The 56,070-nt window shown below is 69.5% G+C and carries 50 protein-coding genes, 1 tRNA gene and 1 pseudogene (1 of these 52 only partly in view); 26 read left to right on the top strand and 26 right to left on the bottom strand.

Annotated elements, in window-relative coordinates:
- From ACT3SQ_RS03875 to ACT3SQ_RS03865, 3 genes are all read left to right on the top strand, one after another.
- Nucleotides 1–1,146, top strand: the 3' portion of a protein-coding gene (locus ACT3SQ_RS03875) for an ABC transporter substrate-binding protein (protein ID WP_441445006.1). 123 nt of this gene lie to the left of the window's left edge; only the last 1,146 of its 1,269 coding nucleotides appear in the window; its start codon lies off the left edge, out of view; it ends in the stop codon at nt 1,144–1,146.
- Nucleotides 1,147–1,232: 86 nt separating this feature from the next.
- Nucleotides 1,233–2,189 (top strand): carbohydrate ABC transporter permease, encoded by a 957-nt coding sequence (locus tag ACT3SQ_RS03870; RefSeq protein WP_441445005.1) that lies wholly within the window; start codon nt 1,233–1,235, stop codon nt 2,187–2,189.
- The gene (locus tag ACT3SQ_RS03865) at nt 2,186–3,094 is read left to right on the top strand and encodes a carbohydrate ABC transporter permease (protein ID WP_444502353.1); all 909 of its coding nucleotides are present in this window, start codon (nt 2,186–2,188) and stop codon (nt 3,092–3,094) included. Before ACT3SQ_RS03870 ends, ACT3SQ_RS03865 begins: the two co-directional genes overlap by 4 nt.
- Before the next feature lie 199 nt (nt 3,095–3,293).
- On the opposite strand, the gene ACT3SQ_RS03860 is transcribed toward ACT3SQ_RS03865, so the two are convergent.
- A complete protein-coding gene (locus ACT3SQ_RS03860; protein WP_441445003.1) occupies nt 3,294–4,004 on the bottom strand; it encodes a hypothetical protein in 711 nt (236 codons plus the stop codon).
- A 785-nt stretch (nt 4,005–4,789) separates the two neighbouring features.
- Nucleotides 4,790–5,485, bottom strand: a complete 696-nt coding sequence (locus tag ACT3SQ_RS03855) for a DUF6318 family protein (RefSeq protein WP_441445002.1) — start codon at nt 5,483–5,485, stop codon at nt 4,790–4,792.
- A gap of 275 nt (nt 5,486–5,760) precedes the next feature.
- Between ACT3SQ_RS03855 and ACT3SQ_RS03850 the strand changes: the two genes are divergently transcribed.
- The 5 genes from ACT3SQ_RS03850 to ACT3SQ_RS03830 all read left to right on the top strand — a co-directional run bounded on the left by ACT3SQ_RS03850 (nt 5,761) and on the right by ACT3SQ_RS03830 (nt 12,528).
- Nucleotides 5,761–7,497, top strand: coding sequence for an ABC transporter ATP-binding protein (locus ACT3SQ_RS03850; RefSeq protein ID WP_444502352.1), 1,737 nt, complete (start codon nt 5,761–5,763; stop codon nt 7,495–7,497).
- Nucleotides 7,497–9,581, top strand: coding sequence for an ABC transporter ATP-binding protein (locus ACT3SQ_RS03845; protein ID WP_444600836.1), 2,085 nt, complete (start codon nt 7,497–7,499; stop codon nt 9,579–9,581). The genes ACT3SQ_RS03850 and ACT3SQ_RS03845 overlap by 1 nt, the downstream gene beginning before the upstream one ends.
- Before the next feature lie 126 nt (nt 9,582–9,707).
- Entirely contained in the window at nt 9,708–10,640 is a 933-nt protein-coding gene (locus tag ACT3SQ_RS03840) for an ABC transporter substrate-binding protein (RefSeq protein ID WP_442332933.1), read from the top strand.
- Nucleotides 10,637–11,623: an amino acid ABC transporter permease gene (locus ACT3SQ_RS03835; RefSeq protein WP_444502350.1), complete on the top strand. Its 987-nt coding sequence runs from the start codon at nt 10,637–10,639 to the stop codon at nt 11,621–11,623. Before ACT3SQ_RS03840 ends, ACT3SQ_RS03835 begins: the two co-directional genes overlap by 4 nt.
- Before the next feature lie 143 nt (nt 11,624–11,766).
- Nucleotides 11,767–12,528, top strand: coding sequence for an amino acid ABC transporter ATP-binding protein (locus ACT3SQ_RS03830; protein ID WP_444600837.1), 762 nt, complete (start codon nt 11,767–11,769; stop codon nt 12,526–12,528).
- A gap of 314 nt (nt 12,529–12,842) precedes the next feature.
- Here the strand turns inward: ACT3SQ_RS03830 and ACT3SQ_RS03825 are convergent, their stop codons facing one another.
- From ACT3SQ_RS03825 to ACT3SQ_RS03815, 3 genes are all read right to left on the bottom strand, one after another.
- Nucleotides 12,843–13,547: a hypothetical protein gene (locus ACT3SQ_RS03825; RefSeq protein WP_441444996.1), complete on the bottom strand. Its 705-nt coding sequence runs from the start codon at nt 13,545–13,547 to the stop codon at nt 12,843–12,845.
- 420 nt (nt 13,548–13,967) lie between these two features.
- The gene (locus tag ACT3SQ_RS03820) at nt 13,968–14,756 is read right to left on the bottom strand and encodes an endonuclease domain-containing protein (RefSeq protein ID WP_444502348.1); all 789 of its coding nucleotides are present in this window, start codon (nt 14,754–14,756) and stop codon (nt 13,968–13,970) included.
- A 524-nt stretch (nt 14,757–15,280) separates the two neighbouring features.
- Entirely contained in the window at nt 15,281–17,578 is a 2,298-nt protein-coding gene (locus ACT3SQ_RS03815) for an HAD-IB family hydrolase (protein WP_441444994.1), read from the bottom strand.
- Nucleotides 17,579–17,711: 133 nt separating this feature from the next.
- Between ACT3SQ_RS03815 and ACT3SQ_RS03810 the strand changes: the two genes are divergently transcribed.
- From ACT3SQ_RS03810 to ACT3SQ_RS03775, 8 genes and pseudogenes are all read left to right on the top strand, one after another.
- Nucleotides 17,712–18,488 (top strand): SDR family NAD(P)-dependent oxidoreductase, encoded by a 777-nt coding sequence (locus tag ACT3SQ_RS03810; protein ID WP_345076374.1) that lies wholly within the window; start codon nt 17,712–17,714, stop codon nt 18,486–18,488.
- A gap of 4 nt (nt 18,489–18,492) precedes the next feature.
- On the top strand, nt 18,493–19,440 hold the full coding sequence (locus ACT3SQ_RS03805) for a 1-acyl-sn-glycerol-3-phosphate acyltransferase (protein WP_441444993.1): 948 nt from the start codon (nt 18,493–18,495) through the stop codon (nt 19,438–19,440).
- Nucleotides 19,437–21,146: pseudogene (locus tag ACT3SQ_RS03800) on the top strand (FAD-binding oxidoreductase). The gene ACT3SQ_RS03805 and the pseudogene ACT3SQ_RS03800 overlap by 4 nt, the downstream one beginning before the upstream one ends.
- Before the next feature lie 11 nt (nt 21,147–21,157).
- On the top strand, nt 21,158–21,778 hold the full coding sequence (locus tag ACT3SQ_RS03795; protein WP_441444991.1) for a histidine phosphatase family protein: 621 nt from the start codon (nt 21,158–21,160) through the stop codon (nt 21,776–21,778).
- A complete protein-coding gene (locus tag ACT3SQ_RS03790) occupies nt 21,775–22,164 on the top strand; it encodes a hypothetical protein (RefSeq protein WP_441444990.1) in 390 nt (129 codons plus the stop codon). The genes ACT3SQ_RS03795 and ACT3SQ_RS03790 overlap by 4 nt, the downstream gene beginning before the upstream one ends.
- 416 nt (nt 22,165–22,580) lie before the next feature.
- Nucleotides 22,581–23,345, top strand: coding sequence for a ThuA domain-containing protein (locus ACT3SQ_RS03785; RefSeq protein WP_441445022.1), 765 nt, complete (start codon nt 22,581–22,583; stop codon nt 23,343–23,345).
- The gene (locus ACT3SQ_RS03780; RefSeq protein ID WP_441444989.1) at nt 23,335–24,546 is read left to right on the top strand and encodes a Gfo/Idh/MocA family protein; all 1,212 of its coding nucleotides are present in this window, start codon (nt 23,335–23,337) and stop codon (nt 24,544–24,546) included. Before ACT3SQ_RS03785 ends, ACT3SQ_RS03780 begins: the two co-directional genes overlap by 11 nt.
- Nucleotides 24,543–25,091 carry a GNAT family N-acetyltransferase gene (locus ACT3SQ_RS03775; RefSeq protein WP_441444988.1) on the top strand — a complete coding sequence of 183 codons (549 nt, stop codon included), beginning with the start codon at nt 24,543–24,545 and terminating at the stop codon, nt 25,089–25,091. Before ACT3SQ_RS03780 ends, ACT3SQ_RS03775 begins: the two co-directional genes overlap by 4 nt.
- A 25-nt stretch (nt 25,092–25,116) precedes the next feature.
- Here the strand turns inward: ACT3SQ_RS03775 and ACT3SQ_RS03770 are convergent, their stop codons facing one another.
- Nucleotides 25,117–26,061, bottom strand: coding sequence for a cation diffusion facilitator family transporter (locus ACT3SQ_RS03770; protein WP_441445021.1), 945 nt, complete (start codon nt 26,059–26,061; stop codon nt 25,117–25,119).
- Between the two features lie 84 nt (nt 26,062–26,145).
- Here ACT3SQ_RS03770 and ACT3SQ_RS03765 point away from each other — a divergent pair, with 84 nt between their 5' ends.
- Nucleotides 26,146–26,427 carry a hypothetical protein gene (locus ACT3SQ_RS03765; protein WP_444600838.1) on the top strand — a complete coding sequence of 94 codons (282 nt, stop codon included), beginning with the start codon at nt 26,146–26,148 and terminating at the stop codon, nt 26,425–26,427.
- 35 nt (nt 26,428–26,462) lie between these two features.
- Nucleotides 26,463–26,810, top strand: coding sequence for an ArsR/SmtB family transcription factor (locus tag ACT3SQ_RS03760; protein WP_441444987.1), 348 nt, complete (start codon nt 26,463–26,465; stop codon nt 26,808–26,810).
- Nucleotides 26,811–27,016: 206 nt separating this feature from the next.
- Here ACT3SQ_RS03760 and ACT3SQ_RS03755 read toward each other — a convergent pair whose 3' ends face one another.
- Both ACT3SQ_RS03755 and ACT3SQ_RS03750 read right to left on the bottom strand, forming a co-directional pair.
- Nucleotides 27,017–27,520, bottom strand: coding sequence for an imine reductase family protein (locus tag ACT3SQ_RS03755; RefSeq protein WP_441444986.1), 504 nt, complete (start codon nt 27,518–27,520; stop codon nt 27,017–27,019).
- Nucleotides 27,502–27,876, bottom strand: a complete 375-nt coding sequence (locus ACT3SQ_RS03750) for an NAD(P)-binding domain-containing protein (protein ID WP_441444985.1) — start codon at nt 27,874–27,876, stop codon at nt 27,502–27,504. The genes ACT3SQ_RS03755 and ACT3SQ_RS03750 overlap by 19 nt, the downstream gene beginning before the upstream one ends.
- Nucleotides 27,877–27,969: 93 nt before the next feature.
- Between ACT3SQ_RS03750 and ACT3SQ_RS03745 the strand changes: the two genes are divergently transcribed.
- A complete protein-coding gene (locus tag ACT3SQ_RS03745; RefSeq protein WP_441444984.1) occupies nt 27,970–28,350 on the top strand; it encodes a winged helix-turn-helix transcriptional regulator in 381 nt (126 codons plus the stop codon).
- 89 nt (nt 28,351–28,439) lie between these two features.
- Here the strand turns inward: ACT3SQ_RS03745 and ACT3SQ_RS03740 are convergent.
- The 3 genes from ACT3SQ_RS03740 to ACT3SQ_RS03730 all read right to left on the bottom strand — a co-directional run bounded on the left by ACT3SQ_RS03740 (nt 28,440) and on the right by ACT3SQ_RS03730 (nt 30,445).
- A tRNA-Arg gene (locus tag ACT3SQ_RS03740) sits at nt 28,440–28,512 on the bottom strand.
- 109 nt (nt 28,513–28,621) lie between these two features.
- On the bottom strand, nt 28,622–29,692 hold the full coding sequence (locus ACT3SQ_RS03735) for an LppM family (lipo)protein (protein WP_441444983.1): 1,071 nt from the start codon (nt 29,690–29,692) through the stop codon (nt 28,622–28,624).
- Nucleotides 29,693–29,821: 129 nt separating this feature from the next.
- The gene (locus ACT3SQ_RS03730; protein ID WP_444502345.1) at nt 29,822–30,445 is read right to left on the bottom strand and encodes a cell division protein CrgA; all 624 of its coding nucleotides are present in this window, start codon (nt 30,443–30,445) and stop codon (nt 29,822–29,824) included.
- Between the two features lie 226 nt (nt 30,446–30,671).
- Here ACT3SQ_RS03730 and ACT3SQ_RS03725 point away from each other — a divergent pair, with 226 nt between their 5' ends.
- From ACT3SQ_RS03725 to ACT3SQ_RS03715, 3 genes are read left to right on the top strand one after another with little or no spacing between them, the layout of a single operon-like run.
- Entirely contained in the window at nt 30,672–31,376 is a 705-nt protein-coding gene (locus ACT3SQ_RS03725; RefSeq protein WP_444592421.1) for a DUF881 domain-containing protein, read from the top strand.
- Nucleotides 31,373–32,230, top strand: coding sequence for a class E sortase (locus ACT3SQ_RS03720; protein ID WP_444600835.1), 858 nt, complete (start codon nt 31,373–31,375; stop codon nt 32,228–32,230). The genes ACT3SQ_RS03725 and ACT3SQ_RS03720 overlap by 4 nt, the downstream gene beginning before the upstream one ends.
- Nucleotides 32,230–32,427, top strand: a complete 198-nt coding sequence (locus ACT3SQ_RS03715; RefSeq protein ID WP_441444979.1) for a hypothetical protein — start codon at nt 32,230–32,232, stop codon at nt 32,425–32,427. Before ACT3SQ_RS03720 ends, ACT3SQ_RS03715 begins: the two co-directional genes overlap by 1 nt.
- Before the next feature lie 45 nt (nt 32,428–32,472).
- Here the strand turns inward: ACT3SQ_RS03715 and ACT3SQ_RS03710 are convergent, their stop codons facing one another.
- The 9 genes from ACT3SQ_RS03710 to ACT3SQ_RS03670 form a co-directional block, all read right to left on the bottom strand.
- Nucleotides 32,473–33,174 (bottom strand): anthranilate synthase component II, encoded by a 702-nt coding sequence (locus ACT3SQ_RS03710; protein ID WP_441444978.1) that lies wholly within the window; start codon nt 33,172–33,174, stop codon nt 32,473–32,475.
- Nucleotides 33,161–35,377: a Stk1 family PASTA domain-containing Ser/Thr kinase gene (gene pknB / locus ACT3SQ_RS03705; protein WP_444600834.1), complete on the bottom strand. Its 2,217-nt coding sequence runs from the start codon at nt 35,375–35,377 to the stop codon at nt 33,161–33,163. The genes ACT3SQ_RS03710 and pknB overlap by 14 nt, the downstream gene beginning before the upstream one ends.
- The gene (locus ACT3SQ_RS03700) at nt 35,374–36,987 is read right to left on the bottom strand and encodes a serine/threonine-protein kinase (RefSeq protein WP_444502339.1); all 1,614 of its coding nucleotides are present in this window, start codon (nt 36,985–36,987) and stop codon (nt 35,374–35,376) included. Before ACT3SQ_RS03700 ends, pknB begins: the two co-directional genes overlap by 4 nt.
- Nucleotides 36,984–38,429, bottom strand: a complete 1,446-nt coding sequence (locus ACT3SQ_RS03695; protein ID WP_444502338.1) for a peptidoglycan D,D-transpeptidase FtsI family protein — start codon at nt 38,427–38,429, stop codon at nt 36,984–36,986. The genes ACT3SQ_RS03700 and ACT3SQ_RS03695 overlap by 4 nt, the downstream gene beginning before the upstream one ends.
- The gene (locus ACT3SQ_RS03690; protein ID WP_444502337.1) at nt 38,426–39,817 is read right to left on the bottom strand and encodes an FtsW/RodA/SpoVE family cell cycle protein; all 1,392 of its coding nucleotides are present in this window, start codon (nt 39,815–39,817) and stop codon (nt 38,426–38,428) included. Before ACT3SQ_RS03690 ends, ACT3SQ_RS03695 begins: the two co-directional genes overlap by 4 nt.
- Entirely contained in the window at nt 39,817–41,205 is a 1,389-nt protein-coding gene (locus ACT3SQ_RS03685) for a PP2C family protein-serine/threonine phosphatase (RefSeq protein WP_444502336.1), read from the bottom strand. The genes ACT3SQ_RS03690 and ACT3SQ_RS03685 overlap by 1 nt, the downstream gene beginning before the upstream one ends.
- The gene (locus ACT3SQ_RS03680; protein ID WP_299299461.1) at nt 41,202–41,726 is read right to left on the bottom strand and encodes an FHA domain-containing protein FhaB/FipA; all 525 of its coding nucleotides are present in this window, start codon (nt 41,724–41,726) and stop codon (nt 41,202–41,204) included. The genes ACT3SQ_RS03685 and ACT3SQ_RS03680 overlap by 4 nt, the downstream gene beginning before the upstream one ends.
- Before the next feature lie 7 nt (nt 41,727–41,733).
- Entirely contained in the window at nt 41,734–42,447 is a 714-nt protein-coding gene (locus ACT3SQ_RS03675; protein WP_444502335.1) for an FhaA domain-containing protein, read from the bottom strand.
- A gap of 234 nt (nt 42,448–42,681) precedes the next feature.
- Nucleotides 42,682–43,428, bottom strand: coding sequence for a L,D-transpeptidase family protein (locus ACT3SQ_RS03670; RefSeq protein ID WP_444502334.1), 747 nt, complete (start codon nt 43,426–43,428; stop codon nt 42,682–42,684).
- A gap of 292 nt (nt 43,429–43,720) precedes the next feature.
- Here ACT3SQ_RS03670 and ACT3SQ_RS03665 point away from each other — a divergent pair, with 292 nt between their 5' ends.
- Nucleotides 43,721–44,584, top strand: coding sequence for a serine hydrolase domain-containing protein (locus ACT3SQ_RS03665; protein WP_441443622.1), 864 nt, complete (start codon nt 43,721–43,723; stop codon nt 44,582–44,584).
- Nucleotides 44,581–45,390, top strand: coding sequence for a serine hydrolase domain-containing protein (locus tag ACT3SQ_RS03660; protein ID WP_441443623.1), 810 nt, complete (start codon nt 44,581–44,583; stop codon nt 45,388–45,390). Before ACT3SQ_RS03665 ends, ACT3SQ_RS03660 begins: the two co-directional genes overlap by 4 nt.
- A 305-nt stretch (nt 45,391–45,695) precedes the next feature.
- Here the strand turns inward: ACT3SQ_RS03660 and folP are convergent, their stop codons facing one another.
- Nucleotides 45,696–46,694, bottom strand: a complete 999-nt coding sequence (gene folP, locus ACT3SQ_RS03655) for a dihydropteroate synthase (protein WP_442332025.1) — start codon at nt 46,692–46,694, stop codon at nt 45,696–45,698.
- Nucleotides 46,695–46,841: 147 nt separating this feature from the next.
- On the opposite strand from folP, the gene ACT3SQ_RS03650 reads away from it, so the two are divergent.
- Together ACT3SQ_RS03650 and ACT3SQ_RS03645 are read left to right on the top strand one after the other, a co-directional pair.
- Complete coding sequence (locus tag ACT3SQ_RS03650; protein WP_441443625.1) at nt 46,842–47,990, top strand: NAD-dependent epimerase/dehydratase family protein; 1,149 nt, start codon at nt 46,842–46,844, stop codon at nt 47,988–47,990.
- A 10-nt stretch (nt 47,991–48,000) separates the two neighbouring features.
- Nucleotides 48,001–49,134: a glycosyltransferase gene (locus tag ACT3SQ_RS03645; protein WP_444502214.1), complete on the top strand. Its 1,134-nt coding sequence runs from the start codon at nt 48,001–48,003 to the stop codon at nt 49,132–49,134.
- Nucleotides 49,135–49,141: 7 nt separating this feature from the next.
- Here the strand turns inward: ACT3SQ_RS03645 and ACT3SQ_RS03640 are convergent, their stop codons facing one another.
- Genes ACT3SQ_RS03640 through ACT3SQ_RS03620 form a run of 5 tightly spaced genes read right to left on the bottom strand, consistent with a single transcriptional unit; the run spans nt 49,142 to nt 55,939 of the window.
- Complete coding sequence (locus tag ACT3SQ_RS03640; protein ID WP_442332026.1) at nt 49,142–50,851, bottom strand: ATP-binding cassette domain-containing protein; 1,710 nt, start codon at nt 50,849–50,851, stop codon at nt 49,142–49,144.
- Nucleotides 50,848–51,750, bottom strand: coding sequence for an ABC transporter permease (locus ACT3SQ_RS03635; protein ID WP_444502213.1), 903 nt, complete (start codon nt 51,748–51,750; stop codon nt 50,848–50,850). Before ACT3SQ_RS03635 ends, ACT3SQ_RS03640 begins: the two co-directional genes overlap by 4 nt.
- Before the next feature lie 4 nt (nt 51,751–51,754).
- On the bottom strand, nt 51,755–52,816 hold the full coding sequence (locus ACT3SQ_RS03630) for an ABC transporter permease (RefSeq protein WP_442332028.1): 1,062 nt from the start codon (nt 52,814–52,816) through the stop codon (nt 51,755–51,757).
- A gap of 4 nt (nt 52,817–52,820) precedes the next feature.
- Entirely contained in the window at nt 52,821–54,572 is a 1,752-nt protein-coding gene (locus tag ACT3SQ_RS03625; protein WP_442332029.1) for an ABC transporter substrate-binding protein, read from the bottom strand.
- Nucleotides 54,569–55,939, bottom strand: a complete 1,371-nt coding sequence (locus ACT3SQ_RS03620) for an acyl-CoA dehydrogenase family protein (RefSeq protein WP_442332030.1) — start codon at nt 55,937–55,939, stop codon at nt 54,569–54,571. Before ACT3SQ_RS03620 ends, ACT3SQ_RS03625 begins: the two co-directional genes overlap by 4 nt.
- Between the last annotated feature and the right edge of the window lie 131 nt (nt 55,940–56,070).

The following is a 56,070-nucleotide window of genomic DNA, read 5'->3' as shown; positions in this document are numbered from 1 at the left end:
GAAGACATCTCCGGCTCGATCGTCATGTGGATCTATCCGCTGAGCGACTCCGCGAGTGCCGAGTCCTACCAGCCCTACGTCGACTCCTTCAAGGAGAAGTACCCCAACGTCACCGTCGAGGTGGTCCAGCAGCCCTGGGCCAACCGCGAGGAGCAGCTGACCACCGCGATCAGCGGCGGCAACGCCCCGGACGTCGTCTACTTCAACCCCGACTTCGTGCCCCGCTTCGCCGTCGAGGACCTGCTCGTGAACCTCGATGATCTGCGCGACGACTGGGACAGCGCCTTCGTCCCCGCCTCGCTCGAAGCGATGACCTACGAGGGCTCCCTCTACTCTGCCCCGATCCTGATGCAGGCCTCGCAGACCTTCGCCAATCAGAAGGTCCTCGACGAGATCGGCATGGAGGGGCCCACCACCTGGGACGAGCTGCGCGCCGTGGGCGCCGCCGCGAAGGAGAAGGACTACTACCTGCTGGAGTACAGCGGCGACGCCACTTTGAACCACAACTACTACATGTACCTCTGGCAGGCCGGTGGAGAGGTGCTCAGCGAGGACATGAGCACCGCGGCCTTCAACAGCCCCGAGGGCCTCGAGGCGCTCGAGTTCGTCAAGGAGATCGTCGACAACGGCTGGGCACCCAAAGAGCCGATCAGCGTGGTGCTCCCCTTCGAGCAGACCGACCTCGCCCAGGGCAAGGTCGCGTACAGCATGGGCAGCAACATCGGCTCGGTCCGCGCGGTGCTCAAGGATCCGCTGACCATCCTGCCGCCGCTGACGTACAAGGAGCAGGTCGCGATCGGCTCCGTCGGCGCACTGTCGATCTTCAACACCACCGAGGCTCCCGAGGCCGCGGCCGCCTGGGTCCACCACCTCACCGAGCCCGACTTCATCGAGTTCGTGTGCTCGGAGTTCGTCTACTACTCCCCGCGCACCGACGTCACCGGGATCCATGACGACGATGAGCAGGTCGCGGAGTTCGAGCAGTACCTCGACGTGGTCAACGCCGGCATCATCCACCCCAAGGCCCGGGAGATCATCGACGTGATGAAGCCCGAGATCCAGGCGGTGCTGCTGCAGGGCAAGGACCCGCAGGAGGCGCTCGACACCATGGAGACCACCGTCAACGAGCTGCTCGCGCGAGGCTGACCACACCCGATCCGCGCGCCGGGCACACCAGCACCACGTGCACGAGCACCACGTGCCCGGCGCGCCGCAGTCCTGAGAGGAGCCGCATGTCCACGTCCGTGGCACCCGGCACCACCGATACCCCGGCCGACGACGTCGAGCCTTCTGTCGTCACGCCTCGGGTGGCGTCATGGCGGGAGCTGGCAACGTCCCGTGGGGCGCTGATCGCGTATGCGTTCATCTTCCCGTATGTGGCGTTCTTCCTGGCGTTCCGCATCATCCCGGCGCTCTACGGGATCGTGCTGAGCCTGGGTGACTTCTCGCTGTCGGGGCGGTTCAAGTTCGTGGGGCTGGAGAATTTCACGCGCCTGTTCCAGGACGATGTGTTCTGGCATTCGCTGCAGGTCACCGCGATCTATGCGGTGCTGGCGATCCCGTTGTCGGTGGTGCTGTCGCTGTTCATGGCGCAGTTGTGCAACCGCACGATGCGGGGGATGTCGTTCTACCGGGCGCTGTTCTTCCTGCCGGTGGTGACCTCGCCGGTGATCTCGGGGATCATCTTCGTGTGGCTGTTCTCCGGTGGCGGCCCGATCGATGAGACCCTCGGCCTGCTCGGGGTGGAGCTGGGCTCCTGGCTCCAGCATCAGGTGCTGGTCCTGCCCGCTCTGGCGCTGGTCGCGGCGTGGGGCAGCTTCGGCTACAACATGCTGATCCTGCTCGCGGGGATGCTCGCGATCCCGCCGGACTACTACGAAGCCGCCGAGCTGGACGGCACGTCGGCCTGGCAGCGGTTCCGATACATCACGCTGCCGCTGCTGAAGCCGGCGCTGTTCTTCGTGCTGGTGCTGGAGACCGTCAAGAGCTTCCAGGCCTTCGACATCATCTACGTGATGACCGGTGGTGGCCCTGCCCGCGGCTCCTACACCATGACCTTCATGATCTTCGACCAGGGCTTCGGATACTTCGAGTTCGGGTATGCCAGCGCCGTGGGTGTGGTGCTGCTGGTGATCACGCTGGTGCTGTCCCTGATCCAGCGCCGCCTCGTGGGAGGGAACAACTCATGACCTCTACTTCCACCACTTCGAACACTTCCACTGCTTCGAGCGCTGCAGGTGCTGGCGGGCGTCGCGGGCCGGGGCTGCGCCGGCGGGCACCGCTGGGAGTGCGGGCCCGGAAGCATCTGATCCATATCCCGCTCGCGGTGATCGGGTTGGTGACGCTGTTCCCGTTCCTGGCGATGGTGATCATCTCCCTGCACCCGGGGATCCCGGTGCAGGTCCCCGACATCTTCTTCAACGCCGACCTGTCGCTGGAGGCGTATCGGCAGGCGCTGCGCAGCTCTCACATCCCGCGCTGGGCGGTGAACACCACCATCTACGCGGTGGTCTCGGTGGTGCTGGTGCTGTTGTTCGCCTCGATGGCCGGGTACGCCTTCGCGAAGAAGAAGTTCCTGGGCCGCGAGGTGATCTTCTGGGTGTTCATCGCGATGCTGATGATCCCGTACCAGCTCACGATCATCCCGCAGTACCTGCTGGTGGGCCAGATCGGTGGCCTGGACTCGATGTGGGGCCTGATCCTGCCCACCGTCGCCAACGCGCAGGCGATGTTCCTGATGCGTCAGTTCATCCAGGACATCCCCGATGAGCTGATCGACGCGGCGAAGATCGACGGTGCTGGAGAGCTGCGGGTCTACTGGTCGATCATCCTGCCCCAGACCAAACCGATCCTCGCGACCCTGGGGACCTTTGTGTTCCTGTGGCATTGGAACGACTTCCTCTGGCCCCTGGTCGCCCAGCAGTCCCCGGACAACTACGTCCTCACCGTCGGACTCAACAGCCTCCAGGAGCAGAACGTCTCCCTCGCGACCCTGATGGCCTCGGCCGTGGTCATGTTCATCCCCGCCCTGCTCGTGTTCATCTTCCTCCAGCGCTACTTCGTGCGCGGAGTGATGATGAGCGGCATCAAGTAGGCATCACCCCAGGACGTAGGCATCACCCCCGGTCCCCTCTCAGCTGTTGCTTGGCAAGTGCTCCGGCGACAGCAGAGAGGGGATCGATGGGATGGCCGTCGCCGACCCCGTCGCCGACCCCGTCGCCGTCGCCCTCGCCGACCCCGACCCTGTCGCCGACGCGGGTGGGTGCGCCGTGCGTACGAACGGAGTCCGCCACCTATGGGCGCCACCCACGGGCGGACAGCGCCTCGCGGACAATGCGGAGGGCGCTCGCGCAGTCCTCGCCGACGTCCTTGCTGTACAGCCGCACCTCCAGCCACCCCGCCTGGGCCGCACGGCGAGCGCGCTCGATGTCCCTCTCGATCTGCTTCGGGTCGTTGTGACCCTGCAACTTTCCCTTTCCCTGGCCCTCGTACTCGACGCAGACGCGATACTCGGGCCAGAGGAAATCCGGCTCATGACGCGACACCCCGTCCGTCCCGATCAGCGGGACATTGAGCTGCGGCGTCGGCAGCCCCGCGCGGGCGAACGCCATGCGGAGAAGAGTCTCCCGCGGGGAGCCGGCGCCGATGCGCACGTCCTCGAGAGCCCGACGCAGCGCTGCGGCATGACGGCCGGTGCAGAGCTGGCGCAGCTCCTCGATCGTGCACCAGGGTTCGGTTCTCCCCTGCTCGAGGCCGGGACGCGGAATCCGCACCAGGTGATCTCCGATCGCGACCAGCCATAAATGGGGGAGTGCGGCGGCCAGATCACGCCAGGTCCGGGCACGGGTCGTCAACCGCACCTGTGCCAACGGGAGCTCGGAACCGTCAGGTTCCGGCGCGAGCCGGTACCTCGCCGAGCGCACCTGAGCGGCATCGAGGACGAACTCGTGCCAGCGGACGACCTCATCGGAACCCGCACGCCCACCGGATATGGAGAAGTGCACCGGACTGCTGGATGACCAGGACTCTGGGTCGAGAGAGAGCGGGAAGCTCTGCATCCGCGCGGCGGAGAGGCCGACGACTACGGCAGCCGGGTCCTCCCGGCAGATCGCGGCGGCGATGTCTTGCTCCGTGAGTTTCCAGCCCGTGCGAGAGAGCAACCCGGCCGGAGCACGGTGAGGTCCTTGCGCCGCAGGCGCTCCGGGGAGACCCCCGCGCGAAGTGCCTCAGTGCGGGTGAAGACACGCCACTGAAGCGAGGCGGGGAGCGGAGCCGGTCGAGGCGTCATGTCCTCAGGGTGCCTTCGGAGGTGGGCAGTGCCTCTGCGCCATCCACATTCCCGGATTGGGGAGGAACGGACCCTGGACAGGTGCCCGGTCCAGTCCAGCCCAGCCCAGCCCAGCCCAGTCCAGCCCATCCCAGCCCAGCCCAGCCGAGCCCAGCACAGCCCAGGGCGAGGCTGAGGGCAAGGGAGCCCACCAGGGCGTGACGACCGGGTGTGACGTGGCGTCCCGTCTCAGCTGTCGCTTGGCGAGCGTGCAGGCGACAGTAGAGAGGGGATCGACGTGATCTGTCCGGAGCATCCCCTCTCAGCTGTCGGTGAGAGGGCCCCGAAGTGACAGTTCAGAGGGGATACCTGCCAGTAGCCAAGAGAGGTGCGGAGGGAGGCGCCCAGAGAGGGGTGGAGAGAGGTGCCCAAAAAGTGGTGGAGAGAGGGGTGGGAGAGGCGTGGAGAGGGTGGCTGGCGGACGAGAGGTTCAGTGGGCTGGCGGAGCGTGGAGCCTGGGGCTCAGCCTCCCGCCCCGCCTGCGCCGCCGGCCCCGCCGGAGTCGGAGGGCCCGACTGGCCCGCCGGTCTCATCGGCCGGAGGAGCGATGCTCATGTCGGTGATGCGCCAGCGCTCACCGTCCCAGGCGATGGTGGCGATCAGCTGGCCGGTCACCTCGGTGAGCTGAGTGGCCTGCAGGTCCGGGTCGTCCACCAGAATGGACTCCTCCTGGGCGAAGTCGGCGACCACGGTCCCGGTGGCCGGAGGCTCGCCGGTGCCCTCGAAGGACGTCGAGTGGATCACGAAGGCCCCGTCCACGAGATAGCCGCCCTGCGCGGCGAGCGTCTCTGCATTGCTGAGGAAGCTCACGCACACCTGGCAGTTGGGATCGATGGAGTCCTCCCAGACGGAGACATCGCCGCTGCTCATCATGTAGTCGTAGGACTCGAGCAGGTAGGTGAGTGTGGCCTGTGCGCCCTCGGCGCTCTGCTCCGTGAGTCCGGCGGGCTCGGCGGGGCGGGGCAGCTCGGGGCGCGGCGGCTGCGCGGCGGGGTCCGCGGTCGGCCGGTCCTCCGGGCTCTCAGCGCTCTGCGAGTTCTCGGCCGTCTGCTGTTCAGCGCCCGGCCCCATCAGCTGACCGATCCCCATCACTCCGAGGGGGACCACCAGCAGGACCGCGAGCGCGATGATGATGAGGCGTTGGACTGGTCGATTCACCCGCCCCACGGTAGACGACACCTCTGGGCGGGCAGGGGGAGAGGTGGTCGCCGCCACGTGCGGCCGGTCCCCGTCCACGGGCGTCCGACCGTCGCGCACGCGCGCCCGACCCCGCCCGTCGGCCCCGGATCCCGGTTCCACCCCACCGTTCCGTCCGACTGTTCCGCCCTGCGCGGATCCGCCCTAAGTCGGATGCGGTGAGACGCCGGGAAAGCCTATGCTTCCCGGGTCGACAGGTCCGTGCCCGGCGCCGTCGGCCCTTCGGAAGGAATCCTGTGACCCTGCTGCGCCTGGTGCTGAGGGGCCTGAAGCCGTACTGGATCTGGGTGCTCCTCGTGGTGCTCTTCCAGATCGTCGGCGTGCTGGCTGCGCTCTACCTGCCCACCCTGAACGCGGACATCATCGATGATGGTGTCGCCAAGGCTGATGTGCCCGTGATCTGGCAGCTCGGCCGACTGATGCTGGTCATCTCCTTCGGCAACATCATCGCGCTGGTGGTGGCGAATTACTTCGCCGCGCGCTCCGCGATGCGGGTCGGCAAGGATCTGCGTTCGACGGTGTTCGGGCGTGTCAGCTCCTTCTCCCCGCGCGAACTCGCCGAATTCGGCACCCCCTCGCTGATCACCCGTTCCACCAATGACGTCCAGCAGGTGCAGATGCTGGTCTTCTTCAGCCTGAACATGCTGGTCCAGGCCCCGGTGACCGGGGTGGGCGGCGTGATCCTGGCGCTGCGCGTGGAGCCGGGGATGGCCTGGCTGATCGCGGTGATGGTGCCGGTGATGCTTATCGCCGTCGGCATCCTGATCTTCAAGGCCGCGCCGCTGTTCAAGCAGATGCAGGGCAAGATCGACGACATCAACGGGGTGCTGCGCGAGCAGATCACCGGCATCCGGGTGCTGCGCGCCTTCGTGCGCGAGGACCGCGAGCGGGAGCGCTACGCGGTGGTCAACGACCAACTCACCGACCTGAACCGTCGGATCGGGCTGCTGATGATCCTGATCAACCCGATCATCATGTTCATCCTGAACGTCTCCAGCGTGATGGTGCTGCTGGTCGCCGCGCCGCGCATCGACTCGGGGCAGATGGAGATCGGCTCGATCACCGCCTTCATCGCCTACCTGATGCAGATCCTGATCGCGGTGATGATGGCGACCTTCATGACGATGATGATCCCGCGCGCGATGGTCTCCGCCGACCGCATCACCGAGGTGCTCGAGACCGAGACCAGCGTCCACCAGCGCACCGACGGGATCCGCGACCTCGAGGGCCCGGTCGAGCTGACCTTCGACCAGGTCTCCTTCACCTATCCGGGCGCCGAGCGTCCAGTGCTCGAGGACATCTCCTTCACCGCCCGCGCCGGGCAGACCGTCGCGATCATCGGCGGCACCGGCGCCGGCAAGACCACCCTGATCAACCTGGTGCCCCGCCTGATGGACGCCACCGAGGGCAGGGTGCTGCTGAACGGGCACGACGTGCGCGATCTCGACGCGCGGGTGCTCTGGGATCGGGTGGGCCTGGTCCCGCAGCGGCCCTATCTCTTCTCCGGCACGGTCGCCTCGAACCTGCGGTTCGGGGATCCGACGGCCGACGAACAGGACCTCTGGCATGCGCTGACCGTCGCGCAGGGTCGTGACTTCGTGGCGTCGATGCCCACGGAGCTCGAGTCCCCGATCGCGCAGGGCGGCACCAACGTCTCCGGCGGGCAGCGGCAGCGGCTGTGCATCGCCCGGGCGCTGGTCGCGAAACCGTCCCTGTACCTGTTCGACGATTCGTTCAGCGCGCTGGACCTCACCACCGATGCGAGGCTGCGCGCCGCGTTGGTCCCGGAGACGAAGGATGCCCTGATGCTGATCGTCGCCCAGCGGGTCTCGACCATCACCGCCGCGGATCTGATCCTGGTGCTGGACAACGGTCGGATCATCGATCAGGGCACCCATGCCGAGCTGCTCGAGGGCTCGGAGACCTACCAGGAGATCGTCCGCTCGCAGGGCGTCGAGGAGGAGGTGGCCTGATGACTGCTCCGAAGAACCAGCCCACGCCTGACCCTGCCACCCCCGCCGGGGACGAGGCGTCCACCGCGGCGGAGATCGCCGCCGAGAAGGACGCCGCCCGCGGGCTGCGGCCCGGTCAGAGCGCGAAGAACTTCTGGCCCTCGACGAAGCGTCTGCTGCGGGAGATGGGGCCCGAGCGGGTCTACCTGTTCCTCGCGATCGCCGTCGGCGTCATCTCGGTGGCGTTCAGCGTGGTCGGCCCCAAGATCCTGGGCCGCGCCACCGACATCATCTTCACCGGCCTGCTCTCGAAGAATCTGCCCGCGGGGGCCGACCCCGCGGACGTGATCGCGCAGCTGCGCGCCGAGGGCGAGGAGCAGTTCGCTGACCTGCTCTCAGGCATGACCCTCACCCCCGGGGTGGGCATCGACTTCGATGCGCTGTACCAGACGCTCGGCCTCGCCGTCGGCCTCTTCGCCGTCTCCGCACTGCTGATGTGGCTGCAGGGCATCGCCCTGAACCGGATCATCTACCGCATGGTCTCGCGTCTGCGCCGCGACATCGAGGAGAAGCTGCACCGGCTGCCGCTGGCCTACTTCGACAAGATGAAGCGCGGGGAGATCCTCTCGCGCGTCACCAACGACATCGACAACATCCAGAACACCCTGATGAACACCGTCACCGGGCTCGTGAACTCGATCCTGACCGTGTTCGGCGTGCTGATCATGATGTTCACGATCTCCTGGCAGCTCTCCCTGATCGCGCTCGCGGTGATCCCGGTGGCGCTGGTGCTGACCAGCGTCGTCGGCAAGCGCGCGCAGAAGCTGTTCGCCCAGCAGTGGGACGCCACGGGCGTGGTGAACTCCGAGGTCGAGGAGGCATATACCGGGCACGGCCTGGTGACCGTCTTCGGCCGACGGGACGAGGTCGCCGCCCGGTTCGAGGAGCGCAACGAGACCCTGTTCCGCGCCACCTTCGGCGCCCAGTTCGTCTCCTCGCTGATCATGCCGCTGATGATGTTCGTGGGGAACCTCAGCTATGTCGCGATCGCGATCGTGGGCGGCCTGCGGATCATCTCCGGCCAGCTCACCCTCGGCGACGTGCAGGCCTTCATCCAGTACTCCCGCCAGTTCACCCAGCCGCTCAGCCAGGTCGCCTCGATGGCGACGATGCTGCAGTCGGGCGTGGCCAGCGCCGAGCGGGTCTTCGAGCTGCTGGATGCCGAGGAGCAGGAGCCGGAGAGCACGGTGGACACCGCCGCGGCCGGCATCGGCGAGGGACGCGTCGAGTTCGAACATGTCGCTTTCTCCTACAGCCCCGATCGCGAGCTGATCCGCGACCTGTCGCTGGTCGCAGACCCCGGGCACACGGTCGCGATCGTGGGGCCGACGGGCGCGGGCAAGACCACTCTGGTCAACCTCGTGATGCGGTTCTACGAGGTCGACGGCGGCCGGATCACGATCGACGGCATCGACATCCGCGACCTCACCCGCGCCCAGCTGCGCGAGCGCACCGGCATGGTCCTCCAGGACACCTGGCTGTTCAAGGGCTCGCTCATGGAGAACATCCGCTACGGCCGCCTGGACGCGAGCGACGACGAGGTCATCGAGGCGGCCCGCGCCACCCACGTCGACGACTTCGCCCGGCAGCTGCCCGAGGGCTATGACACCGTCGTGGACGACGACGAGACCACCCTCTCGGCCGGTGAGAAGCAGCTGGTGACCATCGCCCGTGCCTTCCTCGCCCGGCCCAGCCTGCTGATCCTCGACGAGGCGACCTCGAGCGTGGACACCCGCACCGAGGTGCTCGTGCAGAAGGCGATGAATGCGCTGCGCGCCGGGCGCACCTCCTTCGTGATCGCCCACCGCCTCTCGACCATCCGCGATGCGGATCTGATCCTGGTGATGGAGGACGGCGACATCGTCGAGCAGGGCGACCACGAGCAGCTGCTCGCCGTCGGCGGCGCCTATGCCCGCCTGTACCGCTCGCAGTTCGAGGGCGCGGCGGTGGATATCGACGCCGAGTCGGAGCTCGCCGGGAGCGGGGCGGAGGACGCCGAGGACGAGGTAGCGACCACCACCGGCGGGATGGCACTGGGCGGCTGAGCTGGTGGGGCGGCTGAGCTGCTGGGAGGCTGAGCTGGTGGGGCGGCTGGGCCCCGCCGGTCACGCCCCTGGTGAATCGCGCGACAGCAACTTGTTTCCATGCAAACCTATGAATACTATTCATCGGTGACTGTTTCTCGCCCCCGACGGCGCACCCTGCTGCGCGCCGCGCCCCTGGCCCTGGCCACGGCTGTGCTGACCTCGGCACTGGCCTCCTGCACCCGCGCCTCCGAGCGCCTGGATGCGGAGTCCAACGCCGTGCCGGAGGTCGACCTTTCCGGCATCGCCGAGGTGCCCGAGATCGCCGCGCTGGTCCCGGCAGAGATCCGCGAGCGCGGTGAGCTCGTCAACGGCGCGGCCCTGAACTACGCCCCGGGCGAGTTCGTGGGCTCCTCGGGCGAGGCGATCGGCTACGACATGGACATCCTTGCCGGGATCGGTGCGGTGCTGGGGCTGACCACCCGCACCGAGGCTGCGGTGTTCGCGCAGATCATCCCCGCCGTCGGCTCCACCTATGACGTCGGCATGTCGAGCTTCACCGTCAACGAGGAGCGGCTCGAGGCCGTCAGCATGGTCTCCTACTTCCAGGCCGGCATCTCCTATGCCGTGAAGGCCGGGAACCCCTATGGCATCCATCCCGACGACCTCTGCGGCAAGCGGGTCGCCCTCCAGGTGGGCACCTACCAGGAGGAGCTCTCCATCGAGCGCTCCCAGGAGTGCCGGGACGGAGGCGCAGAGGCGTATGACCTGCTCGCCTATGCGTCCAATTCCGATGCGGCGACCAACGTCGCCGGCGGCAAGGGCGACATCCTGATGGCCGACTCCCCGGTGACCGCCTACGCCATCGCCCGCTCGCGCGGGACCCTCGAGGAGATCGGCGAGATCGAGGAATCGGCGCTGAACGGCATCGTCGTCGCCAAGGACCAGCCCGAGCTGGCCGAGGCCCTGCGCGCCGCCGTCCAGCACCTCATCGACGCCGGCCACATGGAGCGCATCCTCGCTGCATGGGGCAATGAAGCAGGCCTGATCCCGACCGCGGAAGTGAACCCCCAGCCGTGAGCACCACCCAGACCCCCGCCCCGTCCCCGTCGGCCCCGCCGCCCGCGACGGAGCGTTTCTCCCCGATCCGCGCCAAGGCCGCCCCGCGCCCCGGCACCTGGATCTCCGCCGTCATCGCAGCCCTGCTGGTCCTGGGACTGATCTGGTTCCTGGTGACCAACCCGGTGCTCGAATGGGGCACCGTGGCCACCTACCTGCTGGACGTCAAGGTGATCCAGGGCGTCGGCTGGACGCTGCTGCTGACGGTGCTGTCGATGGTGCTGGGCACCGTCGTGGCGCTGACCGCAGCAGTGATGCGCCGCAGCGACAACCCGGTGCTGCGCGGTGTGAGCTGGGCATACATCTTCGTCTTCCGTGGCATCCCGGTCTACACCCAGCTCGTGTTCTGGGGCCTGTTCACGGTGATCGTGCCCAAGATCGTGATCGGCGTGCCGTTCGGACCCGAACTGCTGAGCTTCTCCACCCGTGACCTGCTCACCGCCTTCTGGGCGGCCGTGATCGGCCTGGGCCTGAACGAGGGCGCCTATCTCGCCGAGATCATCCGCTCCGGCCTGAACTCCGTGGACAAGGGGCAGACCGAGGCATCCAAGGCCCTCGGCATGAGCAACGGCAAGATCCTGCGCCGCATCATCGTGCCGCAGGCGATGCGCGTGATCGTCCCGCCGCTCGGCAACGAGACGATCGGCATGCTCAAGACCACCTCGCTGGTGCTCGCGGTGCCGTTCACCCTCGACCTCACCTTCGCCACCAACGGCATCGCGAACAAGCTGTTCACCCCGATCCCGCTGCTGATCGTCGCCGCGCTGTGGTACCTCGCGATCACCAGCGTGCTGATGGTGGGTCAGCACTACCTCGAGAAGCACTTCGGTCGAGGCTTCGATGACCGCACCCCGACCACCGGCCGCAGCAGGCGCTCCCGTCAGGCGGCGGTCAACAGCGCCGGCACCACCCCGCAGAACCCGCTCCCGGAGGTGGAGCTGTGATGAGCCAGAACCCTGAAATCCCCGCGCCCGACGGCGCCTCTGCGCCCGGCGGCACTCTCGCGCCCGGCGGCACTCTCGCGTCCGACGGCGCCTCTGCGCCCGGCGGTACTTCCGCGCCCGACGGTACTTCCGCGCCCCGCACCGTGATCCAGGTCGAGGGCGTCCACAAATCCTTCGGTGACCTGCACGTGCTGAAGGACTGCGACCTCACGGTGCGCTCCGGCGAGGTGGCCGTGCTGGTGGGGCCCTCCGGCTCCGGCAAGTCCACCCTGCTGCGCTGCATCAACCAGCTCGAGGAGCCCACCGCCGGGCGGGTCCTGATCGACGACGTGGTGCAGGGCTACGCCCCCGACCCGCTGCCCGACGGCCGCTGGCAGAAGCTCACCTCCGCCCAGATCGCCGCCCAGCGCTCCCGCATCGGCATGGTCTTCCAGCGCTTCCACCTGTTCCCGCACCTTACGGCGCTCGGCAACGTGATGGAGGCGCCGAGGCAGGTGCGCGGCCTCCCCAAGGCCGTCGCCGAGCAGAAGGCGCGGGCACTGCTGGAGCGCGTGGGCCTCGCCGACCGCGCGGACCACTACCCCTCCGAGCTCTCCGGCGGTCAGCAGCAGCGCGTCGCGATCGCCCGCGCGCTGGCAATGGACCCCGAGCTGATGCTCTTCGACGAGCCCACCAGCGCCCTGGACCCGGAGCTGGTCTCCGAGGTGCTCACCGTCCTCAAGGATCTCGCGGCCGACGGGATGACCATGGTCGTGGTGACCCACGAGATGGGCTTCGCCCGCGAGGTCGCCGACCAGGTGGTGTTCATGGACGAGGGCCGCATCCTCGAGCGAGGCACCCCTGAGCAGGTCATCGACCACCCCGAGTCCGAACGGCTGCAGGGCTTCCTCGCCTCGGTGCTCTGAGCCGGTCCTTGGCCCGTCTTACCTTATGGGCCACCACTTTTCTGTCTCTGACGAGGTCTTGAACGCGCCACAGTCGTTCAACCCTCACGAGAGACCAAGTTCTGGTGGCGCTCTTCTGATGGCGGCCTGAGCGCATGGGTCGGCCCTGAACGCAGTGCAGGGTGCCCCACGCATGGGGCACCCTGCACTGCAATGGTCGGCTACCGGCTACCGGCTACCGGCTACCGGCTACCGGCTACCGGCTACCGGCTACCGGCTACCGGCTACCGGCTACCGGCTACCGGAGTCAGCCGGCGATGGTCAGCCCACCGGGATCAGGCAGCGGGGATCTCGAACTCGCCGCGGAACTCGGGGACGGTCTCGTCCTCGCCGAGGATCTTCATCTCCGGCCGAACGTAGGCGCCCTTGAGGGTGTCCCCGGTGGTCTCGACATAGATCGGGATATAGCCGGTGCCCTCACCGTCGCTGCGCGGGGTGCCCTCGAAGTACGTGAACCCGGCCGCGGTCAGCTCGTCGTCCGCGGTGCTGGCGTAGTTGACCTCTTCACCGCCGTCGTCGAGGAAGAAGTCCTGCTGGCTGATGACTCCGCCGAACTGGTCGCCGGCGGTCACCTTCACCTCGAGGTAGATCATCTCGCCGTCAGGGTTATCGCTGGCCATGTAGTACTCGGTGTCGTTGCCGCGCACCGCGGAGACGATGGTGATCACATCGCCGGTCTCCTCGTCGGTGAACTCGGTGCCGATCTCCACCACGGTGCCAGCCTCGGCGCCCGCGGCGTCATCACCGGCTGCGTCATCATCGTCCGCGGCCTCCTCGGTGTCCTCGGCGTCCTGAGTGTCGGCGGTGTCCTCGGTGTCTGCGGACTCCTCGGCGTCGGCGTCTTCCGGCTCCGCCTCCTGCTCGGTGACCGCGGCGGGCTGCTCCTCGGCGGGAGCTTCGTCCGTACCGCCGCAGGCGGTCAGGGCCAGCATGGTGGCGGCGGCCAGAGCGGCGCCGCGGGCAATGATCGTGCGGGACATGGAGTCCTCCTTCTGCGGGCCGGGGTACGGCGAAGGCCGTTCCCCTGCGTTGAGGAGCTGCACGGTCGCGCGGCCCCGGTCCTCGGCGCGGGACCGGTGTTGCGGTCCCTGGCCTGTGACGATGCGTCGAGCCTAGGAAGGTTACACGATTCGCGCCATGGGGAGGAGTACCCGTGCAGAGCTGCCCAGTCAGAGGTCCCCATCGCCACTCGCCACCCGCCATTCCGTCCTTCCGCCTGACACCAGCGGCACCCACAGCCCGGTGCCACCACCAATCTGTCTCTCACGAGTTCTTCAACGCCCTACAGCCGTTCGGGCCTCGCCAGGGACAGAGTTCTGGTGGCGGGTGATGTGCTGGGGCTGCCTGGCTTACTGGTGGCAACTGACGTGCTGGTGGTGCCTGACGTGCTGGTGCCGCGCTCAGCGCAGCGCCAGCTGCTCGACCTTGCGTCGGCCGAAGGCACCGACCTCATCGATGGCTCGGAGGATGTCCTGCTGGGTTCTCTCCCAGTCGTGCCACACCTGCGCGTAGCTCAGCCGGAGCACCTGCAGCCCGTGTCGAATCGCCCGCAGATCTCGGCGCCGGTCCCGGCTGAAGGCATCCTCGCCGTCGTGGAACTCCCGGCCGTCGATCTCCAGGAAGAGACCGCCGACGTAGGCATCCAGCAGCCCGACCCCGTCCACGAACACCTGCTGTTCGACCTGGAAGTGCCGCCGACGCAGCCAGCGCGCCACCCTCGTCTCCGATCCCGAGTCGCTGGCGGCGGACAGAGTTCCGATCCGTGAGCGGACTGCGTCAGGGGCATCGTCGAGCAGTTGCTGCACGGCCGCAGGGGACAAGAGCCGGCGCTCCATCGCGGACTCGAGAAGTACCGCGGCGGTCTCCCCGCTGCAGCAGCGGAGCGCATGCTCGAGGGTGAGAGACACGGAGGCGACCGCATCCTGCTCTGGCCAAGATCTGACGCGGGGGAGATGAGTGATCATGCCGTCGGGGACGGCACGCTCATCGCCATAGCGGTAGACGTGAAGCAGGTGTTCCTCGGCTGGAGTGTCATCCGGTGTCCACAGCCCATGCAGCCGGGCAGCATCCACGCAGGTGAGACGAAACCCGGCGATGAGCGCGCGGATCACGTCAGGGGAGGCGGAGGGCCGCGCGATCCAGCCTCGGGCCACGCGCTGCAGCTCGCCTCGCTCGAGAGCGGCTCGCATCGTCCACGGAGTGAGGCCGAAGACGACAAGTTCGCTGCGCCGAGCAATGCCGAGCAATGCCGAGCTGCCTCGCGGTGAGGTGCAAGGTGTCCTCGACGCCGACGGTTCGGGCGGAAGGGAGGCCCTGCGCTCGCCGGCAGGATCAGTCGACTCGGTCCGTACATGTCCCGAGTCTCGGCAACGACGGGGCGCAACGGGGCGAGACCGTCATCGCTGTGGACAACGTGGAGGTGGGGAGGAACCGTCGCGGACGGAAAGGCCGCTTGCGCCGGGCAGAGCACGACAGGTTCCACCAGAAAACGGTCTGTGGTGAGGTTTGAACGGTGTAGAGCCGTTCAACCCTCACCACAGACAAAGTACTGGTGGCCCGTACCGGTGACCCACGCGGGGCCGGTATAGGAGGCGGCCCGTGCGGGAGCTGGCCGGTGCGGGAGCTGGCCTGCGCGGGAGCTGGCCCGAACGGCAGCCACCCCGGCAGCCAGCCCGAACGGCAGCCAGCCCGGCGGCCGGCTGCCCTCAGCGGGTCACCACTCCAGGATCTGCCAGCGCTTCTTCTTCGCAACCGCGTAGAGGCCGAGGTCCGGGGCGACTGCGGCGGGGGTGCCCACCAGCTCGAGCCAGGCGGCGTCGGCGTGGGAGTCTCCGTAGCCGTAGGAGGTGGACAGGTCCGCGCCGTGCAGGTCGGCGTACTTGCGCAGCCAGTTCGCGCGGGCCTCATCGACCAGCGGGGGAGTGGCCAGGTAGCCGGTCATCACCCCGGAGGTGTCTTCGTCCATGTGAGTGGCGATGACCTCGTCGAACAGATCGGCGAGCGGCTCGACCAGCACGTCCAGCGCGCCGGAGACCAGCACCGTGCGGTGCCCGGCGGCGCGGTGGCGCTCGATGGTCTCGAGTGCCTCGGGGAGGATCGAGGCCCGGATCCGGCGCCCGGCCTCGCCCTGCATCAGGGTGCGCAGATCTGCACTGCGGTACCCCTTGTAACGGCGGTTGACCAGGCGGATCAGCTCTGAGCGGTCGCGCTTGTCGGCACGCAGGTAGCCGGGGACAGCGGCCAGCAGGCCGCCGATCTCCGCCGGCCAGGTGCGGCGCGGCTTGGTGGCGCGGACCACGGCGAAGTACTGCTGGACGATGTTGGTGGAGAGCACAGTGCCGTCGAGGTCGAACACGGCCAGCGTGTTCTCGGAGCGCTTCAGCTCGGGGACGGGGCGGGAGGCCCGCTTCTTCTGGGCGGACTTCGCCCGGGAGTAGGCCTTGGTGAGGTCCGTGACCGCGGGCAGGTGCTGCTGCTGGAAGTAGTCCTTCCAGACCAGGCCCTTGATGTCGAAGTCATGGGTCTCGAGGAAGGCGGCCGGCAGCTCCTCGCGCAGCGCCCGAGTGTTGGCGTCGTCGAAGACCATCTCGGTCTTCGTGTAGTGCCGGTACAGCTCGATGTACTTGCGCAGCATGGTCAGGCCCGAGGTGGCCTTGTGCAGGCTGGCGGTCCATTCCCGGGTGCGCTTGGTGGCCGGGAGGTAGGCGACCGCGGCGGAGCCGAGCTTCGCGGAGAGCTCCTTGGCACGGAACCGCTGCTCGACCATCTCGACGGCGGGGAAGGACCATTCGGGCACCGGGATCGGACGGCCCTTGTCATCCTCGAGCGGGTACTTCACGAAGTACTCGCGCACCGCGGTGACCATCTCGTGGAAGGGCAGCGGGTTCGACGCGCCGGAGACCACCTGGAAGTAGGCGTCGTCGCCGCGGCGGGAGACGTCCTGGGTGGCGAGCGCGACGATCACGTTGACGACGTGGTCCACGGGGATGACGTCGAGGATCGAATCGGCCAGGCCCGGGAACTCCTGCAGCACGCCGCGGCCGTAGGCCATGATCAGCGGGTCGGCGACCTTGTAGCCGTCGATCCAGCCCGGATAGGGCTTCTTCATCGCGGATTCGATGATGGAGGGGCGCACGAAGGAAACGCGGTGCCCGTTGCCGGCCCACAGCTCCTCGGCGACCTGCTCGGCCATCGCCTTGGTGAAGGTGTAGATGTCGGTCCAGCCCACGGACTGGGCGCGGGTGCGGCCGAAGTCGATCAGGCGCTCGTCGACCCATTCGCGGCGCGATTCCTCGGAGGCTGCGGCGACTGCCGAGGGGCCCATCCGGCCGTGACGGCCCTTGGCGGCATTGATCTGGGAGCGCAGCGTCTCGGGGCGGCGGGACTCCGCATCGACCCGGGCGCGGGCCTGCATCGCGGCCTCGTACTCGGCGCGCCAGTCGACGTCGGCCTGGAGGGAGCCCTCCTGGCGCAGACCCTTCGCGATGCCGCCGACGTAGGCGGTGGAGACATGGATGACGTGCGGGTCCTGGCCCGAGGCCAGCAGCGCCTCGTACAGGTTCCGGGCACCGCCGACGTTGGTGCGGAAGGCGTCGTCGATCGGCGGGTCGAAGGAGACCGAGGAGGCCGAGTGGATCACGGTGTCGAAGGGCTCCGTGATCGCGGGCATATCGGTGAGGTCACCCTCGAGCACGCTCACGCGAGCGTCGAAGATCTCCTTCAGCTGTGCCTTGCCGTCGACCGGTGCTTCGTCGGTGCCCTCAGCGCTCAGCAGCTCGGCCCAGGAGGAGAAGACAGGCTTGCGCAGCAGCTGCTCGAGCCGCTTGCGCCCGGTGACGGAGCCCTTGGGGCGCACGACGGCGGTGACATGGGTGTCCGGCGTGGTCTCCAGCAGCGAGCGGAGCACTGCCTGGCCCAGGAAGCCGGTGACTCCGGTCAACAGGATCCGACGCCCTCCGCTGGTGGTGCCGCCGGAAGCGGTCTGAACGGCGGGGGCGGTGGTGTGGGTCATGGGATCCTCTGTGGACGGGTACGGCGGGGCGCGGGTTCCGGGGCCACACGGGTCGCGCGCGGGAGCCCTGCGGTGCTCCCACCAGGGAGCTTCTCCGCGCTGGTCAGGGCCTCGCTAGTGTATCGTAGCCGCCATGCATAGGGCCCTGATCACCGGCGGCACTGCAGGCATCGGGGCCGCGTTCGCCAGAGCGTTCGCGGGCCGGGGGACAGCTCTTGTGCTGGTCGCGCGGAACCCTGAGCGCCTGGAAGAGGCCGCCGCGCAGTTCCGTCGCGAGTACGGCGTCGAGGTCGAGACGATGGTCGCCGACCTCTCCGACCGCGACGCCCAGCAGCGCGTCGCCGACCGCCTCGAAGCGTCCGCCGATCCCGTGGACGTCTTCGTCAACAACGCCGGGTTCTCGGTGAGGGCTTCGCTGCTCGATGAGGACCTCTCGCAGCACGACCTCGGCTTCGAGGTGATGATCCGAGCGGTGCTCAAGCTGGGCGGCGCCGCCGGGCGGGGGATGAGCGCCCGGGGTCGGGGCTGGATCATCAACGTCGGTTCCGTCTCCGCACTGGTCACCCAGAACAACTACTCCGCCATCAAGGCGTGGGTGGGCAACTACTCGGAATCCCTCGGCGTCCAGCTCATCGGCACCGGCGTACAGGTCACGGCGCTGATGCCGGGCTGGGTGCGCACGGAGTTCCATACCCGCGCCGGGATCAAGGGCTCCTCGATCCCCGGTGTGCTCTGGCTCGAGGCCGACCGCCTGGTCGAGGACTGCCTGCGGGACGTCTCCCGCGGGAAGCCCGTCTCGATCCCCTCGAAGCGCTGGAAGGGGATCGCGGCGGTGCTGCGCATGACTCCGCGCGGTCTGGTGGCCCGGCTGAGCGCCCTGCTCAGCCATCGCCGGAAGCGGGAGAAGTGATCGCGTGACCTCTGAGGACACCCCGCAACCCACCGACCCGGCCGACGGCACACCTCCGGCCGACGGGACACCCCCAGGCGACGGCGCGGCTGCCGCCGAGGTCACGGGCCCCGGTGAAGGCTCGCTGTCCGCCGACGAGACCCGCCGCGCTGCAGCCACTGCGGAACCCGTCTCCTCGAAGGTGCGCGGGAGGCGGACGCTGAAGTCGCTGTCCGCGCGCTCCCGGGGGGAGGGCTGGGAGAGGCCCCAGGGCGATCTGGCCAAGTACCGCTCGCAGGCACGGGCCGCACTGCGCTTCGTGGCGCAGCGCGGGTTCTTCGGCGCGGTGGTCGGCTCGAACCTCACCACCTCGAAGGTGGTCCACCGCCGGGTGAAGACCGTGCGCGGTCCGTTCGTGCTGGTCGCGAACCATTCCAGCCACATCGACGCCCCGATGCTGGCGCGCGGCCTGCCCTGGGCGCAGGCACGCTTCCTGTCCACCGGAGTCGCGGCGGACTACTTCTTCAACGTCTGGTACCGCCGGCTCTTCGTGCGGATCATCTTCAACGCCTTCCCGATCGATCGCGGCGGCTCCCGCAAGCACTCCGGCACCTCCCGCAAGCTGCTCCGCGCGGGCGTGCCGATCCTGGTGTTCCCCGAGGGGACCCGCCAGCTGGACGGGAAGATGGCCGACTTCAAGCCCGGCGCCGCCGCACTCGCGATCGGGGTCGGCGTGCCCGTCGTCCCCGCCGCAATCATCGGAGCCCACGAGGCGATGCCCAAGGGGCGCAGCTGGCCGAAGCCGGGCCGCCCCCCGGTCGCCGTGGTCTTCGGTGAGCCGATGATCTCCCACGAGGACGAATCCGCGGTGGATTTCTCCGCCCGGATCCGGGCCCGGGTCAAGGACCTGTACGACGAGCATCACGACGAGGTTCTGGGCAGCGCTGTCCGGGACGAGGAGGAATCCGCATGAGCGACCGGCTGAGCGCACGCGAGGTCAAGCGGCATAAGTGGTGGGGCTGGGGTCTGAGCGATGTCACCTTCCGCTACGACAACAAGCCCGCCTTCGCCCCGCTGGCGAAGAACAAGATCGGGGTGGACCTGGCTGCCAAGAGCACCCCCGTCACGCCTGTCCTGTCGGACTTCGAGGTGCCCGCGAGCCGGCTGCCCGCGCCCGTGCGCTCACTGCTGACCAGCGTGGTCGGCGAGGAGAGCGTGCTCGAGGACGACGAGGTCCGGGTCGTGCATTCCTTCGGCCGCTCCCTGCCGGACCTGTTCCGCGTGCGGGCCGGCGACTTCGCCCGTCTGGTCGACGCGGTCGTCTACCCCGCCTCCGAGGAGGAGGTGGCCGCGCTGCTGAAGGTCGTGCTGGAGCAGGACCTGGTGCTGATCCCCTACGGCGGCGGGTCCAGCATCTCCGGCTCCGTCACGCCGGACATCTCCGAGCAGCGCCCCGTGATCTCCCTGAACCTCGGCCGGATGCGCGAGGTGCTCGAGATCGACGACACCGCGGGCCTGGCCCGGGTGGAGGCCGGTGCCTACGGCCCGGACCTGGAGGAGCAGCTGAACGCCGAGGGGTGGACCGTCGGCCACTTCCCCGACTCCTTCGCCTATTCGACGCTCGGCGGCTGGGCCGCGACCCGCTCCTCGGGCATGCAGTCCGACAAGTACGGGGACATCGAGGACATCGTGCGCGGCCTGCGCATGGTCCACCCCGACGGCGTCGCGGTGACCAAGCCGATCCCCGGCCGGGACTCGGGCCCCAGCGTGCACGAGATGATCCTGGGCAGCGAGGGCCGCCTCGGCGTCATCACCGAAGCCACCGTCCAGGTCCACCGCCTGGCCCCGGTGCGCCAGGTCATCGCCTACATGTACCCCGACTGGGAGCACGGCATCCGCGGCATGCACGCGATCGCCCGCTCGACCGACGTGAAGCCCACCTTCACCCGCCTCTCCGACGGACCCGAGACCGAGTTCAGCCTCTCCATGGTCAAGGAGCCCAGCTCCACGAAGGGGAAGGTCGCCGCGAAGGTGCAGGACGGCCTCTTCGCCTACCTCCGCTCCCAGGGCTGGGACACCACGAACGAGATGTCGATCTCCTACGTCTGCTTCGAGGGCTCGAAGGCGGCGGTGGAGCAGCAGAAGTCGATCGTCAAGAAGATCGTGTAGAGCAACGGGGGCATCACCCTCGGCGCGGGACCCGGCGCGATCTACGACCAGAAGAAGTTCGACACCCCCTACCTGCGTGACTTCCTGATGAACTACCAGGTCTTCGGGGACGTCTGCGACACCGGGGCGACCTGGTCGAACCTCAACGCGGTCCACGCGAAGGCCTACGAGGCGTTCTACTCGGTGCAGGAGGAGCAGGGCCTGCCGGGCTTCATGTTCTGCCACATGTCGCACAGCTACCACGCAGGGGCCTGCCTCTACTTCACCTTCGCCTTCCCCTACTCCTCCGACGAGCAGGCCCTCGAGCAGTACTACGCCGCCAAGAGCGCCGTGCAGCAGACCTTCATGGATCTGGGTTCGACGGTCTCGCACCACCACGCGGTGGGAACCGAGCATCAGCCGTGGATCACCGAGGACATCGGTGAGGTGGGGGTGCGCATGGTCAAGGGGCTGTTCGCCGACAACGACCCCGGCCGGAACCTGAACCCCGGCAAGGTCACCACCCCCTGACGGGAGCGCTGATGAACCAGCTCTGGGTGCTCCGCCACGGTGAGTCCACCGCGAACGTGGAGGGCTTGATCGTGTCGGTCCCCGGGCCGCGCGCGCTCACCGAGGTGGGGCTGACCGCGCGCGGTCGTGCCCAGGCCCGCGAGGCCGCCCGGGACGGCGCCGCGCGGGGCCTGGGACCGGAGACGCTGGTGATCTCGAGCGACTTCGCACGCGCTCTCCAGACGGCTGAGGAGTTCGCCGCCGGTCTCGGCGCCGCCGCGCCGCGGATCGATCAGCGCCTGCGTGAGCGCAGCTTCGGCGATCACGACGAGGGTCCAGCCGACGCCTATGAGCAGGTGTGGGGCATCGATCGCGATCGCGGCACCCATCAGGACGGGGTCGAGCAGGTCGCGGCGGTCGCTGCGCGCGTGCTCGCGGTGCTGCGCGAGGCTGACGAGCTCACCCCCGACGCGCCGGTGGTGCTGGTCGCCCACGGCGACGTGCTGCAGATCGCGCTCACGCTCGCAGCCGGGGCAGATCCCCATGACCACCGCGAGCAGTCGCATCTCGGCAATGCCGAGCTGCGACTGCTCGGGCCCGCGAGAGGCATGCCTGCCAGTGACGTGCCCGCCAGGGAGAAGAGCCGATCATGACCGTGCAGTTCCCCGGCGGAGCGGCGCTCACGGTGCGCGGCGACGTGCGCTCGGCACGCACTGCCCTCGACCAGTTCTTCCTCGGGCGCGGCTGGAGCGCTCAGGAGCGCAGTCCCGGTCGCATCGACTACGAGCGGGGCAGCCGACGCCGCAGCGTGCTCCTCGGCGCTTTCGCCGGTCGGAAGTTCCACCTCACCGCACCGATCGAGCTGCGAGAGGGCCCCGGCGTCACCGAGATCCGATACGTGTGGGGCGAGTCCGCCGGCCGTGCGCTCGGCGGAGCCTCCGGGCGGGCCCGCGCCTCCCGCGTGCACCTGGAGACGCTGACCGCTCTCGAGCAGCAGCTCGGGGCCGACGGACGGCTCGTGCAGGTGCGCAAGTTCTGACCGGCCCGTCGGTCGGCGCCGGGCTGAGGGTGGGCCGGGGCGAGGGTGCGTCGGACTGACAGTGCGCCGCGCCGGTGGCGCGCCGGGCCGATGGTGCTGAGTCCCGAAGGAGGCATCGGCCCGGCATGTCCGGGGCACAGTGCCCCTGTGACGGCCTCGGGGCAGGTCTGGCTGCCCCGAGAAGTGCAGGCCCCTTCGCCATTGAAGGAGCCTGTGTTCGACCATAGCCGTCCCGGATGAGAAACAGATCACATCCCGGTCACGGTTCCCGAGGCCAGCGGGCCGACCAGGCCTCCGCAGGCGCAGAGACACGGTTCCTCCGCAGCGGGTCCCGGGCGGTGCGGGCGCGCCTCTACGATGGTTCCAGCGTCTTCCGAGACGGCCCACGAACCCTCAGCGACAGGATGAAGAACCCCATGGCACTGCGCATCGCCGTCTTCGGTGAGAACCGGCACGAGAAGGTCGACCCCACGGTGCAGGAGATCTATCCCGACGGGATGCACACCGTGATCGCGGAGGCTCTGCGCTCCCTGCTCGCGGCCGACGGGATCGAGGCCGAGGTGCGGATCGCCCTGCTCGATGACATCGAGGAGTCCCTCTCCGAGGAGGCGCTCGCCGAGACCGACGTGCTCACCTGGTGGGGCCACATGGCGCACGAGGATGTGCCTGACGAGATCTCCGAGCGGGTGGTGCGCCGCGTCCACGAGGGCATGGGCCTGATCCCGTTGCACTCCGCTCACTACTCCAAGCCGTTCAAGGCGCTGATGGGCACCACCTGCAACCTGCTGTGGCGCAACGAGGGGGAGGAGGAACGGGTGTGGACCGTCAACGGCTCCCACCCGATCGCCCGCGGCGTCCCCCATCCGATCGTCATCCCCGCGCAGGAGATGTACGGCGAGATGTTCGACATCCCCGCCCCCGACGAGCTGGTCTTCGTCTCCTCCTTCGCCGGGGGAGAGGTGTTCCGCTCCGGTGCCGCCTTCCGCCGCGGCAAGGGGAAGGTCTTCTACTTCAGCCCCGGCGACCAGGAGTATCCGGTCTACCACCAGGCAGAGATCCAGCGCGTGCTCGCCAACGCCGTGGTCTGGGCCCGCCCCGAGGAGCGCGAGGCGGCACCGGTGAAGATCGCGAACGCCCCGCGCGACTGGTTCCGCGGCGGTGAGGTCCCGCGTGTCATCTGAGCGCTCCGCCCGCACGCTGACCGACACCTCCGGCGCCCCGGCGCCCGCCGTCGAGCGCACCGGCTTCCCACTCCTGCCTGCGGACCGTCCCGCCCGCGTGGTGGTCGTCGGCGCCGGCGGGATGGGCAGCTGGTGGGCGCGGGAGATCGTCGCCAGCGGGGTCGCCGAGCTGGTGGGCGTCGCCGATCTGGTCGAGGGCGCGCCGCAGCGGGTGATCGAGCAGTCCGGGGTCGCCGACCCCGCGAGCGTCGCCACCGGGGCCGACGGCGTCGACCTCGCCCTCGAGGTCGGTGCCGACCTGCTGGTGAACCCGACCGTGCCGCTCGCGCACCACCCGGTGACCGTGAAGGCGCTGCACGCCGGGATCCCGGTCCTCGGCGAGAAGCCCGTCACCGAGACCCTCTCCGAGGCGCTGAGCCTGGTCGCGCACACCGAGCTGACCGGGGTGCCGTTCATGGTCTCCCAGTCCCGGCGGTTCTTCCGCCAGGTGCGGCAGCTGCGCAGCTTCGTCGCTGCTCATGGGCCGACGGTGATGACCAGCGCGTTCTTCTCGCTGTTCGTCGAGCACGACGGGTTCCGACGCACCCAGCACCATCCGCTGCTGCGGGACATGGGCATCCACGCCTTCGACACGGCCCGCTACATCACCGGTGCCGATCCGGTGGCGGTCACGGCGCGCGGTGCCCGGCCCGACTGGAGCGTCTACTCGCACGACGCGACGGTGAGCGCGACCTTCGAGATGACCGATGGATCCCTCTTCGCCTATCACGGCACCTGGAACGCCCGGGGCCTGCCGACCTGGTGGAACAGCGAGTGGCGGATCGCCGCCCAGCACGGCTCCGCCACCTGGGACGGCACCGGAGCTCCGGTGCTGGGCACCGAGGACGAGGAGACCACCGCCCGCCTGCAGGCGGAGGTCGCAGCGGAGGACGCCCCGGAGCCGGACCAGATCGCAGCGTCGCTCGTGGAGTTCGTCAGCGCCCTGCGCGAGGGTCGCACCCCGATGTGCGAGGTGCGCGAGAACCTGCTGAGCTTCGCGATGGTCGAGGCCGCGGTGGCCTCCGTGGAGAGCGGACAGCGAGTCGAGATCGACGTGCTGCTCGAACAGGCGCGCGTCGAGGCGATCACGGCGGAGACGGATCCCGCGGCCCGGGAGCTGATGCAGTCCTGGACCTCCGTGCGCGAGGTGCTCAGCGCATGAGCATCACCTTCGCGCGTCTGGACCCCGTCGGCGCAGATCATGACGCCCTCGTCGATTTCATGACGCGGAACGAGTTCCCGTTCCATGTGCGCACCCGCCCGCGGGCCGCCGATATCGAGGGCCTGATCAGCAAAGGCGCCTACCGGGATGAGGACAACGACTCGTTCTGGATCGATCACGGAGAGCTGGGACGCATCGGCTTCCTGCGCCTGGAGGATCTGAGCGACGAAGACCCGCTGTTCGACCTCCGCCTGGACACCCCGTTCCGCGGACGCGGCCTCGGCCTCCAGATCCTGCGCGCCGTGGCCGACCACGTCTTCCGCACCATGCCGAGCGTGAATCGCTTCGAGGGGCAGACCCGCGAGGACAACATCGCGATGCGCAAGACCTTCCACCGCGGCGGCTGGGTCAAGGAGGCGCACTACCGGGAGGGCTGGCCGGTGGATGGCGGGACGCCGCTCGCCTCGGTCGCCTACAGCATCCTGCGACGCGACTGGGAGACCGGGGAGACGACCACGTTCGTCTGGGACGACCTGGTCCTCTGAACGGCCGTGACGGGCGGCTGCCCGGTCAGTGCCTCGTCGGCCGCCCTGTGCCCGACTGCCCCGTGCCCGACTGCCCCGTGCCCGACTGCCCCGTGCCCGACTGATCGGCATCCGGATGATCGGTGCGCGACTGATCGGCACCCGACTGACCGACGCCCGCCGTGACCCGCACCCCGGCACGGTCCAGGTGGGGCAGCGCCTGGTGCAGCTGCCGCTCGATCGCGTCCGCGAGCAGCCGTGAGCGGCCGACGCTGAGGGTCGGGTCGACCTCCACGGTGACCTCCGCCTCGAGGCGATGCCCGATCCAGCGGGCCCGGGCGTCGCGCACATTGAGCACGCCGGGGACCGCGGCGGCTGCCTCGATCCGGTCCAAGGTGCCGGGCTCGACGCCGTCCATCAGGCGGTGGATCACGGTGCGCATCGAGCTGATCAGCACCAGCACCACCATCACAGAGATGACCAGGCCGATGATGGGGTCGATCCAGGCGAGCCCCAGCCAGGCTCCGATCACGCCGATCACGACTGCCAGTGAGGTGAGCGCATCAGTGCGTGCGTGCTGTCCCTCGGCGATGAGCGCGGCCGACCCGATCTTCCGGCCGGCACGGATCCGGTATCTCGCGACCAGCTCGTTCCCGGCCGCACCGATCAGGGCGGCGGCGAGCACCCACCCCAGATGGGTCATATCCCGAGAGGAGGTGAGCGCCCGTACTGACTCCCACACGATCAGGCCCGCTGACAGCGCGATCACCGCTCCGATCAGGAGCCCCACCAGGTCCTCAGCGCGCCGGAAGCCGTAGCTGTAGCGACGGGTGGGGGCGCGCAGTCCCAGGCGGAACGCGATGATCAGCGGGATCGTGGTGGCGAGATGGCCGAGGTTGTGGAGGGTGTCGGCGAGCAGGGCAACCGAGCCGCTGAGGGCGACGATGGCGATCTGCAGCAGTGCGGTCGCCCCCATGCCGGCGAGGCTCACCCAGGCCGCTCGGATGCCGATCGCGCTGGATTCCTCGGCGGTGCGGATCGCCTCGCCGTGATCGTGGCTGTGCGGGGTCAGGGCGTGGCGCAGGCGCGACCAGATCCCGGCACCGTCGTGGTGGCCGTGTTCATCGCCGTGCCCGTGGCCGTGGCCATCATCGTGGTCGTGGTCGTGGTCGTGGTCGTGGTCGTGGTCGTGGTCGTGCCTGTGCTCGTGCCCGTGCTCGTGGCCATCATCGTGCGGGTGCGGGTGCGGGTGCGGGTGCGGGTGCGGGTGCGGGTGGTCATGCTGCGGCGCGGGATGAGGGCCGTGCGAGTGATCAGGTGCGGGGAGTGGGGACACGACATCAATCTATCTGCGTAGACATGCGGATAGCAAGATCTGCGTACGATGGCGGAATGCATCCCGCGCCCGTCCATCTGGTCCCTGACGACGAGCATGCCCAGGTCGCCGCCGACACCTTCCGGATGCTCGCCGACCCCACCCGGGTGAAGATCCTCTGGGCGCTCTTCCAGCAGGAGCGCAGTGTGAACGCGCTCGCGGAGGCGATCGGTGCGGCGCCCGCCGCGGTGAGTCAGCATCTGTCCAAGCTGCGACTGGCCGGCCTGGTGCAGAGCCGCAAGGAGGGCACCTTCGCCTTCTATCGCGCCTCGGACTCTCATGTGCGCCGGCTGCTCACGGAGACGCTCTCGCACGCCGAGCACGTCACCGGAGCGGCGGCAGGGGATGACCCTCACGGATACTGAGGGGCTGCTGAGCAGTGACCTCCGGCGGAGTGGCGGGCCACCGCCGCCCGGTGATCCGCGCGCGGCGAGCATGAGTGCGCGGCGGACACGAAGAAGCCCCTCACCGCACCTTTCGGTGCCGCGAGGGGCTCTTTTCACAGTGCGCCCGGAGGTGTCTGGGTTCAGCGCATCGTTGACGCCCGCTGCCCATCGGCCCCCGAGGCCGTTCACCGCAGGGATTCGATGATCCTGTCGAAGTCCTCCTCGCCGTGGCCGGCGTCGATCTGGTCGCGCACGAGTCGCTGCACCAGCGCTGTCGGGGCAGGGGCGATGCCCTGTTCGAGGCTGGCTCGCTCGATCGTGCCCAGCAGCGTCGTGGTCCATTCCAGGCTCTGAAGAGGCCGGCTGTAGTCGCGCTCGTCGAGATGTTCGGTGGAATGCCCCAGGAGCTCGGTCATGGCCGCCAGGAACGGCGCGGCGCGCCGGGCGTAGGTGCCCGCCGGGATCGAGGCCGATTGCAGCATGGCGACGCCGTGCAGGAAGCCGGCGAACATGGAGTACATCCCCGAGAGCATGGCCAGGTCCCACAGGGAGGCGAGCCCTGCGTCAGCGCCCTCAAAGGTGCTGGTGGCCCAGGACTCCAGAATGCTCCGATGTGCCTCGAAGGCGTCAGAGGAGCCGCTGTAGAGGATGACGGAGTCCGGGGAGCCGATCATGGAGGGAGCAGCCATGATGGCGCCGTCCAGATACCTCGCACCGTGTGCGGCCGCCCAGGTGGCGGTTCGCGGGCCTCCTCCGGCGTCGTGGTGGTCAGGTTGATCAGCGTGCGGCCGGTCAGGGCGGCTGCTGCGGTGTCGAGGACGTGGTGGACGGAGGCATGGTCGTACAGGCACACAACGGTCAGGTCCGTGGTGGTCAGTGCCTCTTCGACGGTGGCGGCCTCCACGGCGCCTCGTCGGGTGAGTGCCCCGGCGCGACTCGGGGTGCGGTTCCAGACGGTGAGCGGGTGTCCGGTATCGAGTGCGGTAGTGGCCAGCGCGTGGCCCATCGCGCCGAGGTCGAGCAGGGTGAGAGAAGGAGTCGACATGACTCCCATGCTCCGGAGCGCCCTGGACTTCGGGAAGTACCCACTATTTACTGGGGTACTCACTCATCGGTACGTGTCGTGGAGAGGGTGCTCATGCCTGCAGCGTCATCGAGGAGGCCACGTCGTGGACCGTACATCTGCGGCATCGATGCGGCGATGGACGTGGTCAGCGGCAAACGGAAGGGCCTGATCCTGTGGGAGCTGGACGCCCACGAGGTGCGAAGGTTCGCTCAACTGCGTCGCGGACTGGCCGGGGTGAGCGAGAAGATGCTGACCCAGCATCTGCGGGAGATGGAGGAGGACGGGCTGCTCCACCGCGAGGTGTACGCGGAGGTCCCACCCCGCGTCGAGTACTCGCTGACCGATGACGGTCGTGACCTCAACGCCGCGCTCGGCGCGCTGGGGGAGTGGGGGCTGGGCCGGATCGACAGGGAGTCGCTGCAGACCCACGCGCCAGCGGCGACCGACTCCTGACAGCGACTCCTGACAGCGCCGAGTGCACGAGCCTCACGAAGAAGCCCCTCACCACACCTTTCGGTGCCATGAGGGGCTTCGTTCTGCGGTGCGCCCGGAGGGATTCGAACCCCCAACCTTCTGATCCGTAGTCAGATGCTCTATCCGTTAAGCTACGGGCGCTTGTCGGACCAAACCGACCTGACAAACTCTAGCGCGCCCTGCAGATCGGCGCCAATCCGGAGGCCATGACCCTGCTCACACGGCCTCCGGACCGCTCACCGGCGAGAGCTCACCAGCTCGGATTCTGCGGAGGCTGCTGCCCCTTACCGGGCTGCTGGCCCCACTGCTGACCGCCCTGCTGACCACCCTGCCGCGGAGCCGGCGGAGGGGATGCTTGGCCCCACTGCTGACCGCCCTGCTGACCGCCGGGCTGCGGCGGTGCGGGCGGAGGGGATGCTTGGCCCCACTGCTGGCCGCCCTGCTGACCGCCCTGCTGACCGCCGGGCTGCGGCGGTGCGGGCGGCGGGGATGCTTGGCCCCACTGCTGGCCGTCAGGCTGACCGCCCTGCTGGCCACCCGGCTGCTGCCCCCACTGCTGACCGCCTTGCGGCGCCGCAGGGGGCATGGTGCCGGCCGCTGCGCCCGAGGGGGCTGCTCCGTAGCCGACGGGCATGCCGGAGCCGCCGGAGCCGCCGCCCTTGTTCCTGCGCGCACGGATCACGAAGAAGGCGATCGCCGCCAGCAGCAGCAGGAGGAAGAACCCGAGCACGAGCACCACGATCACGACGATCACCCAGGGGAACCCGCTGGCGTCGGCGCGGATGTCGATCCCCGCCGCCAGCTCGTTCAGATCGGTGAAGGTCACGGAGTTGCCGTCGACCTGGCCACCCTGAGACTCAAGGATCTTGCCGGGGAAGGTGAAGGTCATCCGGAAGTCGATCTCGAAGCCCTCCATCTCGGGGGAGTTCAGGTCCTGCCCCACGCTCTCGCTGCCATCGATCACCAGGTGGTACTCGCCGTCGGCCTCAGTGAGGGAGAAGCCGCCCCCGAAGTTCTCACTGGTCATGGTGCCCGTGATGCGGCACCCGAGCTGACCGTTCTCCTCGTAGGGCTCGGCGCTGGGCGCCGTCTCCCCGGCCACGGTGTATCTGTCCTCGAAAGTCGTGCAGAACTCGTCGGCGGAGCTGTAGAGGCCCTCGGCGAACTCCTCATCCATCGCGAAGTCGTAGTTGACGTTGATCGTGTCGACGTCCTGGATGTCGAAGTCTGCGTGGAACTTCCCGCACCCGGCGAGCACCATGAGGAATGGCAGGAGGAGGACGGCGACGATCTTGCGCCGTATCGAGATGCTGCTGGACATGGGGCCCCCATCGGGTGGTTCGCTGGAACCGCGCACGGCGTCGGTGGCTGTGCACGTTGCGCTCAGGGTACCCGGGCAGGGGCGTCTGCGCGGTGGGGAGAACTCCCCATCGCGCTGGTCATCCGGTGACTACTTCCAGAACATCAGCATGCCGCCGCCCACCATCAGCACGCCGAAGCCCACCGCGAGGTTCCAGTCGCCGATCGGCAGGGGGAGCTGACCTGAGGAGATGTAATAGGTGACCAGGTAGAGCAGGCCCAGGATCAAGAACACCACAGCGGTGGGAGCGAGCCAGGCGGGGTTCTGCGTCGCCACGGCGACCCGGCGACCGGTGGTGCGCGAGCTCTCCGCAGCAGCGGCCTTCTTCACCGACGTGGCACGGGTGGAGTCCTTGGCCTTCTCAGTGACCTCGCCGCCCTTGGCCTTGACCGGGTCCTTGCCGCCGGAGCGCTTCGCTCCCTTCGAGACCGGATCCTTCGCAGAGCGACGTGCGGGTGCCGCGTCCTTCGCATTTTTCGCCGCGGACGTCTTGGAGTCCTTCGTCGCCGTCGAGCCCTGAGCGGGCGAGCCGCTCGACGAAGCGCCCTTCGCCGTGGTGTCCTTGGTCGCAGAGCCCGTCGCGCTCGTCTCGGTCGCGTCGTCGGCGCTGGTTGCCGCGAGATCCTCCGCGGTGATCGCGGGTGACGTCGACGCGGCCTCGGCCTTCGCGTTCGATGTCGTCCGAGCGGACGACTTCTTCCTGCTCCTGGCCATGTGACGGTGCTCCCTCGAGGCGGCGATGATCGCGGGCGTGCCGCGCCGGTCCACAGGTGCGGACCTTGGCCTAGGGTAATGCTCGTCGAGCGAGGGTGCGAAGTGAGGAGGGGCGATGGATGCAGAGGGTGTGAACCCGGCTTCTGAGCAACCCTCCGAGCAACCCTCTGAGCGACCCTCCGGGCAGCCCCCTGAGCAGCCGTCCGAGCGACCCTCCGCGCGCCCCGTGGGCGGCTCTCGTGGCCGCGTCGGCGTGGCAGTGGTGATGGTGCTGTGCGGGGTGCTGTTCGCCACCACCGCCCGACTCTCCGGCGGCGGGTCCATCCGTGACGAGAGCAGCGACGTGGTCGGGGTGCTCCAGGAGCGTGGCCGCGATATCGAGCAGCTCACGCAGGAGACATCCGAGAAGCGGGCCGAGGTCGAACAGCTGCGCGGCCGCAGCGCCGGCGCGGAGACCGTCGAGCGCACAGCGCAGATGGCTGATGCCGTCGGCCTCAGCGAAGTCAGCGGCCCGGGGCTCCAGATCACCCTCACGGACGCCCCGAGCGGCGCGCTGGGCGCGATCCCCGGCACCGAACCCAACGACCTCGTGGTCCATCAGCAGGATCTCGAGTCCTACATCAACGCCCTCTGGGCAGGCGGGGCCGAGGCGATGATGCTGCAGGACCAGCGGGTGATCAACGGCAGCGCCTTCCGCTGCGCCGGCAACACGCTCCTGCTCGAGGGCCGGGTGTATTCGCCGCCCTTCGTGATCACCGTGATCGGCCCGGTGGACGAGATGACCACCACGCTCGAGCAGGCCCCCGGCGTCCAGGTGTACCGCGAGTGGGTGGAGCATGTGGGCCTGGGAGAGAAGGTCGAGGACCTCGAGACCACCACCCTGCCCGCCTTCCAGGGCTCCCTCACCGTCGACGCGCAGGTGATCCGATGACCCCCTCCCACCGACGACGCCGCGGCGGAGGCCTCGTGGGCGTCGTCGGCGAGCTCCTGCTCACGGTCGGTGTGCTGCTGCTGCTGTTCCTGGTCTGGCAGCTGTGGTGGACGGACGTGGTCGCCGATCGCGAGCAGGCCGGCATCATCGACGGTCTCGAGCAGGAGTGGGGCGAGGTCGACTCCGAGCAGATCGCGCCCCGGCAGGACGGCCCCCCACCGGTGCCCGAGACGCCCGCCGACACCATGGTCTGGGGCAAGATGCACGTGCCCGCCTTCGACCGTCCGGCCTTCCCGCTCGCCGAGGGCGTGAGCCTCGAGCAGGTGCTGAACGTCAAGGGCGCCGGGCACTATCCGGAGACCGCCCTACCGGGCGAGGTGGGCAACTTCTCGGTGGCCGGCCACCGCAACACCTACGGCCGAGTCTTCGAGGACATCGCCCGGCTCGAGCCCGGGAACGCCATCGTCGTCGAGACGGCCGACGCCTTCTACGTGTACGAGGTGACCGAGTCGCTGATCGTGCAGCCACAGGACACCGAGGTGATCGCGCCAGCCCCCGGACAGCCCGGGGTCGAGCCCACACAGCAGATGCTCACGCTGACCGCCTGCCACCCGATGTACTCCGCACGGGAGCGGTACATCGTCCACGCCGAGTTCGCGTACTGGACCGACCGGGCCGACGGGATCCCCGAGGCCCTCGCGACCGCGGCGGGGGGAGCCGACGGCGGAGCGTCCGACGCTGGAGCATCCGGCATCGGGGCGTCCGACCGCGGTGCAGCGCCCGACGGTGGGGCAGTGCCCGGCAGTGGAGCAGTCCCCGGCGGCGTGCCCGCGACGACTGAGGAGGAGAGCTGATGTACGGCTGGTTGTTCCGTCACCTGCCCGGACCGCTGTGGGCGAGGATCCTGCTCACCGTCGTACTGCTGGCGGCGCTCATCGCCGTGCTGTTCGGCTGGGTGTTCCCCGCGATCGCGCCCTCTCTGCCCTTCAACGACGGGCTGGTCGGCGCGCAGCAGCCCGGCGGGGACGGCGCGGCACCGCCCACGGCCTGAGTCGCGCTCCGAGCTCCGGCGCCGCCGGGCTGGGACGAGACCAGCTCAGCCCGCGGTCATCAGGGGCTCGAGGCCCGCGGAGCGCTCGACGGCGTCGATCCCGTCGCACAGCTCGAGGAAGCGGGCGAGCATCAGGTGCCCGTTCTCGGTGAGCACCGACTCCGGATGGAACTGCACCCCATGCAGGGGCAGCTCCCGGTGGGCCAGGCCCATCACCATGCCGTCGGCCGTGCGGGCCGTCACCTCGAGCTCGGCAGGGATCGTCTCCGGCACCACGGTGAGGGAGTGATAGCGGGTCGCGGTCATCGGCGAGGGGACCCCGGCGAAGACGCTGGTGCCCTGATGGGTGAGCTCGCTGGTGCGTCCGTGCATGAGCTGCGGGGCGTGGCCCACGGTGGCGCCGAAGTACTGCCCGAGCGCCTGATGGCCCAGGCACACACCGAGCATCGGCACCGACTGTGCGGCGCAGGCGCCGATCACGTCGAGCGAACGCCCGGCGGTGCTCGGAGTGCCGGGACCGGGGGAGATGAGCACCCCGTCGAAGCCTGCGAAGTCCGGGGCGCCGTCGGCGGTCAGCGGCACCTCGTCATTGCGCACCACGACCGTCTCGGCGTCCATCTGCTCGAGGTAGCCCACGATGGTGTAGACGAAGCTGTCGTAATTGTCGACCACCAGGATCCGGGCGGGGCGGTGCGTGCTGCCGGCGGCCGCCACGGGGGCTGCTGCCCTCTCGTCAGTTGTTCCCATTGCCGTTGCCCTTCCCGTTGCCGGCACCGCGACCGCTGTTGCCCTGTGCGCTGTCATCCCCGGCACCGGGATCTTCGGTGGGCTCGTCCGAGGGTGTCGTGCTCGGGGTCTCCGAGGGTTCCTCGGTGGGTGCTTCCGTCGGCGGTGGCGTGGTCGGATCCGGGGTCGGCTCGGGTCCCGAGGAGACGACGACCTTGATCGTTGCCCCGCGGTCGGCCTGCTCGTTCGCGCCGGGCTCGGTGCGGATCACCTGACCCTCCGTCACGGTCGCGGAGAACTCGGTGGTCGGATCGATGCCGAAGCCGGCCTCGGCGAGAGTCTGCTGCGCGGAGGCGAGGGTGTGCCCGTTCACGTTCGGGACGGTCACCGGTCCGGGCGCCGCCGCGATCACGAGGGCCACGCTCGAGCCGTAGGGCACCAGGCCGCCGTCTGCGGCGGGGGTCTGGGAGAGCACGGTGCCGGGTTCCTGCTCCGCGTCCTCCCGCTCCGAGGGCTCGGGCACCACGAAGCCGCGAGACTCGAGGGTCTCCGTGGCCTTCTCGATCTGCGTGAGCTCGACGTCGGGCATCTCGACGTTGCCGGAGGCGAAGCGCACCTCCACGGCCGAGCCCTTCTCGACGGTGGCGCCGCTCTGGGGGGTGGTGCTGGAGACGGTGCCCTGCTCCTGCGGGACGTCCTCCGTCTCGCCTTCGGTCATCGTCAGGCCCGCGCCCTCGAGCGCCTCCTTGGCCGCAGCTCGGGTCATGTTCTTGAGCCCGTCGGGCACCTGCACCGACTCGGGCCCGGCGGAGACCGTCACCGCGATCGTCGCACCGACCTCGACCTCGTCGCCCTCGGCCGGGGTGGACTCGATGACCAGCCCCGCCTCGACGTCCTGCGACTCCACCTGGGTGAATTCGGCCTTGAGCCCGGCATCGCGCAGGATGGTGCTGGCAGATTCATCGGTCTCACCGACCACCTGGGGGACCGTGACCAGCTCCGGACCGCGTTCTCCGAAGGGGTCGAACACCGCGATCGCGGTGGCGGCCAGCGCCAGCACGGCCACGATCACCAGGATGATCAGCCACCAGGGCTTCTTGCGATCCTCCGGCTCCTGGACCGCGTCGGCCGTGCGGAGCGCGAGCGGGCCGGTGGCGGGGCTCGGGGCGGAACCACCGCTCCAGTTCTGGGCTTGCATCGCGGCCGTGGCGCCGATCCCGGCAGCCCCCGCTCCGGCGGCGCCGAACGCTGCGCCGGCGCCGGTGATCGCGGGCAGCGCCTCGGTGGCGTCGTCCAGGGGGCTCAGCACGGTGGTGGCCTCGGCATCGCTGCTGCGCGGCACCGCGCCGCCGACCAGGGTCGGGGCCCGGCCCGCGACCACGGTGGCGATGTCACGGGAGAAGGCGACCGCGCTGGGGTAGCGCTCCTCGCGGTCCTTGGCCAGGCCCGTGAGGATCACCGCGTCCAGTGCGGGCGTGATCGCCGGGTTGTAGGCCGACGGGGCCAGCGGCTCCTCGCGCACGTGCTGGTAGGCGATCGAGACCGGGGTGTCGCCGGTGAAGGGCGGGCGCCCGGTGAGCATCTCGAACATCACGCAGGCGGCGGAGTAGATGTCGGAGCGGGCATCGACCAGCTGGCCGCGCGCCTGCTCGGGGGAGAGGTACTGGGCGGTGCCCATCACCGCCTGGGTCGCGGTCATCGCGCTGGTCGCATCCGCGATCGCGCGCGCGATCCCGAAGTCCATGACCTTCACCGCGCCGGCCTCGTTGATCATGATGTTGCCGGGCTTGATGTCGCGATGCACGATCCCGGCCCGGTGCGAGTACTCCAGCGCGCTCAGCAGCGCGGCCATGATTTCGCCGGCCTGGTGGGCATCCATCGGATGCTCGGGCTTGATGTGCTCGCGCAGGGTATCGCCGTGCACGTACTCCATCACGATGTACGGGATGGTGACGTCCGCCCCGGTGATGGTGGTCTGCTGCTCTTCGCCGGTGTCATAGACAGCGACGATCGAGGGATGGTTCAGGGACGCGGCGCTGTGGGCCTCCCGCCGGAACCTCTCCTGGAAGTTCGCGTCACGGGCCAGGTCCGAGCGCAGCACCTTGACGGCCACCGTGCGGTGCAGGCGGGTGTCCTCTGCGATGAACACCTCGGCCATGCCCCCGGTTCCGAGGATCTTGCCCAGGCGGTACCTGCCGCCCAGGACCACGTTTTCTTCGCTCACTCCACACCCGTCCTCGTGCCGTGGTCGACACCGACCGATTCGACCATCGTAGTTGTTGACGCGGTGTCACCTTCCCCGAGGTGAGCCATCTCCACGCCGGCCATCGCCGCCCAGGTCCCCGTCCCTGCTCCGGCCCCGGTGTCTGCGGCGGTGAAGGGGAGCATGCCCAGCCCGCCCAGCACGGCAGCGATGATCGCGACGATCACCAGGAGCAGCAGCACGAGTCCGGGCAAGGACATGCCGGCGAACTTCCGGCCGGTGGTGGAGGTGCCGTGGACCGTCCGGGAGGAGGCTGCGGTGTCCACATCGTCGAAGGCGCCGACCCCGAAGGCCCGGTCCGTGCCGTGGGTCCCCGGGCCTGCGGCGTCCGCTGGCGGGGAGGAGCGCTCGGTCGCTGCCTGCGCCTGCGCCGAGCGGGGAGCGGGCGCGGGTGACGCCGCGGAGCGGGCTGATGCCGCGGACCGCCGCGGGGCGGGGCCGGCCGAGGCCGCGGACAGCGCGGAGGGGCCCGACGCGGCGGAGCGGTGACGGATGCCCCGGCGACCGGAGAGCGGCAGCGGCATCGCGGCGGTACGGGTGCCGGTGGGCGAGGTCCCGTGGCGGGGACCGTCGGCAGACGGCGAGCCCGTGGACGGCGAGTTCGCGGAGGGCGAGCCCGCAGCGGGCGAGCTCGCAGAGCTGTCGCGGCCGGTGCTGCTGCGGGGACGGACGCGGTTCTCCCCGGTCCAGTCATGGTCCTCGACCCGGGTCACCGGGATCGCGCCGGTGGAGAAGCGCGGCTCGACGCCGCGCTGGATCGCCTCGAGGATCCGCGCCACCGCCGCCGCCGAGCGGGGACGGTTCGCGGGGGCCTTGGCCAGCATCATCATCACCAGGCGGCGCAGATCTGCGGAGATCGCCGCGGGCAGCTCCGGCGGCTGCTGCTTGACCTGTGCCATCGCGATCTCGACCTGGCTGGATCCGGTGAAGGGACGATGTCCCACGAGCATCTCGTAGCCCACGATGCCCAGCGCATAGATGTCCGAGAGCGAGGTGGCCTGCTTGCCCATCGCCTGCTCGGGGGAGAGGTACTGGGCGGTGCCCATCACCAGCCCGGTCTTCGTCAGCCGCGCCTGGTCCTTGCTGCGGGCGATGCCGAAGTCGGTGATCTTCATGGACCAGTCGTTCTTCTCGTCGACCAGCACGTTCTCGGGCTTCACATCGCGGTGCACGACGCCCTTGGAGTGGGCGGCGTCCAGTGCCCGGGCGAGCTCGATGAGCAGGGTGAGGACCCGCTTCTCCGGCAGCCCGCCGGGATTCTCCTCGATGAGGTCCGACAGCGGTCTGCCGGGGCACAGCTCCATCACGATGTAGGCGCGGCCGTCGAGCTCGCCGTAGTCGTAGAGCGCGGCGATGCCGTCATGCGAGAGCGCGGCGGTGTGGCGGGCCTCGGCACGGAACCGCTTGAGGAAGCCCTCGTCCCCCGCGTACTCCTCGCGCAGGACCTTGATCGCGACCTCGCGGTCGAGCTCCTGGTCGCGTCCCTTCCAGACCTGTCCCATCCCGCCGGTGGCGATCAGCGATGTCAGTTCGTAGCGCCCTTCGAGCACGAGCCCTGGGTTGGTCCTCATGGCTGGATCACCGCTTCCATCACGTTCTTGGCGATCGGCGCCGCTGTGCGCGAGCCGTATCCGCCCTCCTCGACCAGGACCGCCACTGCGATCTTCTGGTCGCCCTGCTGGCCATATCCCACGTACCAGGAATGGGGGGCACGATCCTCGCCCCATTCCGCGGTGCCGGTCTTCCCGCCCACCTCGACGCCGTCGATCGCGGCGGCCGAGCCGGTGCCGTCCTCGACCACCCCCACCATCATCTGCCGCATCTGCGCGGCATTGGCGGCGGTCAGCGGCTGGCCCAGCTCCTTCGGGCTGAGCTCGGCGACGGTGGAGAGGTCGCCCGTGCGCACCGCCTGCACCAGCTGCGGCTCCATCACCACGCCGTCGTTCGCGAAGGCCCCGGCGACCATCGCCATCTGCAGCGGCGTCACCCGGGTCTCGTACTGCCCGATCGAGGTGGTGGCCAGCTGCGCCGCGTCGAGCTCTTCCCCGATCGTCGACGGGGTGACCGACAGCGGGATCTCGAGCCGCTGCCCGAAGCCGAAGTCCGCGGCGGTCTCGCGCAGCTGGTCCTCGCCGACCTCCTGCCCGAGCAGGGCGAAGGAGGTGTTGCAGGACTGGCGCAGCGCGTCGGCCAGGGTGGAGACGTCGTCCGGGCCGCACGGCTCGGTGCCCCCGGACGCGCGGTTGTTCATCACCGCCGAGGAGTTCGGCAGCTGGTAGGTGCCGGGGCCGGGGATCTCGGTCTCGGCCGTGTACTGACCGGACTCGAGCGCAGCAGAGGCCACGACCAGCTTGAACGCGGAGCCCGGCGGGTAGAGGTCGCCGCCGATGGCGCGGTTGGTCAGCGGCCGCTCAGGGTCGTCGTTCAGCTCGGTCCAGGCGCGGCTCACCGCAGCGGTGTCATGCGAGGCGAGCAGGTTGGGGTCGAAGCTGGGCGCGGAGACCATCGCGAGCACCGCGCCGGTCTCCGGATCCAGCGCCACCACCGCGCCGCGGCGCCCGTCCAGGGCGTTCCAGGCGGCTACCTGGGCTGCGCTGTCGAGGGTGAGCTCGACGCTCGCGCCCTGCCCCTGCTCCCCCGAGAGGATCGCGGAGATGCGATGGTAGAACAGCGCGTCGGCCTCTCCGGAGAGGGTGTCGTTCAGGGAGCGCTCGATGCCCGTGAAGCCGTAGACCACGGAGTAGTAGCCGGTCACCGGGGCATAGATCTCGGCGGGGTCGTAGCTGCGGAGGTAGCCGTAGGTGTCCCCGGACTCGCGGGAGCTCGCGATCGCGTTCCCGTCCACCACGATCGGGCCGCGATGCCGCCCGTACTCGTTGTACAGGGTGCGGTCGTTCTGACCGTGAGCATTCAGCCGTCCCTGGGCGACCACCTGGAAGTAAGTGGTGGAGGTGAACAGGAGGATGAACAGCACCCCGGTCACCAGCCAGACGTGGCGCAGCGGCTTGTTCATGCGCCCACCTCCTGACCCGCACGCGGCGGTGCGGGCGCGGTGGAGCCCGAGATCTGCCGGGCGGCGGGCCGACGAGCGGCATCGGACAGCCGCACCAGGATCCCGGCGATGATCCAGTTGCACACCAGCGAGCTGCCACCGGCGGCGAGGAAGGGCAGGGTCAGGCCGGTCAGCGGGATCACCCGGGTGACACCGCCGACGACCACGAACACCTGCAGGGCCATCACGAAGCCGAGACCGCCGGCCAGCAGGGTGCCGAAGCCGTCGGAGATGCCGACGGCGGCGCGGATCGCGCGCTGCACCAGCAGCAGGTAGAGCAGCAGCAGGGCGAAGGCCCCGACCATGCCGAGCTCCTCCGCGAAGGAGGCGAAGATGAAGTCGGACTCCGCATGGGGCACCACGTCGGGCCGCCCCTCGCCGAGGCCGGCGCCGGTGATCCCGCCGTTGGCGAGGCCGAACAGGCCCTGGCTGATCTGCTCGCAGGAGGCGTAGTTCGCGCTCGAGAGCGGATCCAGCCAGCAGGTGATGCGGGTGCGCACATGACCCATCTGGGTGGCGGCGAAGACCGCGGGGGGCAGGAACATCACCGCCCCGATCACCAGCCAGCTGAGCCTGTCCGTGGCCACGTAGAGCATCACCACGAACAGGCCGAAGAACATCAGCGAGGTGCCCAGGTCGGTCTGGAACACCAGCACCGCCATCGCGAAGCCCCAAGCCACCAGGATCGGGCCGAAGTCCGACCAGCGGGGGAGCTGGATGCCCAGCACCTTCGGCCCCGCGAGCGCAAGGGTGTCGCGCCGGGAGACCAGGTAGCCGGCGAAGAAGATGGCGAAGGCGATCTTGGCGAGCTCTGCGGGCTGGAAGCTGTAGCCCGCGATGGAGATCCAGATCTTCGAGCCGTTGCGGGCAGAGCCGATCACCGGGGCCAGCGGCAGCAGCAGCAGCACCGCGCCGACCACGGCGCTGATCCAGGTGTAGCGGCGCAGGCGACGGTGATCCCTCAGCAGCACCAGCAGCGCGATGCAGAGCGCCGCACCGAGCACCGCCCACAGCATCTGCCGATCCGCGCTGCCCGAGCTGCGGATCCCGTAGATCTGGTTCGCCGCGTGGATGCTCTCGATCATCGCGATGCCCAGCAGATTCAGCAGTACCACGATCGGCAGGATCACGGGGTCGGCGTACGGTGCGCGCCACATCACCGCGATCTGCAGGGCGAGCGCGAGCACAGCGGCGCCGATCCCCACCTGGGTGAGGTTCTCGGGCAGTGCGTCATAACGGCCGAGGCCCACCAGTGCATAGGCGCCCACCCCGATGACCACTGCGGAGAGCAGCAGCAGCCCCTGGGTGAGGCGCCGCGGACGAGCGGTGTACGAGACGATCGTGGCCACTACGTCTCCTCGCCCTCATCGGGCGGCGGGATGGTGCGGTCGGAACGGGAGGGCAGGGGCTCCATGTCCTCGGCGGCGTCCTCCTCGAGGCCGCCCGCATCCGAGGCACCGCCGGCGTCGGAGGCGCCACCGCCGTCCGAGGGGGCGGGGGAGACGGCGGGCGGCGGCTGGTTCGCGATGGCGGCCTGCTCGAGCCGATCGATGATCTGATCGGCGGAGGGACGATCGGAGGCGTTGATCGTGTTCTCCACCTGCTGCCGGGTGACCTGAGGCAGAGCCTCGAGCTCGATGTCGGTGACCTCGATCGGATCGGACAGCGAGATCGGTCCCAGATCCTGCGAGATCCCCTGATAGAGCACCACGTGGGTGCCGTCGGTGCCGACATAGAACTGTCGCTGGGACCAGGCGTAGCCCGCCCAGAGCAGCCCGCCGAGCAGGGCGATCAGCAGCATCAGGGCCACCAGCGCGGGCCAGGGGCTGCGGCGCGGCGGCTCCTCCGCGGAGAAGTCCTCGTCCTCATAGGGAACCTCGGGCTCCTCCCGGGTCAGGGCGGCGGCCTTCGCGGCGGGCCCGGAGGCCGTCGTCGGGGCGTGGCGGTTGCGGGCCGCGGAGCCGACGATCTGCGGGCTGGTCGAGGGGGCCTCGACGCCGCGGGGAAGCGCGTCGAGATCCACCACGTCGGCGATGATGCAGGTGATGTTGTCGGGGCCGCCGCCCTTGAGGGCGAGCTGGATCAGCTCCTCGGCGCACTCCCCGGGATCCTCGATCTCCTTGAGGGTCGCGTCGATCGTGCCCAGCGACACCAGTCCGGACAGACCGTCGGAGCAGAGCATCCAGCGATCGCCCGCATGCGCGGGGCGCAGGGAGAGGTCCAGCTCGGGATCGGCATCCACGTCGCCGAGGACCCGCATGAGCACCGATCGCTGCGGATGCCGCTCGGCCTCGTCCTCGGTCAGCCGGCCCTCATCGAGCAGCCGCTGCACGAAGGTGTGGTCCTTGGTGATCTGGGTGGTCTCGTCCCCGCGCAGCAGGTAGGCGCGGGAGTCGCCGATGTGGGCGAGGGCGAACTTGCCCTCCGCGCGCAGCAGGGCGGTGATGGTGGTGCCCAGGCCTCGCAGCTGAGGCTCGTCCCGGGCACGGCGCAGGATCTCCTGATTGGCCGCGAGCACGCTCTCCTCGAGGGTGGCCACGATGTCCGAGGCAGGGGTCTCGGAGTCCAGCTGGGCGAGGCGGCCGATCGCGACCGACGAGGCGACGTCACCGCCGGCATGGCCGCCCATCCCGTCGGCCACCACCAGCAGATGGCTGCCGGCGTAGCCGGAGTCCTGGTTGTTGGACCGCACGAGGCCTACATCGGAGCGGGCGGCATATCGCAGGGCGATACTCATCGCGGACCTCGTCTCAGTTCGATCTCGGTGCGGCCGATCCGCACCTGGGCCCCGGGCCGGAAGGGCACGGCGCCCTCGATCCGGCGACCGGATACCAGGGTGCCGTTGGTGGAGCCCAGATCCTCCACCATCCACTCGCCCTCGCGCTGGAACACGCGGGCATGGCGGTTGGAGGCGTAGTCGTCATCCACGACCAGGGTGCATTCGGGGGCACGACCGATGAGGATCGGGGTGGATCCCAGCGTCAACGAGGTGCCGCGCAGAGGGCCGGCGGTGACGACCATGGCGGCCTGGGTGACCTCGGGGTCCGTGCGCAGCTGAGGTGGGCTGCCGGCCTCGGCGGCGGCGCCACCGATCGGCCCGGAGGCGGGGCGCTGCTCGCGACGCGGATCGCGGCTCGAGCGGGTGACCACGGTGGTGCCGAACAGGTCGTTGCGCAGCACCAGCACCACCACGATCACGAAGATCCACAGCGCGAGCACGAAGCCCAGGCGCAGGGCGACCAGTGTCAGTTCACTCATAGGGCGTTCACCAGCTGACCGGGCCGGCAGCGGGGAGCAGCACGGTCAGGCGGGTGCGGCCGATCTTCAGCAGCGAGCGGTCATGGAGGGCGACGGGCGTGCGGATCCGCTCGCCGTCGACGAAGGTGCCGTTGGTGGAGCCCAGGTCGGTGGCGATCAGGGTGGAATCCGCCTCGGCGCGCAGCTCGAGGTGATGGCGGGAGACCCCGGTGTCCTCGAGGATGATGTCCGCATCGCCGCCGCGACCGATCACGGTGACCGGGCCGGTCAGCAGGTACTGCTGCCCGTCGATCTCGATGATCGGGCTGCCGCCGGCCCCCGCCTGCGCGGCACCGGTGGCCGGGGCCACGCTGCCGCGCTCGGTGCGGGATTCGGTCTCGAACCGGCCGGTGCGCACCTCGTCGTCGCGTGCCAGTTCGATCGAGACCCCGCCGACGAACATATAGCGCTGCTTGTCGGCATGCTCGGTGAGGACCCGCTGCAGCTCGTCGAGGAGGGTGTCCTGCCAGGAGTCGAAGCGGTCGTAGTCCTGGGAGTGCAGGTAGATCGTGTAGACGTTGGGGGCGAGGGTCCGGGCGCGGTCGAGCACCTGGATCTGGTCATCGCACTCTCGCTTGAGCCCCTGTGCCAGGTCGAGCGGCTTCAGCTGGCCGCGGCCGGGCGAGAAGACGCTCGTCACGCCGCGATCGAGGCCGCGCTCGATCCGATCCAAGATCCCCACGGTGGTCCTTCGCTCTCGCAGTGGCTGACAGATGGGCGAGCGCCGATCGACGAAGTGGGTCGATGAGGCTGCTCGCCACCCGATCGTATCGCGAGAGCAGGTCCCTGCCGGGACCGCCGGGCGCGGGAGCGGCGAGGAAATCGTGCAGGGCTCGTGAAGAGGCGCGACCCTGGAGGGGAGGGACGGCGGCGCCACCCCTCCCCGGCCGGTTCAGCAGTCCGGCTCGGCTGCGCTTCAGTAGACGAGCACGCGGCGCCCCTTGATGAACCAGGAGCGCTGCCACAGCATGTCCGACGCGTCGACGGAGATCCGGCAGCAGCCGTGCGAGGCCGGGTAGGTGGGGATCGAGGTCGAGCCGTGGATCGCCCAGCCGCGGTCGTAGTAGCCGGGGCGGTAGAGGTTGCCCAGCGGACCGTTCTGCCAGCCCCTGCTGTACAGGCTGTACATCGAGAAGTCTCCTCGCGGAGTGGTCGCCGTCTTCCACCGACCCCCGGAGTAGTAGCGCTCGCCGCTGCCGGTGGAGGTGTTGAGGATGTAGGCCAGTGAGCCGCCGGTGGTGGCGATGATGATCTGCTTCTTCAGATCGACCTCGAAGCCCACGCCGGTGGTGATCCTGCGTGAGGGCCGGGTGCCGGCATCGAGCGCCCGATATGTCTTCGGACCCACGACTCCGTCCTTCCCCAGACCTGCCGCCTTCTGCAGCGCGAACACCGCCTGCTCTGTCAGGTGGCCGAAGCTGCCATCGGCTGTGCCGGCCCAGTATTTCAGGTCGTTCAGCCTCCGCTGCAGCGAGCTGACGGCAGATCCCCGACTGCCTCTGCGGAGCGTGGGCGGAGCGGCGTCCGCGGCGCCGGTGCCCAGTGCCAGCCCGGCACCCAGTGTGCCCACCCCGAGCAGCAGGGCGCGCCGGGACGGTGCAGCGATGGGCAGCAGCGCGCCGGTGGCGCGCTCCGGTCTCCGGGTGATGTCCAGGTGATTCATTCTTCCCCCTCATGCAGGTGCCGGCGGTTCGGCGAACCGTGGGTCCGGGATGCTCGTCGGTGAGCGATCGGCTACATCATGTGCACGCCAAGAACAGGTAAACAAGAGGAAAAAGCTGCAGCTCCTGAGGTTTCCCGGGAGCAATCGATAGCACTCCTGGTCGGGGCGACAAAACGGTCACGTCACGAAATGGCATCGAAGGAGGCGGGGGCTTCTGGACTGCTGACGGGGCGTGGCCCCTCGGCGGCACCGCCCGGACGTCTCGAGGCGGACAGCTCGAGGCGGATGTGCCATGTTCGGATGTGCCATATTTGAGCGCGTGGAGACCGAGACCCAGCCCGAGATCCCCGTCGACATCGACTTCGCGCATGCGGTGGGGGTGTCCGACGCCGAGCGCACCCTGCATCTCCAAGGCGATGACGCGCAGGTCTGGGACCTGGCGAGCGTCTCCAAGCCGCTGGCCGCGATCGGGGCCCTGATCGCAGTGGACCGCGGCCTCGTCGACCTCGACGAGCCCGCTGGCCCGGAGGGAGCGAGCGTGCGCCACCTGCTCGCCCACACCGCCGGCTACGCCTTCGACGGCGACGAGACCGTCGGCGCTGTCGGCGCCCGCCGCATCTACTCCAACACCGGCTTCGAGGTGCTCGCCGCGCACCTCGAGGAGGCCACCGGCTACGACTACGCCGACTGGATGGAGCAGACCGTCGTCGCAGGGCTCGACCTCACCGACCTCGAGGTCACCGGCTCGCCGGCCGCCGGCTACCGCGGCTCGATCCGCGACCTGCTGGCCGTGGGACGGGAGCTGCTCGCGCCCACGTTGATCCCCGAGGACCTCTGGCGCGAGGCGACTGCGGTCCAGTTCCCGGGGCTGGCGGGAATCCTCCCCGGCTACGGGCGGCAGAAGCCCAACGACTGGGGCTTGGGCTTCGAGATCCGCGGCCGGAAGAATCCGCACTGGACCGGCGCGCACTCCTCGCCGGAGACCTTCGGGCACTTCGGCCAGTCCGGCTCCTTCCTCTGGGTGGACCCGGCAGCCGGACTCACCGCAGCCTTCCTCGGCGCGCAGCCGTTCGGTCCCGATCACGTGCGGATCTGGCCCGGCCTCACCGATCAGATCCTCGCGCACTGGGGCGACGGGAGCGGGACCGCGCGATGAGCGCCCTGGACCTGCTCGACGATTTCGGCTTCGAGGCCGCAGCCATCGTGCTCGGCCGGGAGGGGGAGCGGGAACGGCGCGGCGACGTCCAGAGGCTGCGCCCATGGCGCTCAGTCACCAAGGCGCTCACCGGCTGCGGCGCCGCCCTGGCGCTGCAGCAGGGGTCGGTGGATCTCGAGGACCCGGCGGGCCCTCCCGGCGCGACGCTGCGCCACCTGCTCGCCCACGCCTCGGGCTACTTCTACGAGTCCGAGAGCACGCTGCAGGCCCCCGGCCTGCGCCGTCACTACTCCAACTACGGCATCGACGAGGCCGCACGACACATCGAGCGGGCGCTCGGCCGCGACTACGGCGACTGGATCCAGGAGCGCATCGCCGAACCGCTCGGGATGGGCTCCCTGCAATGGAGCGGCTCGGCCTCCGTCGGCGCCCATGGCTCCCTCACCGACCTCGCCCTCTTCGCCGCCGAGCTGCTGCAGCCCACACTGCTGGAGCCCCGCTGGTTCGCCGAGCTCACCGGCGTGCAGTTCCCCGAGCTGGTGGGGATCATGCCCGGCTTCGGCAAGCAGACCCCCAACCCGTTCGGGCTCGGCCTCGAGGTGCGCGGCGCCAAGTCCCCCCACTGGACCGGCACCGGCAACAGCGAGGCCACCGTGGGCCACTTCGGCATGCGCGGCACCGCCTTCTGGGTGGACCCCGTCGCCGGGCTCGCGCTGGTGGTCGGCACCTCCCACGACTTCTGCGACGCCCACCGAGAGGTGATGCCCCGCCTGGCCGACGCCGTGCTCACAGCGCACGGGGGCTGACGGGGCTCAGGGGGCTCGGTGGTGCCGCGTACCCCGTCGGCGCGCTCCACCCCGTCGAGCCGCTCCCCGATCGGCTGCCCCGTCCGCTCCCGTTGGCTACGTTGCGAAAAGTTCCATAATTTGGCACTTTTCTCGGCGTCGCGGAGGGGCGCCGGATGCCGCGTGACGAAAGGTCCCATATCAGCGGTACTTTTTGGGGCGTGGCGGGAGCTGGGACGTGGCGGGAGCTGGGCAGGGCGGGATCTGGGCCGGGGCGGGAGTAGGACCGGGCGGGAGCAGGACCCGGGCTGAACCGGACCGCCGGGTCAGGTGTTGTGGACCAGCGGCCCGGCCGGGTCGCGCCAGCCGGCGAGCACTTCGAGCATGCGCACCAGGCGCACCGTGGCCTCCACGTCGTGCACCCGCAGGATCCGGGCGCCGTGGTGGATGGTCCACGCCGCGGCTGCGAGCGAGCCCTCCAGGCGGTGCTCCTTGGTCAGGCCCAGCGACTCGCCCACGAAGTCCTTGCGTGACAGCGCCGCCAGCATCGGCAGGCCGAGCGAGGAGTACTGCTCGAAGCCGCGCAACAGCTCGAGGGTCTGCAGGGTGTTCTTGTTCAGGTCCGGCCCGGGATCGAGCACCACTCGCGAGCGGGGGATCCCGGCCTCGAGCGCGCGCTGGAGACGTGCGGCGAGGAAGTCTCGCACCTCGGTGACCACGTCGTCGTAATGCGGCCGGGGGAGGGGCTGACGGGGCTGTGCCACGGAATGGGTGATCACCAGGGAGGCTCCGGTCTCGGCGACCGTGGCGGCCATCCGTGGATCCGAGAGCCCGGTGGTGTCGTTGATGAGGTCTGCCCCGGCCTCGATCGCGGCCCGAGCCACCTCGGCGTCGAAGGTGTCCACCGACAGCAGCACGTGCTCGGGCAGCTCATCGCGCAGCGCGGCGATCACCGGGACCACCCGCTCGATCTCCTCCGGCGCCGGCACCGGGTCCCCGGGGGCGAACTTCACCCCGCCCACGTCGATCAGGTCCGCGCCGGCGCCGGCGGCCTCGAGCCCGGCGGCCACCGCGGCCTCCAGAGCCCAGGTGCGGCCCTCGTCGAAGAAGGAATCACGGGTGCGGTTCACGATGCCCATCACCAGCACCCGGCGGGCGGTGTCCGGCAGCGGCCGAGGTGCGGTGGGTGCGGTGGGAAGGGAGGTGGTGGAGCGCGGTGCGGCGAGAGGCCGTGGAGCACTCGGCGTCCGCTCGGGTGCGGGCGATACAGTGGATCCGGCCACGGGAGCGCGGCGTGTCGCGCTCTCGTCCAGTGCGTTGTTCATGGTCCGTTCCTCCGCGGTTCAGGCCGGGTCCCCGCGTCTTTGAGCGGTGCCCGACCTGCACTACGTTATGGGTGGACACGGAAGTGCACAATCCGGCTGCGTCGTCCTTCGCACGCCGGGACTTTGACCTGATGGAGGACTCACGAGATGAAGATCGTCGTCGCCGGTGGAGATGGATTCTGCGGCTGGCCCACTGCCCTGTACCTCTCGCAGAAGGGCCACGACGTCACCATTGTGGACAACCTGGTGCGCCGCGAGATCGATGTGGAGCTGGGCTCGAACTCCGTGACTCCGATCCTCCCGCTCCAGGAGCGGGTCGAGGTCTGGAAGGAGGTGTCCGGGAAGGACATCGCCGCCCGGATCGTGGACCTCACCGACTATGACGCCACCGCCGCCGTCATCCGGGACGTCCAGCCCGAGGCGTTCGTGCACTTCGCCGAGCACCGCTCCGCGCCCTACTCGATGATCGATCGCGCCCATGCGATCGAGAACCACCGCAACAACATCGAGGGCACCCTGAACGTGCTCTGGGCGATCAAGGACTTCGCCCCCGACTGCCACCTCGTCAAGCTCGGCACCATGGGCGAGTACGGCCAGCCGAACATCGACATCGAAGAGGGCTGGCTCGAGGTCGAGCACAAGGGCCGCAAGGACCGCCTGCCCTATCCCAAGCAGCCCGGCTCGTTCTACCACCTCACCAAGGTGCATGACAGCGACAACATCATGTTCGCCTGCAAGATCTGGGGCATCCGCGCCACCGATCTGAACCAGGGCGTGGTCTACGGCCTGGAGACCGCCGAGACGCGCCTGGACCCGCGCCTGGTCAACCGCTTCGACTACGACGCCGTGTTCGGCACCGCGCTGAACCGCTTCATCGTCCAGGCGGCCATCGGCCATGATCTCACCGTCTACGGCAACGGCTCCCAGACCCGCGGTTACCTGGACATCCAGGACACCGTGCGCTGCATCGAGCTGGCCTGCGAGAACCCGGCGGACGTCGGCGAGTTCCGCGTCTACAACCAGTTCACCGAGCAGTTCTCCGTCAAGGAGCTGGCCGAGAAGGTGCAGAAGGTCGCGGCGGACCTCGGCAACGAGGTGACCGTCTCCAGCATGGAGAACCCGCGCGTGGAGAAGTACGACCACTACTACAACGCCGTCAACACCAGCCTGCTCTCGCTGGGTCTGGAGCCGCACCTGCTGACCGACGAGCACCTCACCGAGGTCCTCAAGGTCGCGATGAACAACACCGACCGGGTCAAGCGCGAGCTGGTCATGCCCACCGTCACCTGGAAGTGACCCGCAGCCCGTGAAGATCGCGATCGTCACGGAGACCTTCCTGCCGTCGGTCGACGGCGTGGTGACCAGGCTCCGCCACGCCGTCGAGCGGATGACCGAGCTCGGCCACGAGGTCATGGTCATCGCGCCCGACCTCGGTGTCACCGAGCATCATGGGGCGCGGGTGGTGGGGGTCAAGCCCGTGACCCTGCCGTTCTACAAGCACCGCCGGTTCACTCTGCCGAACCCCACCGTGGACGGCATCATCCGCGGCTTCCACCCGGATGTGGTCCACGCCGCCCAGCCGTTGCTGCTGGCCTCCTCGGGGGCCTTCGCCGCGCATCGGCAGCGGATCCCGCTGGTCGCGAGCTATCACACGCATATCCCGCGCTACCTGGACCTCTACCGGGCCTACCGCTGGGGCAAGCGCCCCGTGTGGTGGCAGATCCGGCGCAACCACGCGCTCGCGGACATCAACATCGCCACCTCGGAGACGATGCGCGCCGAGCTCGCGACCCAGGGCATCCAGAATCTTCACGTGGTGCGCCGCGGCGTGGACACGCAAGCGTTCCATCCCCGCTTCGCCTCCGCGGAGATGCGGGAGCGCCTCACCCAGGGGCACCCGGAGAAGAAGCTCCTGGTGTTCGTGGGCCGCCTCGCTGCGGAGAAGGAGATCCACACGCTGCGACCGATGATGGAACGACGCGAGGACGTGGCGCTCGCGATCGTCGGGGACGGCCCGTACCGGCGCGAGCTCGAGCAGCTCTTCGCCGGCACCTCGACGCTGTTCCCCGGATTCATGGAGGGCGAGGAGCTCGCGGGCGCCTTCGCGAGCGCCGACGGATTCATCTTCCCCTCGGTCACCGAGACGCTGGGCCTGGTGATCCTCGAGGGGATGGCCTCCGGGCTCCCCGTGGTCGCCGCCCGCTCGGGGCCGACGATGGAACAGGTCACCGACGGGGTGGACGGGCTGCTGTTCGACTCCGGGGACGAGGCGAGCCTGGACGCGGCGCTGGTCCGGCTCGGCGACGGGGTGCTGCGCGGGCGCATCCGCGAGGCTGCCCGCGCCGAGGCGGAGAAGTTCTCCTGGGAGAACGCCTCCGATGACCTGCTGCGCTACTACGAGATGGCGATCGAGAAGCACCGCACCGGGATCACCGGCTGATATTCGGTCACTCCCTGGCCCTCGGCGCCCGGGGGATCGCGTCGATCAGCTCACGCGTGTACGCGGAGCAGGGCGCGGCGAAGACCTCCGCGGCCGGGCCCTGGTCCACGACCCGGCCCCGTTGCAGGACCGTCATCGAATCGGAGATCTGTCGCACCAGGCTCAGGTCGTGGGAGATGAACAGCATCGTCAGCGCCGGATCCTCGGCGCGCAGCGCGAAGAGCAGATCGATGATCTGCGCCTGCACGGTGACGTCGAGCGCGGAGGTGGGCTCGTCCAGCACCAGCGTGGACGGGGAGAGGATCAGCGCCCGAGCGATCGCGACGCGCTGACGCTGGCCGCCGGAGAGCCGGCCGATATGCCGCGCCGCGGTCTCCTCGGCGATCCCGACCTGTCGCAGCAGCGCCTGGGCGCGGGAACGCGCCTCCGCCTTCGCGGTCCCGCCGATGCGCAGGGGTTCTGCGACCAGGTCGACTACGCGACGGCGCGGATCGAGCGCGGCCAGCGGGTTCTGGTACACCAGCTGGAGCGCGGACGGATCGGGGTTGACGGCGGCGGGAATGCGCGGCCGCGGCGTTCCCGAGACCTCCACCGTGCCGGTGTCGAAAGCAGTCAGCCCGGCGATGATCCGGGCGAGGGTGGTCTTCCCGGATCCCGACTCTCCGACCAGCGCATGGATCTCGCCGCGCCGCACCGTGACGTCGACCTCCTCGAGCACCCGGTGGACGCCGTCGAAGGACTTCGCCAGCGCGGTGACCTGCACCGCGGGCTCGCTCTCGAGGCTCTCCCGCCGGGTCTGCAGCGTGGCTCGCGCCGCCGCGTACTTCTGCGGCGTCATCGCGGGGACGTCGCGGAACAGCTGCAGCGTGTAGGGGGCTGACGGGCTCGCGACCACCTGCGCGGAGGAGCCCTGTTCGACGACGCGGCCGTGCTGCAGCACGACCACCCGATCGCTGCGCTCCGCGGCGAGGGACAGGTCATGGGTGATCAGCAGCACCGACAGGGACAGCTCGTCGCGCAGCTCTTCGAGGAGGTCCAGCACCCGCTTCTGCACCGTGACGTCGAGGGCTGAGGTGGGCTCGTCGGCGATCAGCACGCTGGGGTTCCCGGCGAGGGCACCGGCGATCAGGACGCGCTGGAGCTGGCCGCCGGAGAGCTCATGCGGATATGCCGCGAGCTTCCGCTCCGCATCGGCGATGTGCACGGTCTCCAGCAGCTCCCGGGCGATTCGTCGCGCCTCCCGCGGGGGAACATCGCGGGCCTGGCGCACCGACTCGGCGACATGCCCTCCGACGGTCTGCAGCGGGTCCAACGAGCCCAGCGGATCCTGCGGCACATACCCCAGAATGCTGCCCCGCACCGCCTGCCAGCCGCGCTCGCCGAGGCGGGAGACGTCCTGGCCGAGCAGGTGGACGCCGCCGGTCAGCCAGCGTGCATTGTCCGCGAGCAGACCGCTGATCGCGGAGGCGATCGTGGTCTTGCCCGACCCTGATTCACCGACCAGCGCGGTGGTGCTGCCGGTGGGGACGTCGAAGGACGCCTCGATGACCGTGGGGACGATGCGGCCACCGCTCGAGTAGCCGATGCTCAGGGAATCCACCGAGATCGCGGGCGGTGCAGTGACCGCGGGCGGCGCAGCGTTCGTGGGACGCGCAGTGGCCGTGGTCGCCACGGCGGCGGGGAGCGTGAGATCGAGATCGAGGTGATGGGTGGTCATGCGGTGGTCCTCCGGATCCTTCCCAGGACACCCTGCAGATGGGATGCCGCGAGCACGGTGATGACGATGACCGCTCCCGGAGCGAGGAGCAGCCAAGGGGCGGAGAGCAGGTACTGACGGCCCTCGGCCACCAGCAGCCCCCACTCCGGGTGCGGGGGCACGGCGCCGAAGCCCAGGAAGCTCAACGAGGAGATCCAGACGATCGAGCCGCCGAACTGCAGCGGGATCAGCGAGGCGACCGGGCCCACCGCGTTGGGCAGGATGTGATGGACCAGGGTGCGCGAGCGCGAGGAGCCCTGATGCTGCGCCGCCTCGACATAGGAGGAGGTGCGCACGGTGAGGACCTCCGCGCGGGTCACCCGGGCGAAGCTCGCGATCGAGGAGATGCCCACGGCGATCGCGGCATTGATTGCTCCGAAGCCCAGGGCCACGATGATCACCATCGACAGCAGCAGGCCCGGCACGGACAGCAGCACATCGATCAGTCGGCTGACCACCGCATCGACCCAGCCGCCCAGGTAGCCCGAGATGATGCCGAGGGCGAGACCGCCCGCAAGACCCACCGCGACGGCGACGGCAGAGGCGCTGAGCGAGGTCCGCGCCCCGTGGACGATCCGGGTGTAGAGGTCGCGGCCGAGGTAGTCCGTGCCCAGCCAGTGGGTGAGCGAGGGGCCATCCAGAGCCTGCGCGGTCGCAGCGCTGAGCGGGTCGCCAGGGGCGAGCAGAGCGGGTGCGAGGACCGCGATGACCAGCAGCGCCAGCAGCAGCATCGCCGCGATGTCGACGACGCCGAGAGAGGCCAGACCGGGGGAGATCCGAGCCCGGGAAGCCAGGCCACGGGAGGCGCGGGGTGGCGCAGGACGTGTCGAGGGTACCGTCGGGGAGTGGATGCTCGTCACGGGGTCACGCTCCTTCGGTCAGGACGGGCTGGGCGGGCTCGGCAGAGCGAGCAGGCCGGTCGGGCTGGGCGGGCTGGGCAGAGCGAGTGGCCCGGGCGTCGGCTCCCAGGCGGGACTCTGTGATGCTGATCCGGGGGTCGATCACCGGGTACAGCAGGTCCGTGGCGAGGTTGATCAGCGAGTACAGCGAGGAGACCAGTAGCACCACGGCGAGCACGATGGGTCCGTCCTGCGAGCGCACCGCCTGCTCGGTGACATATCCGAGCCCTGCGCGGTGGAAGACCGATTCCACGATCACGGAGCCGGCGATGAGATCCGCGATCGTCAGGGCCAGCAGGGTCAGCGCCGGGATCGACCCGTTGCGGATGACATGCCGGGCGGCGATCGACCCCTGGGACAGGCCCCGTGAGCGGAGCACCCGGACGAAGGGCCTCCCATTCGCCTCGGTCAGCCCCTGGATGAGCACCTGGGTGATCGAGGGGCTGGCGGCGATGCCGAGGGTCAGCGCGGGGAGGATCAGGCTGGACAGACTCTCCGTGTCCAGAGACGAGACCCAGCCGAGCTGGTAGGAGAAGATCTGCAGCAGCAGCAGACCGATCAGGAAGCTGGGCGTGGCCAGGGACAGCGCCGGCACCAGGCGGGCGAGGCCGCGCACCGGCTCCCAGGGGGCGAAGACCGCGAGCAGCCCCACCGAGGCCGCGATCACTGCGGCGACGACCAGCGCCGCGAGGGCGAGCAGCAGCGTCGAGCCGAGCCCCTGCATCACCATGTCGCTCACGGCGCGGCCGGTCCCCAGCGAATAGCCGAGATCGCCCTGGAACAGGCGCCCAACCGTGATGAGGAACTGCAGCAGGGCAGGCTGATCGAGGTTGTAGTACTCGATGATCGCCTTCGCCTGCCCGGGCGGGATCGGGTTCTGGGGGTTGTCGAGGCGGTTGGCGACCGGATCGCCCGGCAGGGCGAACAGCACCCAGTAGGTGAGCAGGTAGGTGATGGCCACGACCAGCATGGCCTGGAGGATCCGGGTGATGAGATAGCGGGAGCGCATGGTGGGGGTTCTCCTCACGGGGTCACGGTCGATCGAGCCACGTGGCGTAGAACAGCGGTCGCGCCTCGGCGCTCCAGGAGAAGTCCTGCACATCGCTCTGCGCGGCGAAGATCTGGGAGTCCTTGAGCAGGGGGAGGACATAGGCGTTCTCGATGACGTGGTGCTGCAGCTCCGCCAGCAGGGCGGACCGCTCGGCGGGGTCCGTCGCAGTGGCCTGCTCAGTGAGCAGCTCATCGAGGGTCGGATCGGCGCCGTCGAGGGAGAAGGCGTCGGTGCCGTCGGCCGCCCACTGAGTGCGCAGCGTCGCCCAGGTCGCCGGATAGGGCCAGCCGGAGCGGACCGTGGCGACGTCGGGGGCGGCGTAGGCCTCGGAGACCTGGGAATAGTCCGCGTCGCGCAGCGACAGCTCGACACCGAGCTCCTTGAGCTGGGCCTGGACCAGCTGGTACAGCGGCTTGGCAGTCGAGTCGTAGACATCGATGACGGTGACCAGCGACAGGCGCTCGCCGTCCCGGCGGCGATAGCCCTCGCTGTCGAGATCCGAGAATCCTGCCTCATCGAGCAGTGCAGCGGCCTTCACCGGGTCGTAGGTGAGCTGGGTGCTGAGGTCGACGAAGCCGAAGGCGTCTTCGGTGACCACGCTCCGGGCGACCGCCCAGTTCTCGGTGTACAGGTCACTGACCAGGGAGGCGCGATCGATGCCGACCTGGAGCGCCTGGCGCACGCGCGCGTCCTGCAGCGCGGGGATCGAGACCCGCAGCTGCCAGTGATTGGTCGCGCCGATGCCCTGCGCGGAGAGGATCTGGAAGGACGGATCCTCGGCGAGCTGGAGCTCGTCGGCGGGCTGGAGGTAGCGGATCAGATCGGCCTGTCCGGAGCGGAGCGTTCCCAGCCGGGCCGTGTCGTCGGTGACGGCGTGGACCTCGAGGCGCTCGAGGCGCGCCTCGCCCTGATGTGCGAGGCTCGGCGGGGCCCAGTCGTAGCCCTGCCGCCGCACGAATACGATCTTCTCGCCGTACTTCTCGCTCTCGACGGTGAACGGGCCGCTGCCGATGATCCCGGTGATCTGCTGCTGGCTCTCCAGAGGCGCATCGATCGTGGCGTCCGCGACGAGCACGGCGGCCCATCCCGAGAGCACGTCGAGGAACTCGGCGTAGGGCTCGAGCAGGGTCACCGTGACGGTGCTGCCCGCGACGCTGATCCCCTCGAGCTGCGGCCACTGGGCCGAGGGCTGGATGCCCTTGGCGTCATCGCCCGCGGCCTGCCATTGCAGGTTCCGGGCCACGCTCGCGGCGTCCAGCGACGTGCCGTCGGAATAGGTCACGCCCTCACGGACGGCGAAGGTGTAGGTGAGGCCGTCCGCGGAGATCTCCCAGCTCTCAGCGATGTAGGGCTGCAGCTCGCCGGTGGCGGGATCCTTCCAGATCAGGCGATCGGCGATGTTCTCGAGGTAGGCAGAGTCCTGCCAGGTCCCGGCGCCCTGCGGCTGGGTGGAACGGCTCGCCTCGGCGTCGAGGTAGACGAGGGTCCCCCCGCTCACCGGGCTGCCGGTGGCGTTGCCGGCGGTGGCGCTGCCCGAGGCGGTGGCGTCGGCCCCACCACGGCTGGCCAAGCCCCAGGCGGAGGCCGCACCGACCACGGCGACCGCGGCGATTCCGCCGCCGATCATGCGTCGCCGACGGATCCTGCCGTCCTCGGAGCTGGCTCGGGCGAGGGCCTCCTCGAGTCGCTGGGAGGCGGGGTCGTGCTCGGCGGGACGGGTCTCGTCGTTCATCGGTGGGCTCCTGGTGCGGTCAGGTCACGGGGCGTGGCAGGGGGAGCGGGAGTCGCTGGTGCGACGTCCCCGAACTGCTCGGCGCTCTCTTCGACTCCGAGCTCGTAGGCGCCGATCAGCCGGCGCCGCTGCTTCATCGGGTTGTGGGAGGCGACGGTGCGAGCATGTCGCCAGAAGCGGTCGAAGCCGTGGCGCGTGGACACCTGCGAGGCGCCGCCGACCTCGAAGAGATCTGTGGTCAGGGTGAGCACCCGGTCGACGATCTCGCCCTGGATCCGGTAGACATCGCGCTTGGCCTGCCGGAAGTCCGCCTCCGAGGCGGCACCCCGCCGATGACCTTCGATGATCTGATCCCAGCGGTCGGCGACGGCCAGGACCAGGGTGCGGGCGGCGAAGGCCCCTGAGGAGGCGGAGCCGATGGTGTCCTGGACAAGGGGGTCCTCGCGGACCTCGGTGGCACCCAGGCGACCGAACAGGCGGCGGCGCCCCTGGACATAGGTCACGGACTCGCTCACCGCGGCCTGACCGATCCCGGCGATCACCGCGAGCAGGACCAGCTGGAACAGTCCCTGCCGAAGCTGGCCCTCGACAGTGGAGCGGTCGGTGCCGCGCACGTGCGCGGGGTCGACCAGGGCGCCGATGAAACGGGTGGTGCCGGTGCCGGTGAGCTGCTGGCCGAACCCGTCCCAGTCGTCCTCGCAGACCACGCCCGGCTGGTCGGTGGAGACCGTCACCAGCACCACGTCACCGTCCTCGGTGGTGGCGAGCAGGTCGATCCAGTCCGCGTAGATGCTGCCGGTCGTGTAGTACTTGGTGCCGCTGAGCACCAGCCGGTCACCCTCGCGAGTGAGGGTGGTGGCGATGTCGAGCGTCTCGGACTTCTCTGACTGGGCGTTGCCGATGAAGTCCCCGGCCACAGCGCGGGCGAACCAGAGATCCCGCTCCGCGGGCTCCGCGAACAGCGCTACTTCCTCCAGCAGCACGAAGTGCCCGCGGAAGAGGTGCGCCAGGTGGGAGTCGGCGGCGGCGAGGTCGGTGAGGTGCTCGAAGGTCTCGCGCAGCGACCACCCGAACCCACCGTGCGCCGCCGGAACCCGGACTCGCCCGAAACCGAGCTGGAGCAGCCGTGCCAGCAGTGCACGGGGCAGGACATGATCGGTCTCGCGCTGCCGCACCTGCCGGGCCGCCTCGGTGAGCAGGGCATCCCAGGCCGCTGCATTCCAGGCCGTCGCATCCCAGTCCGTGGCGTCCCAGTCCGTCACGTCTCGAGAGGCGGAGCCCCGGGCAGCGGCGTCGTTCCCCGAGGCATCGAAGGAACCGTCGACCGGTCTCGCAGCGGAGGCTGCCTCGTGAAGGGTCTCAGTCATCGGTGGGGCACCTTTTCAAGTGGGGTCGACGTCCAGGTCGTTCGCGCGCCGCGGGTGAACGCAGGGAACGCGGGGAGAGGCCGGGGGCGGAATGCGGGGGCCCTCCGAGGAGGACGCAGCCGAGCATAAGT

Origin of the sequence: Brachybacterium sp. AOP42-C2-15, from assembly GCF_052377065.1 — a bacterium.
Lineage (GTDB): Bacteria > Actinomycetota > Actinomycetes > Actinomycetales > Dermabacteraceae > Brachybacterium.
This window is presented reverse-complemented; position numbering and strand designations above follow the sequence as displayed.

What these genes read in the sequence shown, in the direction of transcription:
- ACT3SQ_RS03700 (WP_444502339.1), bottom strand. Translation starts at nt 36,987, where the DNA reads ATGAGGACCAACCCAGGGCTCGTGCTCGAAGGGCGCTACGAACTGACA.
- ACT3SQ_RS03870 (WP_441445005.1), top strand. Translation starts at nt 1,233, where the DNA reads ATGTCCACGTCCGTGGCACCCGGCACCACCGATACCCCGGCCGACGAC.
- ACT3SQ_RS03865 (WP_444502353.1), top strand. Translation starts at nt 2,186, where the DNA reads ATGACCTCTACTTCCACCACTTCGAACACTTCCACTGCTTCGAGCGCT.
- ACT3SQ_RS03670 (WP_444502334.1), bottom strand. Translation starts at nt 43,428, where the DNA reads ATGAATCACCTGGACATCACCCGGAGACCGGAGCGCGCCACCGGCGCG.
- ACT3SQ_RS03730 (WP_444502345.1), bottom strand. Translation starts at nt 30,445, where the DNA reads ATGGCCAGGAGCAGGAAGAAGTCGTCCGCTCGGACGACATCGAACGCG.
- folP (WP_442332025.1), bottom strand. Translation starts at nt 46,694, where the DNA reads ATGAACAACGCACTGGACGAGAGCGCGACACGCCGCGCTCCCGTGGCC.
- ACT3SQ_RS03825 (WP_441444996.1), bottom strand. Translation starts at nt 13,547, where the DNA reads ATGTCCCGCACGATCATTGCCCGCGGCGCCGCTCTGGCCGCCGCCACC.
- ACT3SQ_RS03820 (WP_444502348.1), bottom strand. Translation starts at nt 14,756, where the DNA reads ATGCGAGCCGCTCTCGAGCGAGGCGAGCTGCAGCGCGTGGCCCGAGGC.
- ACT3SQ_RS03620 (WP_442332030.1), bottom strand. Translation starts at nt 55,939, where the DNA reads ATGACTGAGACCCTTCACGAGGCAGCCTCCGCTGCGAGACCGGTCGAC.
- ACT3SQ_RS03660 (WP_441443623.1), top strand. Translation starts at nt 44,581, where the DNA reads ATGAGCGCCCTGGACCTGCTCGACGATTTCGGCTTCGAGGCCGCAGCC.
- ACT3SQ_RS03785 (WP_441445022.1), top strand. Translation starts at nt 22,581, where the DNA reads ATGGCACTGCGCATCGCCGTCTTCGGTGAGAACCGGCACGAGAAGGTC.
- ACT3SQ_RS03695 (WP_444502338.1), bottom strand. Translation starts at nt 38,429, where the DNA reads ATGAACAAGCCGCTGCGCCACGTCTGGCTGGTGACCGGGGTGCTGTTC.
- ACT3SQ_RS03775 (WP_441444988.1), top strand. Translation starts at nt 24,543, where the DNA reads ATGAGCATCACCTTCGCGCGTCTGGACCCCGTCGGCGCAGATCATGAC.
- ACT3SQ_RS03720 (WP_444600835.1), top strand. Translation starts at nt 31,373, where the DNA reads ATGACCCCCTCCCACCGACGACGCCGCGGCGGAGGCCTCGTGGGCGTC.
- ACT3SQ_RS03625 (WP_442332029.1), bottom strand. Translation starts at nt 54,572, where the DNA reads ATGAACGACGAGACCCGTCCCGCCGAGCACGACCCCGCCTCCCAGCGA.
- ACT3SQ_RS03755 (WP_441444986.1), bottom strand. Translation starts at nt 27,520, where the DNA reads ATGGCTGCTCCCTCCATGATCGGCTCCCCGGACTCCGTCATCCTCTAC.
- ACT3SQ_RS03810 (WP_345076374.1), top strand. Translation starts at nt 17,712, where the DNA reads ATGCATAGGGCCCTGATCACCGGCGGCACTGCAGGCATCGGGGCCGCG.
- ACT3SQ_RS03715 (WP_441444979.1), top strand. Translation starts at nt 32,230, where the DNA reads ATGTACGGCTGGTTGTTCCGTCACCTGCCCGGACCGCTGTGGGCGAGG.
- ACT3SQ_RS03650 (WP_441443625.1), top strand. Translation starts at nt 46,842, where the DNA reads ATGAAGATCGTCGTCGCCGGTGGAGATGGATTCTGCGGCTGGCCCACT.
- ACT3SQ_RS03665 (WP_441443622.1), top strand. Translation starts at nt 43,721, where the DNA reads ATGTTCGGATGTGCCATATTTGAGCGCGTGGAGACCGAGACCCAGCCC.
- ACT3SQ_RS03710 (WP_441444978.1), bottom strand. Translation starts at nt 33,174, where the DNA reads ATGGGAACAACTGACGAGAGGGCAGCAGCCCCCGTGGCGGCCGCCGGC.
- ACT3SQ_RS03795 (WP_441444991.1), top strand. Translation starts at nt 21,158, where the DNA reads ATGAACCAGCTCTGGGTGCTCCGCCACGGTGAGTCCACCGCGAACGTG.
- ACT3SQ_RS03815 (WP_441444994.1), bottom strand. Translation starts at nt 17,578, where the DNA reads ATGACCCACACCACCGCCCCCGCCGTTCAGACCGCTTCCGGCGGCACC.
- ACT3SQ_RS03760 (WP_441444987.1), top strand. Translation starts at nt 26,463, where the DNA reads ATGCATCCCGCGCCCGTCCATCTGGTCCCTGACGACGAGCATGCCCAG.
- ACT3SQ_RS03640 (WP_442332026.1), bottom strand. Translation starts at nt 50,851, where the DNA reads ATGACCACCCATCACCTCGATCTCGATCTCACGCTCCCCGCCGCCGTG.
- ACT3SQ_RS03845 (WP_444600836.1), top strand. Translation starts at nt 7,497, where the DNA reads ATGACTGCTCCGAAGAACCAGCCCACGCCTGACCCTGCCACCCCCGCC.
- ACT3SQ_RS03680 (WP_299299461.1), bottom strand. Translation starts at nt 41,726, where the DNA reads ATGAGTGAACTGACACTGGTCGCCCTGCGCCTGGGCTTCGTGCTCGCG.
- ACT3SQ_RS03790 (WP_441444990.1), top strand. Translation starts at nt 21,775, where the DNA reads ATGACCGTGCAGTTCCCCGGCGGAGCGGCGCTCACGGTGCGCGGCGAC.
- ACT3SQ_RS03685 (WP_444502336.1), bottom strand. Translation starts at nt 41,205, where the DNA reads ATGAGTATCGCCCTGCGATATGCCGCCCGCTCCGATGTAGGCCTCGTG.
- ACT3SQ_RS03750 (WP_441444985.1), bottom strand. Translation starts at nt 27,876, where the DNA reads ATGTCGACTCCTTCTCTCACCCTGCTCGACCTCGGCGCGATGGGCCAC.
- ACT3SQ_RS03745 (WP_441444984.1), top strand. Translation starts at nt 27,970, where the DNA reads ATGCCTGCAGCGTCATCGAGGAGGCCACGTCGTGGACCGTACATCTGC.
- ACT3SQ_RS03735 (WP_441444983.1), bottom strand. Translation starts at nt 29,692, where the DNA reads ATGTCCAGCAGCATCTCGATACGGCGCAAGATCGTCGCCGTCCTCCTC.